Origin of the sequence: Streptomyces sp. NBC_00654 (assembly GCF_026341775.1) — a bacterium.
GTDB lineage: Bacteria > Actinomycetota > Actinomycetes > Streptomycetales > Streptomycetaceae > Streptomyces.
Window position 1 is genome coordinate 4,078,045 of the sequence record NZ_JAPEOB010000001.1, and the last position, 57,671, is coordinate 4,135,715.

The 57,671-nt window shown below is 72.0% G+C and carries 30 protein-coding genes and 1 pseudogene (2 of these 31 only partly in view); 12 read left to right on the forward strand and 19 right to left on the reverse strand.

The genetic code is table 11. From position 1 onward, the window contains the following. Positions 1-959 carry the 3' portion of a helix-turn-helix transcriptional regulator gene (locus OHA98_RS17435; RefSeq protein WP_266926823.1) on the forward strand. Its footprint begins 739 nt before the window's first position, so 959 of the gene's 1,698 nt are visible here — the last part of the coding sequence; its start codon lies off the left edge, out of view; the stop codon is at positions 957-959. 40 nt (positions 960-999) lie between these two features. Here the strand turns inward: OHA98_RS17435 and OHA98_RS17440 are convergent, their stop codons facing one another. After that, positions 1,000-2,157 (reverse strand): glycosyltransferase family 2 protein, encoded by a 1,158-nt coding sequence (locus tag OHA98_RS17440; RefSeq protein WP_323179571.1) that lies wholly within the window; start codon positions 2,155-2,157, stop codon positions 1,000-1,002. A gap of 351 nt (positions 2,158-2,508) precedes the next feature. On the opposite strand from OHA98_RS17440, the gene OHA98_RS17445 reads away from it, so the two are divergent. Both OHA98_RS17445 and OHA98_RS17450 read left to right on the forward strand, forming a co-directional pair. Continuing rightward, on the forward strand, positions 2,509-4,080 hold the full coding sequence (locus tag OHA98_RS17445) for a DUF6056 family protein (RefSeq protein WP_266926825.1): 1,572 nt from the start codon (positions 2,509-2,511) through the stop codon (positions 4,078-4,080). A 256-nt stretch (positions 4,081-4,336) separates the two neighbouring features. After that, the gene (locus tag OHA98_RS17450; RefSeq protein ID WP_266926827.1) at positions 4,337-5,284 is read left to right on the forward strand and encodes a DUF5829 family protein; all 948 of its coding nucleotides are present in this window, start codon (positions 4,337-4,339) and stop codon (positions 5,282-5,284) included. A 137-nt stretch (positions 5,285-5,421) separates the two neighbouring features. Here OHA98_RS17450 and OHA98_RS17455 read toward each other — a convergent pair whose 3' ends face one another. From OHA98_RS17455 to OHA98_RS17470, 4 genes are all read right to left on the reverse strand, one after another. After that, complete coding sequence (locus OHA98_RS17455) at positions 5,422-6,054, reverse strand: isochorismatase family protein (RefSeq protein WP_266926829.1); 633 nt, start codon at positions 6,052-6,054, stop codon at positions 5,422-5,424. A gap of 16 nt (positions 6,055-6,070) precedes the next feature. Further along, positions 6,071-7,756 (reverse strand): (2,3-dihydroxybenzoyl)adenylate synthase, encoded by a 1,686-nt coding sequence (locus OHA98_RS17460; protein ID WP_266926831.1) that lies wholly within the window; start codon positions 7,754-7,756, stop codon positions 6,071-6,073. Then, a complete protein-coding gene (dhbC, locus tag OHA98_RS17465) occupies positions 7,753-8,958 on the reverse strand; it encodes an isochorismate synthase DhbC (RefSeq protein ID WP_266926833.1) in 1,206 nt (401 codons plus the stop codon). The genes OHA98_RS17460 and dhbC overlap by 4 nt, the downstream gene beginning before the upstream one ends. Before the next feature lie 123 nt (positions 8,959-9,081). Next, complete coding sequence (locus OHA98_RS17470) at positions 9,082-9,882, reverse strand: 2,3-dihydro-2,3-dihydroxybenzoate dehydrogenase (RefSeq protein ID WP_266926835.1); 801 nt, start codon at positions 9,880-9,882, stop codon at positions 9,082-9,084. 299 nt (positions 9,883-10,181) lie between these two features. Between OHA98_RS17470 and OHA98_RS17475 the strand changes: the two genes are divergently transcribed. Next, positions 10,182-10,670 carry an NUDIX domain-containing protein gene (locus OHA98_RS17475; protein WP_266926836.1) on the forward strand — a complete coding sequence of 163 codons (489 nt, stop codon included), beginning with the start codon at positions 10,182-10,184 and terminating at the stop codon, positions 10,668-10,670. Positions 10,671-10,761: 91 nt separating this feature from the next. On the opposite strand, the gene OHA98_RS17480 is transcribed toward OHA98_RS17475, so the two are convergent. The 12 genes from OHA98_RS17480 to OHA98_RS17535 all read right to left on the reverse strand — a co-directional run bounded on the left by OHA98_RS17480 (position 10,762) and on the right by OHA98_RS17535 (position 24,803). Continuing rightward, complete coding sequence (locus tag OHA98_RS17480; RefSeq protein ID WP_266926838.1) at positions 10,762-11,352, reverse strand: lytic polysaccharide monooxygenase; 591 nt, start codon at positions 11,350-11,352, stop codon at positions 10,762-10,764. Between the two features lie 183 nt (positions 11,353-11,535). After that, positions 11,536-12,831, reverse strand: coding sequence for an alpha/beta fold hydrolase (locus OHA98_RS17485; protein ID WP_266926840.1), 1,296 nt, complete (start codon positions 12,829-12,831; stop codon positions 11,536-11,538). 59 nt (positions 12,832-12,890) lie between these two features. After that, positions 12,891-13,955 (reverse strand): hypothetical protein, encoded by a 1,065-nt coding sequence (locus tag OHA98_RS17490; protein WP_266926842.1) that lies wholly within the window; start codon positions 13,953-13,955, stop codon positions 12,891-12,893. 96 nt (positions 13,956-14,051) lie between these two features. Further along, positions 14,052-15,731 (reverse strand): OPT/YSL family transporter, encoded by a 1,680-nt coding sequence (locus tag OHA98_RS17495; protein ID WP_266926844.1) that lies wholly within the window; start codon positions 15,729-15,731, stop codon positions 14,052-14,054. 185 nt (positions 15,732-15,916) lie between these two features. Further along, a complete protein-coding gene (locus OHA98_RS17500) occupies positions 15,917-16,714 on the reverse strand; it encodes an IclR family transcriptional regulator (protein WP_266926846.1) in 798 nt (265 codons plus the stop codon). 243 nt (positions 16,715-16,957) lie between these two features. Beyond that, positions 16,958-18,379, reverse strand: a complete 1,422-nt coding sequence (locus OHA98_RS17505) for an aldehyde dehydrogenase family protein (RefSeq protein WP_266926848.1) — start codon at positions 18,377-18,379, stop codon at positions 16,958-16,960. Continuing rightward, positions 18,355-20,130: an asparagine synthetase B gene (locus OHA98_RS17510; RefSeq protein WP_266926850.1), complete on the reverse strand. Its 1,776-nt coding sequence runs from the start codon at positions 20,128-20,130 to the stop codon at positions 18,355-18,357. The genes OHA98_RS17505 and OHA98_RS17510 overlap by 25 nt, the downstream gene beginning before the upstream one ends. Before the next feature lie 113 nt (positions 20,131-20,243). Continuing rightward, positions 20,244-20,795 carry a hypothetical protein gene (locus OHA98_RS17515; protein WP_266926852.1) on the reverse strand — a complete coding sequence of 184 codons (552 nt, stop codon included), beginning with the start codon at positions 20,793-20,795 and terminating at the stop codon, positions 20,244-20,246. 96 nt (positions 20,796-20,891) lie between these two features. Then, positions 20,892-21,812: a hypothetical protein gene (locus OHA98_RS17520; protein ID WP_266926854.1), complete on the reverse strand. Its 921-nt coding sequence runs from the start codon at positions 21,810-21,812 to the stop codon at positions 20,892-20,894. Then, on the reverse strand, positions 21,809-22,885 hold the full coding sequence (locus OHA98_RS17525) for a hypothetical protein (protein WP_266926856.1): 1,077 nt from the start codon (positions 22,883-22,885) through the stop codon (positions 21,809-21,811). Before OHA98_RS17525 ends, OHA98_RS17520 begins: the two co-directional genes overlap by 4 nt. A gap of 107 nt (positions 22,886-22,992) precedes the next feature. Then, on the reverse strand, positions 22,993-24,048 hold the full coding sequence (locus OHA98_RS17530) for a hypothetical protein (RefSeq protein WP_266926858.1): 1,056 nt from the start codon (positions 24,046-24,048) through the stop codon (positions 22,993-22,995). Continuing rightward, the gene (locus OHA98_RS17535) at positions 24,045-24,803 is read right to left on the reverse strand and encodes a cupin domain-containing protein (RefSeq protein ID WP_266926860.1); all 759 of its coding nucleotides are present in this window, start codon (positions 24,801-24,803) and stop codon (positions 24,045-24,047) included. The genes OHA98_RS17530 and OHA98_RS17535 overlap by 4 nt, the downstream gene beginning before the upstream one ends. A gap of 162 nt (positions 24,804-24,965) precedes the next feature. Between OHA98_RS17535 and OHA98_RS17540 the strand changes: the two are divergent. Beyond that, positions 24,966-25,607: pseudogene (locus OHA98_RS17540) on the forward strand (molybdopterin dinucleotide binding domain-containing protein); the annotation flags it as partial. A gap of 414 nt (positions 25,608-26,021) precedes the next feature. Further along, complete coding sequence (locus OHA98_RS17545; protein ID WP_266926862.1) at positions 26,022-27,287, forward strand: cytochrome P450; 1,266 nt, start codon at positions 26,022-26,024, stop codon at positions 27,285-27,287. Positions 27,288-27,446: 159 nt separating this feature from the next. Here the strand turns inward: OHA98_RS17545 and OHA98_RS17550 are convergent, their stop codons facing one another. Continuing rightward, a complete protein-coding gene (locus OHA98_RS17550) occupies positions 27,447-30,731 on the reverse strand; it encodes a BTAD domain-containing putative transcriptional regulator (protein WP_266926863.1) in 3,285 nt (1,094 codons plus the stop codon). Between the two features lie 376 nt (positions 30,732-31,107). Between OHA98_RS17550 and OHA98_RS17555 the strand changes: the two genes are divergently transcribed. The 6 genes from OHA98_RS17555 (at position 31,108) to OHA98_RS17580 (ending at position 57,350) form a co-directional block, all read left to right on the forward strand. Next, the gene (locus OHA98_RS17555; RefSeq protein ID WP_266926865.1) at positions 31,108-31,983 is read left to right on the forward strand and encodes an ACP S-malonyltransferase; all 876 of its coding nucleotides are present in this window, start codon (positions 31,108-31,110) and stop codon (positions 31,981-31,983) included. 3 nt (positions 31,984-31,986) lie between these two features. Continuing rightward, positions 31,987-32,244: an acyl carrier protein gene (locus OHA98_RS17560; RefSeq protein ID WP_266926867.1), complete on the forward strand. Its 258-nt coding sequence runs from the start codon at positions 31,987-31,989 to the stop codon at positions 32,242-32,244. Positions 32,245-32,259: 15 nt separating this feature from the next. Next, positions 32,260-34,332: an asparagine synthase (glutamine-hydrolyzing) gene (gene asnB / locus OHA98_RS17565; protein ID WP_266926868.1), complete on the forward strand. Its 2,073-nt coding sequence runs from the start codon at positions 32,260-32,262 to the stop codon at positions 34,330-34,332. After that, on the forward strand, positions 34,329-54,515 hold the full coding sequence (locus OHA98_RS17570; protein ID WP_266926870.1) for an SDR family NAD(P)-dependent oxidoreductase: 20,187 nt from the start codon (positions 34,329-34,331) through the stop codon (positions 54,513-54,515). Before asnB ends, OHA98_RS17570 begins: the two co-directional genes overlap by 4 nt. Before the next feature lie 124 nt (positions 54,516-54,639). After that, complete coding sequence (locus OHA98_RS17575; RefSeq protein ID WP_266926872.1) at positions 54,640-55,569, forward strand: LysR family transcriptional regulator; 930 nt, start codon at positions 54,640-54,642, stop codon at positions 55,567-55,569. 53 nt (positions 55,570-55,622) lie between these two features. Beyond that, a complete protein-coding gene (locus OHA98_RS17580; RefSeq protein WP_266926874.1) occupies positions 55,623-57,350 on the forward strand; it encodes a condensation domain-containing protein in 1,728 nt (575 codons plus the stop codon). 137 nt (positions 57,351-57,487) lie between these two features. On the opposite strand, the gene OHA98_RS17585 is transcribed toward OHA98_RS17580, so the two are convergent. Further along, positions 57,488-57,671, reverse strand: the final stretch of a protein-coding gene (locus tag OHA98_RS17585) for an NADH:flavin oxidoreductase (RefSeq protein ID WP_266926876.1). The gene runs 905 nt beyond the window's last position; 184 of the gene's 1,089 nt are visible here — the last part of the coding sequence; the start codon falls outside the window, past its right edge — the gene reads right to left on this strand; it ends in the stop codon at positions 57,488-57,490.

A 57,671-nucleotide genomic window follows, 5' to 3' on the forward strand; every position in this document is an offset into this window, starting at 1 on the left:
CCGCCGGGGACCGGATCCGCGAGGGGGCGGCCGAAGCGTCACGCCTGCGCCTGGGCCGGGCCCTGTCCCTGCTGCGGCTCGCCGAGGCGGTACGCCACGCCCACCGCGGGCGGCGCGCGGAGATGCAGGAGGCGCTGGAGCGGCTGGCCCCGCTCATCGACGCGGCGCCGGGCGTACGGCCCATGGCGTACGGGCTGGCGCGGGCGTTCTGCTCGCTGCTGGAGGAGAAGCACGACGACGCGGAACAGGAGTTCGCGCGGGCGCTCGCCTACGACGCGGAGAACCCGGCGACCGCGGACTTCGGCAGGCACGGCATCGTCCTGCTGCTCGGCGTGCTGGCCGGGCGCATGGGGCGGCGGCACTACGCCGGGATCACGGCGGCGAGCGTCGGCGAAACCCGCTGGAACCGTCAGTTCACCGGCCTGGCGCACGCCGTGCTGCTGGGCCGTGAGGGCCGCTCCGGCGAGGCGACGGCCGCCGCGGGCGCGGCACTGGAGGCGGCCGCGCTCTACCCGATGGCCCGCCATCTGTGCCTGCGGCTGGTCGCGCGCTCGGCGTACGAGGACGGCTGGGGCACACCGGTCGACTGGCTGCGCGAGGCGGAGGAGTACTTCCACGGAGCGTGTCTCCGGGAGGCGGCCGGCGCCTGCCGGGCGCTGCTGCGCGGGATGGGCGCGCCGGTCCGGCAGAGACGGAACGGTACCGAACAGGTGCCGCCGCACCTCCGCAGGTTCGGCATCACGGTGCGCGAGTTCGATGTCGCCCGGCTGCTCGCCGAACGGATCGCCAACAAAGAAATCGCCGGCCGGCTGCACATCTCGCCGCGCACGGTCGAGAAGCATGTGGCGAGCGTTCTCCAGAAGACCGGCCTGCCCAACAGAGCGGCGTTCGCCTCCGTCGCCCGCGACCTGGTCGACGGCTCCGGTCCCCTGGTGCCGAACATCGCTTCGGCGGTCTGACCCGGCGGCCCGCCCGGCGAGTGCGGTGGCCCCGGGCCGTTCAGTGCTGCGGGGGAACCGCCGGGGAGGGGGGCCGGTGCCCATCGTGCTCCGGCGGCTCGGCGCCTGCCGGTGCGGCCCCCCGGCCGTCACCGGCCCGCCGGCCGGTCTCCGCGGCTCCGGCGCCGGAGCCGACGGCCCCGGCCGAGACCGTGGCGGGCGCTGCCCGGTCCACCGCCGGTAGTGTCGTGCGCCCGTCGCGGATCCCGACGGGCCCGTTTTCCCGGCCCCTGCCGCTTTCCGTCTCGCGGACCACGTACGGCGGCCGGCGCTTCGTCTCGTAATAGATGCGCCCCACGTATTCACCGATGATCCCCAGCGTGGCGAGCTGAATTCCGCCGAGCGCCACGACGACCACCAGCATGGTGGCGAATCCCGGTACCCGCACCCCGTGCAGGGCGATGTCCGCGATGATCCACAGCGCGTACGCGCACGCGGCGACCGACAGCGCGAGCCCGGCATGGATGGCCAGGCGCAGCGGTCGGCTGTTGAAGGAGATGAGGCCGTCGATTCCGTAGTTGAGGAGCCGCCTGCCACCCCACTTCGAGCTTCCCGCGGCGCGGCGGACATTGGGGTAGGTGAAACTGACGGTGTCGAAGCCGATCCAGGAGAAGATCCCCTTGGAGAACCGGTTGGCCTCCGGCAGGGCGAGGACCGCGTCCACGGCGGGACGCGAAAGGAGTCTGAAGTCTCCCTCGCCATCGGTCAGTTCGACATCCATGCAGCGCCCCATGGTCCGGTAGTAGGCCGAACTGAGCACACTGCGCAAGGCGCCGTCGCCCGCGCGGTCCCGGCGGGCGACGACCTGGTCGTAGCCGTGCCGCCGCAGTTCGAGCATGCGGGGCACGAGTCCCGGCGGATGCTGGAGATCCGCGTCCATGAGAACCACGGAGTCACCCCGCGACATGCGCAGCCCCGCGAGCATCGCCGCCTCCTTGCCGAAGTTCCGGCTGAAGGATGTGTAGCGGACCCGCCGATCCGCCGTGGCGAGCGTGCGCAGCTGCTGCCTGGTCCGGTCGCGGCTGCCGTCGTCGACGTAACAGACCTCGAAGGTTCTCCGGGTCGATTCGAGGACCGAAATCAGTGCGTGGTGAAAGGGGTTGAGCACCTCATCCTCGTTGAAACACGGAACGACGATCGAGACCTGGCATTCGTTCATTGAGTTCCCCGGCAGGTGTGGTTACGGAATCTCAGGGCGTGGCACGCGCTCTCCAGGCACGCCTCGGCCGGAATCTGTGTCGAGTGAATTTTGCAGTCCGGCGTGAGGGACGCGCGTCATATGGCCGTGCGGGCCTTCGCGGTGGCACCGAATGGGCGAAGCCGGGAGCCATTTCCCCGAACCCTCCCGCGGATCGCGCATCCGGCCCCTCATGGGCCGCAAGCTGTACTCCCGCACGGAGGAAGCCGCTCTCCCCACGGGACAGCTCCGAGCTGCCGCCACCGCCCTGCGCGGGCCGTGGGCCGTGGGCCGTGCGCACCGTGCGCATTCGACGTGGAAGGGAGACCAGTCGTGGAACGCGTGTCGGAGAGGACCGTTCGCGAGCGGCGCGTCAGCGGCACCCAGGACGCGGCCACACCGGAGAGACAGGACGCGGCCACACCGGCCAAGGGCGTCCGGGACGGCGGAACTCCAGCAGGAGACTTCCGGGCGGGGAGCGCTCTGGGCCCGGCGGCGGTGCGACGGTGGACGCCGTTGTGGGTGAAGGCGCTCGCACTTCTGCCGGTCTGCCTGCTTGCCGCGGCCGCCCGGTCCGGCCGCTGGGTCCGCCCCAGCGGCGACGACTGGTGTTTTCTGCCGCTGGTCCAGGACGGCGGACTGTCCGCGATCGCGCACAGGTTCTGGTTCCTGGACAACGGGCGGGTCGTGAACGCCGTGCTGGTGTGGGCCTACGCGCGGTTCGGTGTCACGGGCCACCAGTGGTTCGGGCTGATCAGCGGGCTGCTGGTCCTCGGGCTTCTCTGGGCGTTCACCGCCACGGTCCTGCGCAGGGCGGCGGCGGGCCTCCCGCGGGGAGTCCCGTTCCTGGTGGCCGCCATGGTGGCGGCGTTGTTCCTCTTCGGGACCGCCAACACGTACAAGACGTTCTACTGGCCGGCCGCGTCCGTCTCGCACACCCTGCCGCCGGTGTTCGCCTGCGCCGCGGCCATTCCCGCACTGCGGGCCACCTCACGGCGGGGCCGGGGCTTCGCCCTGCTCACCGTCTTCGCCGCCGGACTGTCCCTGGGCACACTGTCGGAGGAGACCTGCGTCGTCGCGGTGGCCGTCCTGGGCGGCCTGCTGCTGATCAGCGGGCGGGCCGTTCCGCGCGTGCGACGGCGCTTCGTGCGGACGTGGTGCTCGGCGGGGATCGCGGGCATGCTGATCGCGGGACTGCTCCTCTTCACGTCCCCGGGGGCGCGGCACCGCCGCGAGGTCCACGGCGCCGATTCGATGCTCGCCCCGGAGTCGCTCCTCGCCTCCCTGGACGGCTTCGGCCGGATCGCCGTCACCTGTCTCACGGCGTGGCAGTATCTGGGCGCGGTGGCCGTCGGCCTCGTGCTGGGGCTGCTGGCCCGGTTCCCGTACGGCCGGCCGTTCCCCATGAGGAGCGAGCTGCTGTGCGCCGGTGCCTGCTTCTGCGCCCTCGTCGTCTCCGGCTATCTGTGCACGGTCATCACGTATCCCGCCTTCGGGGCGAGCGTCGCGACCTCGAACCGTCTGTGGAACGACTACCTGCTGCTCTACATCCTGCTTCTCGTCCATGCGGGCACACTCCTCGCCCGGGGATGGCGACACCTCGTGCGCCGCGCCGGGGCGCCGCTGGCGGCAGGCGCGACGGTGTACGCCGTGGTCTGCCTCTCGTTGCTCGCGTCGCTCGGGACCCTCGACTCCGAGATGTCCGCACGGGCGCGGAAATGGGACGACCAGGACACCTGGCTCCGCAGCCGCTCGGCGGCCGGCGAGCAGGTCCTGCCCTACCGGCGGACGCCCATCAGCAGGATGACCGAGCCGTTCAGCCGCAACATGGTCTGGCCCGCCTCCTGCGTCGCCGACTACTACGGCCTGGAACGCGTCACCCCGGCCGGACAGCGGGGCCGGTGACCCGGTGGCGGGCCGGAGGGAGACGGCCGCCCCGGTCCGGGTGCGCGCAAAATACCCGTCGATCGCTCCGTACCCGGCCTACGGGCTGTCCCGTAATCCCTGGCGGGCGCACGACGACAGCTACGGCACCTCGCCGCGTTGTCGGAACGCCCGCATACATCCAGTATGCGGGCGTCCCTCCGCCTCGCGATGCACCGCAGCTGACGCCGCGCGCTGATCCACCAGGGATTACGGGACAGCCCTTACGATGCCTCGCATGCTGCTTCGCCAGATGTTACGGATACCCCTCGTCCTCGCCATGACCTTCGCACTGGCCATCGCGGGCGTGGCAGGCGGTGGCGGGACCGCACAGGCCGACGGGACGCCCCCGCCCGCACCACGGCAACTTCTCTTCTTCAACCACGCCTACGGGGTGCTGGACCGGGAGACCGCCGACGCCATCGAACACTCCGGCTATCTCCGTGACTTCGCCGAGTTCCAGGTCCGCACGACGACCGGAGCGGACGGAGCCACCTGGACCGGCCGCTATCTGATGGGCCGCGAGACCTACCTCGAACTGTTCGGGGTGGGCGACCTGCCCGGCCAGGACGGCACCCACGGCTCCACCGGAATGGGGATCTCGGCCGAGCGCGCCGGGGATCTGAAGACGGTGGTCCAACGGCTGCGCGACCAGGGGACGGCCGATCCCGTCGAGTTCCGTCAGACACGTGACTTCGGCGACGGGGTCCCGGTGCCCTGGTTCGACGCCGTCTTCACCACCACCCAGTACGACGCCTTCGGGGCCTGGGGGATGGAATACCTGGCGGAGTACTTCGCCGACCCGCGCGGCAACACCGAGCCGGCCGCGTATCCCGGTGACGTCGGCCGGGAGCGCTATCTGTCCGACGGCTACCGCAGCCATGTGATGCGTGATGTGACATCCGTGCGCCTCGCGGTCACGGAAGGGGACCTGGCCGACACGGTGCCGCTGCTGCGGGCGGGCGGGTTCGACGTCCGGACGGCGCAGGACGGTGGTGTTCTCGCGCAAGGCGGTGGCACCGCCCTCCGGCTCGACCCCGTCCCGCGCGAGCAGGCCGGTCTGCGGCAGATCGAGATGTCGCTCAACCGGCCCGTGGAGGACCGGCACGAGGAGCGGATCGGCCGGTCCACCCTCGTCGTCGGTCCGGGCAGCCGGGCCGTGTGGACCTTCGGCGACGGGACATAGGAATGCCGTGCGCCCCCGACCCGGTCGGGGACTGATCCCTCCCCCCGCCGCACCGCCGTGCGGCCGGTGAACGCCACGGCGTCCACCGGCCGCACGGCGGAGTCAGGAACGGGAACCGCGCGTCGGCGCCCTAGTGATCAGCTGTCCCCGAGGACGGTGCCGGTGGTGGTGACCATCGCGCATCTGCCGGCCGCCCAGCGCAGCGCCATCGCGTGGTCGTCGGCCGAGAAGTCGGCCACGGCGTCGGCGACGACGAAGGCCTGGATGTCCTGCATCCAGGCGTCGCAGGCGGTCATCAGCACACCGATGTGCGCGTAGATCCCGGTGATCACCAGCTGGTCGCGGCCCTGTTCGCGCAGCCGCTCCAGCAGGTCCGTACGGACGAAACCGCTGTACTTCCACTTGGTGAGCACGGTGTCCGAGCCGCCGGGAGCCACCTCGTCGGCGATCGCGGCCAGATGCGCGTCGGCGGGCAGCCCGGGGCCCCAGAAGTCCTGCTGGAGTCCGCGCTCGGCGGGCGACTGGTCGCTGGGCTGGGCCGTGTAGACGACCGGGATGCCGAGCTCCTCGGCCCGCTTCTTCAACAGGGCGACATGGGAGAGGAGTTCGGTGACGGGGGAGGCCGTGCGGTCGAACGCGCCCAGGAAGTAGTTCTGCAGATCGTGTACGAGCAGTACGGCGCGCGCCGGGTCGACGCTCCACGCGACCCGATTGGCCGGCAGGTCGGCTGCGGTCGGCATCGGATAGGGGGAAATGGCGGGCAGGGGCATGTCGGTGACGGTCCGTTCAGTTCTGGGCGGTCGGTGAGGCGGTGGATGGGGCGGCCGGGGACGAGGCCGTGGGGCCGGTCGCGGCCGCGCGCAGGTCCTTCTTGGAGATCTTCCCGACACCGGTCTGCGGAAAAGCGTCCACGAACGCGACCCGGTCGGGCACCTTGTAGGCGGCGAGGCCGCGGCCGCGGACGAACTTCTTGACGGCGACGGGCGTCAGCGGCTCGGCCCCGGCCCGCAGAATGACGTACGCGCAGGTGCGTTCGCCCAGATACGGGTCGGGCTCGGCGACCACATTGGCATCGTGCACCGCCGGGTGGGCGAGGATGTGGTTCTCGACCTCCTCGGCCGCGATCTTCTCGCCGCCCCGGTTGATCTGGTCCTTGGCGCGCCCCTCGACGACCAGATGTCCGGTCGCGGTGAGGCGGACGATGTCCCCGGTGCGGTAGAAGCCGTCCTCGGTGAAGGAGCGGGCGTTGTGCTCGGGTGCGTTCCAGTAGCCGCGGATCGTGTACGGACCGCGGGTGAGCAGATGCCCGGCCGTGCCGACGGGCAGGTCGTTGTCCTCGTCGTCGACGACACGGATCTCGTCGTCGGGGGAGATCGGCCGGCCCTGGGTGGTGACGATGGTCTCCGCGGGGTCGTCGAGGCGGGTGTAGTTGACCAGTCCCTCCGCCATTCCGAAGACCTGCTGGAGCGTGCAGCCGAGGGCGGGCCGCACCCGCCGCGCGGCCTCCTCGCTGAGTTTCGCGCCGCCCACCAGGAGCACATCGAGGCTGCTGAGGTCGTACGCGCTCGACGGCGCCGCCTCCGTCCACACCAGCGCGAGCGGCGGCACCAGCCCGGTCAGGGTGACGCCCTCCCGTTCGATGAGCGGGAACGCGACGTCCGGGGTGGGCTGCGGGGCCAGCACGACGCGGGCGCCCGCGTGGAGCGCGCCCAGCGAACCGGGCGAGGAGAGCGGGAAGTTGTGCGCGGCGGGCAGGGCGCAGAGGTAGACGCTGTCCTCGTCGACGCCGCACAGCTCATTGGAGCCGCGCAGTGAGTAGATGTAGTCGTCGTGGGTGCGCGGGATCAGTTTGGGTACTCCGGTGCTGCCGCCGGAGAGCTGGAGGAAGGCCAGATCGTCCGGGGCCGGTCCGGGGATGTGCACCGGTTCGGCCGGGACATCGGCGAGAGCCTCGTGCCCGCCGGGGTCGCCCCCGGCCACGAACACATGCTGGAGCGTGGGGACTTCGGCCCTGACCGCGGTGGCGAGATCCCGGTAGTCGTAGCCGTCGTGCACGGCGGGGATCACATGGGCGACCGCCCCGGTGAACGAGCAGAAGTACCGGATCTCGGTCTCCCGGTGCGCGGGCAGCGCGAAGACCGGCAGTGCGCCGATCCGGAACAGCGCGAAGATCACTTCGAAGAACTCGGCGACATTGGGGAGCTGGACGACGACCTTGTCCCCCTTGCCGATGCCCCTGCCGAGCAGCCCGGCGGCGAGCGCGTCGGCCCGCCGGTCCAGTTCCGCGTAGCTCCAGCGGCGCCCTCCGCCGGCCGGGTCCACGATCGCGATGCGGTCGGGGTGGGCGGCGGCGCGGTCGCGCAGCAGCTGCCCGAAGGTCTCACCGCGCCACCACCCGGCGGCGCGGTAGCGCTCGGCGAACTCCGCGGGCCAGGTGGGCGCCTGAAGGCCCGTCGTACGGGGGTGGCTCACAGCTCGGCTCCCACCGCGTCGAGGAACGTACGGAACTTCGCGGCGGTCTCCGCGGTCTCCGACTCCGGCTGGGACGCGGCGACGACTCCCGCCCCCGCGTACAGCCGGAGCCCGTGCTCCCCGGCTTCGGCGCAGCGGATCGTCACGACCCACTCACCGTCGCCCTCCGCGTCGCCCCAGCCCACCATTCCGGTGAAGAACCCCCGGTCGAAGGGCTCGGTCTCGCGGATCACCCGGCGCGCGGTGGCGGTCGGGGTGCCGCACACGGCGGGCGTCGGGTGCAGGGCGCAGGCCAGTTCGAGGGCGGAGGTGTCCGGGGAGGCGAGGGTGCCGGTCACGGTCGTGGAGAGATGCCACATGGTGGCGGTCCGGATCAGGGTCGGCTGCGCGGGCACGGTGAGGTCCGAGCAGTGCGGGGCGAGCGCCTGATGCACCGCGTCCACCACGACGGCGTGCTCGTGGAGGTCCTTCGCGGACTCCAGCAGGGTGGCCGCGCGGCGAACGTCCTCGGCGAGGTCGCCGCTGCGGGGTGTCGAGCCCGCCAGGGGATTGGCGACGACCCGGCGGCCCCGCCTGGAGACCAGCAGTTCGGGGCTGGCGCCGAGAAGGGTGCCGGTGGGAGAGGTGGGCAGGGCGAACGTATAGCCGGAGGGGTCGCGGCGGGCGAGGCGTTCCAGCAGTCCGCGGATGTCCAGTGGGCCGGGGGAGGTCAGTTCGAGGGTCCGGGCCAGTACCACCTTGCTGAACTCGCCGCGCCACATCCGCGCCACGGCCCCGGCGACCCCGGCCTCGTACTCCGCGGGCCCGGGGACCTCGCGCACCTGCCAGTCGGCGGCGTCCGGTGCGGGGGCGGGCAGCGCGATCAGCGGGTCGGCGGTGAGCGCCGGTGCGGTGCGGACCGTCCGGGGGACGGCGAGTGACGCGGGCGCCTCATGGTCGAAGGGGATGGCGCCGATGACCACGGGCGCGAGATGGCCCGAGGCGCGGGCCGCCGCCAGGGTGGCGGTCACCCGCTCGGCCAACGGCTGCTCGCCGTGGGGTACTTCGCTGTGCACCCCGTGTGCGAGGAGTGTGCGGGAGGGGGTGGCCAGGAACCGGGCGCCTGGGGTGTAGGCGTCCAGGAGCGCAGTGGCCGCTCCGACCGCTGCGGGGGCCGGTCCGGCCGCAGGGACGTGTGTGGCGACCTGGGATGCCGTCGACACGGGGGCTCCATTTCTTGTGTTCCCGGAAAGGGAAGGTAGGGGAAGCAGGCAGGTGAAAGCGGTGCGGGGAAGCGCGGGTTGCGCGGGGGCGGGGCGGCTCGGTGGGGAGCCGCGCGGGCCGGCTCAGCGGAGCGTGGCGCCGCCGTCGACGTAGAGCTCCTGCAGCGTGATGTGGCGGGCCCGGTCCGACGCGAGGAAGAGCACGGCGTCCGCGATGTCGTGCGGCTCGGCGATGCGGCCCAGCGGGATCCCGGTGCGGTACGTGGCCGGGTCGCCGTCGATCACCCGCCGGTGCGCGTGTTCGTCGGTCCACAGGCCGCGCTGCATGGCGGTGTCGGTGGATCCGGGCGCGACGACGTTGCAGCGGATGCCGTCGCGGGCGAGTTCCAGCCCGAGACACTTGGTGAACATCGCGGCGGCGGCCTTGGACGCGGCGTAGGCGGCCATGCCGGTGCGGGGGATTCCGGCGGCGTTGGATCCGACGGTGACGATGCAGCCCGCACCGCGCCGCGTCATCCGGGCCGCGACGGCACGGGAGGTGTGGAAGACGCCGGTCGTGTTCACGGCGAAGGTGTCCGCCCAGTCCTGGTCGGACAGTTGGGCGGCGGGAGAGGTACGGAGTATTCCGGCGACGTTCACCAGCACATCGAGTGGGCCGAGGTCGCTCTCCGCCTTCGCCACGATGCCGTCGACCGAGTGCCGGTCCGTGACGTCCATGACGTAGGCGGTCACCGACCGGTGTGTGCCGGCGAGCCGGTCGATGCCGGATGCGCCGAGGTCGGTGGCGGCGACCCGCGCTCCGAGCCCGGCGAACGCCTCGGTCACCGCGGCGCCGATGCCCTGTCCCGCACCGGTCACCAGCACCGTGCGGCCCTCGAACTCACCATGACCGTACGGAATGTGCCCCGGTATGTGATCAGGCATGAGCAACCTCCCCTATCGTTAGGTAAGCCTAACCTAACGCGTATTGGCTGCCCAGTCGCGCACGCGTGCCGGTCACAAGAAAACTTAGGTTAGCCTCGCCTCATGCGCATGTCGCCCTTCATGGGCGTGTCCGCGGAGGGGCCTCGGATGCGGAGGTGGGTGCGGAGGTGGGTACGGGGGTGGCCGCACAGACGCGCGGAGGGTGATGAAGGGGCAACGGCCGTCGTACCGCGGGGGCCTGTCTCGGCATAATGATCCGCTGCCACTGCCTGCCGCACAGCTCGACGGGACGGACCGAGATGACCCACGCCTGGCTTCCGCCGCATGAGTACGTCAAGACCATCGCCCAGTCCACCGGTTACGCCTGCCTCTACTTCACCGACACCGCCGGCCGTCCGGTCCAGCTGCGGTCCGTGTACGACCGGGAGGTCTGGCAGTGGCCCGGCGGGAACATGGACCCGGGCGAGACCCCGTGGCAGTGCGCGCTGCGCGAGTGCCGCGAGGAGACCGGCATGGAATTCACCGGCGAACCCCGGCTGTTGGGCACCCATTTCACCGGTCACCGGGGTGAGGCGTGGCCCGCGAACCACATCGGTTTCATCTTCGACGGCGGTGTCCTGAGCGACGAGCAGATCTCCGCCGTGGTGCTCGACCCCGACGAGCACACCGAACTGCTCGTGCGCACCCTTGAGGAGTGGAAGCCCGTCATGGCCCCCGAGGGCTTCGACCGTCTCGTGGCGGTCGACGCGGCCCGCGCGGACGGGCGGGCCGTCTACCTGGAGGGCTGAGGGCGGGCGTGGTCGCGCGTTCCGGGGCGGACGGTCCCGTGCTTGGGGACCGCCCGCCCCGGACGGTTGCGCGTGCGGGAGCCGGTGGGGCTCAGAACTTCACGTCCGAGCAGGCGTAGAAGGCGTTACCGGTGTCGGCGATGGTCCAGACGCCGAGAATCAGGTGCTTGCCCGACTTCTGCGGCAGCACGCCGTCATGGGTCACGGTGGAGCCCGGCTGGCGGCCTCCGAAGGGCACGGTCAGGAACGGCTGCGGGTCCAGGTCGGCCCGGGTGAGGGGCTTGGTGGGGTCGTATCCGTCCTTGGTGATGTAGTAGCGGAAGTCGGTCGTCGCGTGGCGTGCCGTGATCCGCCAGCGGAAGGTGTGGTTCTGTCCGCCGCCGACCTGTGTCGCGGGCCAGGCTCCGGCGCGCGGGTCGTCGAGTTCCGAGAACCGGCCGTTGCCGCCGGCGCAGAGGGTGCCGTCGACCGGGCCGCGGGCGGGGAAGCCCTTGGGGCCCTCGACGCTCGGCGGCTCCCACTGGATCTGGCCGCAGTTGCGCACGGTGCCGTTGCCGCAGAGCTGCTGACGGCTGATGGGGGAGTCGGTGTAGCCGTGGCTCTGGGCGCTGCCGGTGGTGGCGAGGAGGGAGGCTCCGGCGACGCCGAGCCCGAGCAGTGATGAGGTGATCCTTCGGCGCATGCTTCGCTCCTGGGGGAGTGTGGGGGCGCTGCGGACGAGTGGGGCGGGCGCGCTCCACCTCACTAGGTCTAGACCAACTCCGAGACTAGCCATGACATTTGGTCGTGTCCATACCAAGAATGGGCCGCCGGTTCCCTGCCCGGCGGCCCGTCCTCGGTGCGGCCCGCGGGTGCGGGCGGACGCTCAGGCCTCGTGCCGGGCCATGGCGATCAGCCGGTCCAGCACGGCGGCGTCGGCCCGCACCCCGTCGTGGGCGTAGGCGTCGGTCACCCAGGTCCGCAGACCGCGGACCGCGTCGGCGGTGGCGAGGGACTGGGCGCGGTCGACGTACATGTCGTCGTGGTAGACGGCCGCGACGACGGGCACCTCGTTGGCGGCGAGCCGGTCCGGGTCGTAGAGGACCGGCCAGTCGGTGCGCGCGGCGAGTAGCTCCGCGGCGCCGCGCAGGGGGACGAGCGCGGGGTCCTCCTCGAACTGCCAGGGGTAGACCATCTCGCCGGTGAACCGGACCGGGGTGTCCGCGCGGGCGTCGAAGGCGGGGAACTCCTCCCGCACACGGTGGGCGGACCACGCGGTGGCGCGGCCGCCCTGCGCGTAGATCGGTTCGTGGAGCGCGGCGTACAGGGGGCGTTCGGCGAAGGAGACGGCGGCGTCCACCCCGCGCAGGAAGGTGTCGCTGAGTTCCGGGCCGTGGGCGCCTTCGGTGAACGCGGTCTCCAGCAGGTAGTGGAGCGAGTCGAATCGGGCCGACGTGCCGAACATGATGCCGAGGGTCTGGAACCGGCGGACGGTGAGGCGCTCGCCGGCCGGCATCCGGACATCGTGCGCTTCGAGATGTGCGGCAACGGCGTCGGCGAGGCGCTGGTCGCCGGGGTAGCGGGCGAAGTAGCGCTCGTTGTGGGCGAGCGTGCGGGCGTAGGCCGCCCGGTACACCTCGTCGGCGTGTCCGGTCAGCGTCGGCAGGCCGCCGGTGATGTACGCCTGGGTGAGCCCCTCGGGCGCGAGGCTCAGATAGGTGAGTGTGGAGAAGCCTCCGAAGCTCTGGCCCAGGACGCTCCACGGCGCGTCGCCCTGGAGGTGGCGGCGCAGCAGTTCGGCGTCGCGGACGATCGAGTCGGCGCGGAAGTGCGCGAGATACCCGGCGGCCGCCGCGGAGTCGGTGCCGAACCGGGCGAGCGAGACGCGGTCGGCGGGTGTGGAGCGGCCGGTCCCGCGCTGGTCCAGAAGCACCACGCGGTAGTCGGTGAGGGCGCGGCGCAGCCAGGCCCCCGCCACGTTGGGGCGCTCGGCACGGCCGCCGGGGCCGCCCTGCAGCCACAGCAGACGGGGCAGGTTCTCGTGCTCGCGGCCGGCGGCGACGACCTCGCGCGCGAACAGGCTGATGGCGGGTCCGTCGGGGGACCGGTGGTCGAGCGGCACATCAAGGGTGTGGTCGGTGCAGACGAGACCGCTGTGACGGTACGGGGCGGGGGTGGACATGGGCGCTCCTTTCGCGACGGGGGAACGGTTTCACGGACGGCGGGACCTCGCGGACCCCCTCAGTACCCTGCCACTCCGAGCTCGCGGCAGATCGCGACCAGCTCCGGGTGCACATAGCGCCCGTTCTCCTCGATGGCGACGCCGTCCAGGTAGATGGACGGGCCCAGCACACTGCCGTCGGTGTGTGCGGCGGCCACCCACGGTTCGCCGCCGATCCAGGCCCCCTTGGTGCCGATGCCGAGCTCGACGCAGCCGAAGACGCGCTCGTCCTCGACGATGCGGCCGGTCGGCGCGAGCACACCCGGGTTGAAGCCGAGCGACCAGTGCGCGACGCGGAACATGTTCGGGTCGTCGAAGGACTCCATCCAGCGGCGGAAGGTGTCCGCGTCGGCGCCGCCCTCGATCCTGGTGACGACGCCCTTCTCCACGGTGCAGCGGACCGGGGAGCGCAGCAGACCGATCTCGTCCGGCGGCCACAGGGCCCCGTCGAAGACGAGGACGCCGTCCTGGGTCTCCTCCAGCGGGTTCCACGAGATCTGGCCGGAGAGCATGACCGTCTCGCCGGGCTTCTCCGCGGGCTTGCCCCGCAGGTTGATCGGCCGGTCGCCATTGCGGCCCACCAGGTCGGTGCCGTTGGCGGAGGTGATGCGGACCTCGTCCGCCGCCTCCAGCAGTGCCACGAGGGCCTTGCCGAGACGGATGACGCCCTGGAAGTCGGGGCGCCCCACGGTGGCGACCAGCATCTGGACATCCATCGCGGTGAGATTGGTGTAGCGGCAGCCCGCCGCCATGGCGGCGCGGAAGGCGTCGGAGTGCATCAGGTACGAGACGGCGAACTCGATCCACACATCGGCGTCGGCTATGGCACCGGCCACGGGGCGGGGCGGTTCCATGGAGGCGCCGGGCAGCGTCTCGTACCAGACGACGACGGGGTGTGCCCCGGCGGCGGCGACGGCCTGTGCGGTGGCCTCGATCACCCGGCGGTCGCTGCTGGTGTCGCCGGTGAGGACGACGTGCTCGCCGCGCTTGACGAGCATGACCTCCTCGACGAGCTTGCGGGCGGCCAGGGCGAGTTCGAAGCTGAGGTACTCGGGGCGCGGTTCGAGCCTGCTGTACATGTCCATGGAGGGTTCTCCTTGCCGTGCGGGTCGTACTGGTGTGGAGCGGTGGTGCGGTGAAGGGGGCGGTTCGTCCGGACCGGAGTCCGGGCGGCTGGCCGGTCAGGCCTTGAGGATCTGGGCCGAGTCACCGAGCGAACTGCCCGCGATCAGTCCGGCGCCGACCAGGTTCAGTTCCTCGTCGGCGGCGGGACCGCGCAGCCTGCGGTAGCCGACCCGGACCGCGAGGGCGCCGAGGACCAGCCAGCAGGCCTGCGGGGTGAGGATGAGAAGACCGGTGGCGAGCATGACGCCCATCTGCCTGCGCGTGCCGCCCAGCAGTTGGATGGCCGCGCCGGGGACGGCCCAGAGCAGCATGGTGCGCACCGCGTCCGGGTCGCTGAGCCCGCTCCTGATGGTGTCGGCGTACACCTTGGCGACCGGTGGGATGAGGCCCTGTCCGAAGTAGGAGCGCCAGGCGAGGGCGACGACGACCAGCGCCACGCCGAATCCGATCAGGGCGGCCAGGAACTGCTGGCGGCGTCCTTCGCGTTCGTACGGGTCCCAGGGGCGGTGCTCGCGGCGCAGCAGCCAGCCCGCCTTGAGGTCGTACCCCATGTCGGCGAAGGCAGGTCCGGTCGCGGAGACATATCCCACCAGGAGGGCGAGCGGTACGGACGGGATGCCGATGGCCAGCCCGAGAATGAGGAAGATCAGGGTGACGGCGAAGGACGGGAACCAGCCGGACTGCATCGCGGCGAGACCGACGATCAGCTCGTGCACCAGGGCGGCGAACGCGGCGAACAGCACCCAGCCGACGATGCCGAGCGGGCTCATCTCGCCGATCAGCCCGCCGAGCACGGCGAGGACCACCGCACCCGCGGTGAACAGCGCGTAGCCGCGGATGAGGGAGAGCCGCAGGGCGCGCTCGTCCACGGTGTACGCGACGGTCGGGTCCTGCGCGGGGGCCGGTGCCGGGTCCGGTGCGCTCCGTGCCCTCTCGGCGCCCGACTTCCGTTTGCGCTCGCGACGGCCGATCAGCAGAACGACGGCCTGGCCCAGGGCCACGATTCCGGCGCCGACCATGACACCGTGCGGAATGAACCCGGCGCCCAGATCGGTGTGGAAGACATCGGGACTGTACTGGCGCAGCATCAGGCCGATACCGAACATCATCAGCGCCCAGACATTGCCCAGGAAGGCGACGCCGGCTGCGGAGAGCGGCAGGCTGAGAAGGGTTCCGGCCAGGCCGGCAGCGGTGCCACCGGCGAGGATGAGGGCGCGTCGGCCGCCCCGGTCGCCGGCCTTGATGGTCTCGGCGGCGGCCGTGCCGGGCGGCCAGGCCGCGTCGGCCGGCAGCAGCCGGGAGCCGAAGGCGCGGTAGAGCACCCAGGCGTCCACGAGCAGGCCGATGAAGGCTCCCGCGAGCATCGGCCAGACCAGGTCGGTGCGCCCGAAGACGTACGGGACGGCCACCGAGGTCAGCAGCGCGTTCGCGGAGGCGAAGGTGGCGGCGGAGATGGCGCTCTGGGCGAGGTTCTGCCGGTGCACGGAGCGCATCCGGCGCAGGAAGCCCAGCGGGATGCGGCCGATCAGCATGGCGACGAGGGCGCCGACCACCGAGGTGTTGGCCGAGATGCCTAGCTTGGAGACCAGATCGATGCCGATGACGGCGCCGACGGCGGCGAGCACCACCAGGATCACCAGCATCACGGGTTCCAGGACGCGCGGGTGCGCCCGGGTGTCGTCGGTGTCGGGGCCCGGCGGTGGGACAGGGTGCGGGGCGGAGACATGGTGCGCCATGGGGCACCCCCTTCGGTGAGCGTGGCAGGGGAGATCGTTCGGGGCGGGTCGGTCTCGCCGGTGGGTGCGCGCGGGCAGGGCCGGGCGCACCGTCGACGCGGGGAGGCCGCGCGTGGAGCGGTGAGGGCGTGCTGCTGGGGTGAGGTGCCGGGGCGGTGGGAGGGCCTGCGCGGATGTCTGCCGTTTCAGCCGCCGAGCGCGGCGGTGATCTCCGCCGCTCCGGCGCGTACCAGCGTCACGAGTGTCCCGGCGGCCCGGTCCACCCGGTGGGAGGGGCCGATGACCGTCAGGGAGGCGGGGACACCGTCGCCCTGGAAGACGGGTGCGGAGACCGCGGTCACGGCTTCGTCGTACTCGCCGTGGCTGATGCTGTATCCGTCGGCGCGGACCCGTGCGTAGCAGCTGAGCAGGGCGTCCAGGTCGGTGATGGTGCGGTCGTTGAAGCGGGTCAGCCCGGTGGGGCCGAACATCTGCCGGATCTCGCGCTCGGGGTGGTACGCGAAGATGGTGTGTCCGGAGGCCCCGGCGTGGCCGGGCATGACAGCGCCGATGATCGCCGTGTAGCGCACCGGTCCGGTACCGTCGACAGCGGCTTCGCAGCGGTAGCTGCCGCCGTGCGGGACATTGAGGACGATGCTCTCCCCGGTCTCGCGGAGCAGCCGCGCGAGCACCGGCCGGGCCAGCGAGGAGAGTACTCCGCTGTGCTCGCTCACCCTCGCCAGGCGGGAGAGCGCGGGCCCCGGGCGGTAGCGCCGCGTGCGGTCGTCGCAGACGAGGAAGGCGCGCGCGGTCAGGGTGGTGAGCAGCCGCTGGACGACCGCCTTGTCCCAGCCGTGGTGACGGGCCAGCTCGCTGACGCCCCACTCGGGCCGTTGCTCGGTGAAGGTGAGCAGGACGAGCAGGGCCCGGTCCACGGTCTGGAGGACCCCGGGGGCCTGGGGCCCCGCTCCGGCCGGGGCGGTGTCCGTGCCGTGCTCCGCCATGGGCCGGCCTCCTGTTCACATCATCCGTATCGGTGCGGAAAACGCAACGGCGTTGCGATTTCTGGCGAAAGGATGCGTGCACGGTCCACGGGTGTCAAGGGTTTGCCGCGAATTCGCCTCCGCTCCGTGAACGGGCAGGTCGGAGCCGGTGGCGCGGAGGCGGCGGAGCGGCGGCCCGGCAGCCGGAACGGTGCGGTCCGGTGCCGGTGCCGGACCTGGGCGGTACAGCGACGGTGCCGGGCCTCAGCCCTCGCGCACGCCGGGCGACAGCCGTACCGTCACCGTCTTGGGCCGCTGGTACTCCTGGAGCGCCAGCGCGCTCAGGTCCGTGCCGTGGCCGGACGCGCCGCGCCCGCCGTGCGGAAGCTCCGCGGTCTGCACCAGATGACAGTTGAGCCAGGCCTCGCCCGCGTCGAGGCGCGCGGCGAGATCGAGCCCCGTACCGAGACCGTTCGTCCAGACACTGGCCGCCAGGGCCTGCGGGACGCTGTTGGCCAGGCCGAGGGCCGCCTCCACCGTGTCCGCGTGCTGGACCGTGAGGAGCGGGCCGAAGACCTCCTCGGTGACCGTCGGGTCGTCGTCCGGGAGATCGGCCAGCACGAGGGCCGGACGCCAGTGGCCCCGCTCCTCGCCCGGCGGCACGGCAAGCGCCGCGGGCAGGCGACGCCCCGCGGACGACGAGGCGACGAGGGCGTCGTACCGCGCCACCTGGTCCGGGTTGTTCAGCGGGCCGAAGTCGCGGCCCGCCAGCCGGGCGCCCATCGCCTCCGCCAGCCCGGCCACCGTCGGCTCGTAGTTCTCCGTCAGCGTGATCACCCGGGCCGGCGCGGCGCAGCTCTGCCCCGCGTTGTACGTGGCCGCCGCCGCGAGCGAGTCGTAGGTGTCCGCCGGGGCGTCCGGAAGCACGACGGCCGGAGCGTTGCCGCCCAGCTCCAGGCTGATCCGGCGCGTCCCCGCCCGTGCCGCCACATCCAGGCCCGCCCGGCCGCTGCCCGTGAACGCGACCATGTCCACCGGGGATTCGACCAGCAGCCGGCCGGTGCGCCGGTCACCCGGAAGACACTGCACCACGCCCTCGCCCAGCGCCCGCGCGGCATGTTCCGCCAGCAGGCGCAGCGAGTCGGGGGTGCTCTCCGCCGGCTTCACCACCACCGTGTTGCCCGCGGCGAGTGCCGGGGCGCAGCGCCAGGCGGCCATCAGCAGCGGATAGTTCCACGGGACGATCACCCCGACCACGCCCATCGGCTCCCAGCGCACCCAGCTCTCGTGCCCGGCCACCAGCCGCCCCGCCGCGGGGGCCGTCGAGGTCCGGGCCGCCGTCGCGTAGAAGCGGAACAGGTCCGCCACCTGTTCGACCTCGCCCGCACTCTCCGCGACCGGTTTGCCCGTCCCGGCCCGCTCCAGCGCCGCGTACCGCGCCGCCCCGTCCTCGATCAGCACCGCCAGCCGCTCCAGGCGCCGCGCCCGGTCCCTGGGTGTCAGGGCGCTCCACGCGCCGAGCGCCGTGCGGGCCGCCGCCACGGCCGCGGCCACCTCGGGCCCGCGCGAGAGGGGGGCGGTGCCGCGCGGGCGTCCCGTGCGAGGGTCGGTGAGTCCGGTGTTCATCGCTGCTCCGCTCGTCGCTTCCTGCCGCTCGTCCTTCACAACTCGTACGACCGCAGCCACAGTTCCAGCGTGAGCACCAGCCAGAGCTTGCCGCCCTGACGGGGCAGGAGCGTGCCCTCGCCCTTCATCCACGTACGGATCGTGTCGGGGCGGAACAGTCCGCGGCGGGCGGACTGCCGGCTGAGCAGCAGATCGTTGCCCAGCTCGCGCAGCGGCCCCGTCAGCCACTGCTGCACCGGCACGCGCATCCCGCTCTTCGGGCGGTCCACGACGGTGTCCGGGAGGAGGTCGCGGACGGCCTCCTTGAGGATCCACTTCTCCGTCGAGCCACGGAGCTTGTACGCCGGCGGCGTCGCGAAGGCGTGGTCGATCACCCGGCGGTCGAACAGCGGCGCCCGGCCCTCGATGCCCCGGGAGGCCGTCAGGCGCTCCACCTTGGTCAGGATGTGATGCGCGCCCTTGGTCCGCAGATTGCAGTGCAGCAGCTGGTTGAGCAGATGACCCATCCGGTGCGGGCCGCCCGCCCCCGGGGTCAGATACGGCTCGACGAACCGCTGGGGGGCCGGGGCGTCGCGCAACGCGTCCAGTGTCCCCGCGGTCAGCAGCACCGGGAGGTCCGTCCAGCACTTGCGGTACGAGCGCAGATAGGCCGTCGCCCGGTCCTCGTCCCAGGGGGCCCCGGGTTCGCGGTGCATCTCCTGCACCAGCATCGGGAGGTTCTTCGGACCGCCGAACACGGGGTCGCCGCCCTCGCCGTTGAGCACCACCGAGGCGCCGTCGGCCGCCACGGCCTCCGCGAGCAGCAGGTTCGGGACCGTCAGGGGATCGCCCACCGGACTGTCCAGGAGCGCGGCCGCCTCCGCGAGCCGTGAGGCGACCGTGTCCCCGGACACGTTCAGCACCCGGTGGCGGGTGTGGCAGTGGGCGGCCACCAGGCCCGAGTAGCCCAGTTCGTTGGGGAGTTCGTCGCCGAAGCTGATGGAGTACGTATGCACCGGATGGCTGTGGAGCTTCGCCGCCAGCGCGGTTACGAGGGAGCTGTCGATCCCGCCGGAGAGAAGGACCGCCGCCGGCTCGGCCCGCGGGAGCCTGTCGGCCGTCGCCCGCTCCAGGAGCGACCGCAGGGCCAGGACATGCCCCGCCGGATCCCGCGGCGCCGGCTCCGCGAGCTCCTCGCGGGGTTCCCAGTACACCGTCTCGACGGCCGTGCCGTCCCGGCCCAGCCGCAGCACCCGGCCGGGCAGGACCTCCCGGACACCTGTCAGGAGCGTCTCCTCGCCCGGCAGATAGGCGAACGTGAGGAACGAACGCACCGCGGACAGATTCACCGACGTGCCGAGCGCGGGCCAACGGCGCAGCGCCCGGAGCGAGGTGGAGGCCGCCCAGGCGCCCTCGGCGCGGGCGTAGAAGACCGTCCTCGCGCCCACCTGGTCGCGGATCACGATCAGGTCCGTACCGTCCAGCACCGCCAGGACGAACATGCCTTCGGCGAGCGCCAGACCCGCTTCGCCGAGCCGCGCCCAGCAGCGCAGCAGGAGTTCGCCGTCGGAGCACCGGGCGGGTACGGGAGTCCCCTCCGCGTGCAGCGCGGCCAGGAGGTCCGGGCGGTTGTGGAGGGTGACCTCGCCGGCCGCCGTCAGACCGTACGCGGTGAACGGGCCCTCCGCACGGCCGGGTTCGCCGGAGATCAGTCCGAGATCGGCCCCCGGTACGTCCACGGGGTCCCGGCCGTCCCCTGCCGCACCCATCGCCTCGGTGTGCGTCCGGGCCTGCCCGGTCGTCGGGGCCAGACTGACACACAGACGAGCCATGGACGGCTCCTTTCCTCGGTGTTCCTGTTCCGTAGCGCTGCCCGCTGCCCGCAGCCCGCTGTCCTGCGGCCTCCGGTGTCGCCGCGGCCTCCGGTGTCGCGACGCGTCAAGGCTCAGCCGAAGTCGTCGTCGCTCCAGGCGTCCTCGCCGTCGTTCCAGCCCGCATCCCAGTCGTGGGACCCGCCGTCCCCCAAATCGCCGCTCCCGCCTCCGCCCGCGTCCCCGCCCGAGTCCCCCGAGGACGACTGGCTCTGCGCCTGCTGCTGGCGGAGCGCTTCCTCCTCCTGCGGGCTCATGCTCAGCGGCGGCAGCTGGGCGGCGGTGATGGCGAGCCCCGCCACACCCAGGCCCGCGAGCATGGCGCCCGTCCTCCCGCCGAACGACGTCCGGTTGACCATCACCGTCTCACCGCGCCCCCACAGGGTGCGGCCGTACCCGATGTCCCTGGCGTACGTCACCGTCCCGTCGGCGAGGGTGCGTTTGATGATGCGGTCGCCGAGCAGTTCGTCGGTGCCCGAGGCGTTCCGGTTGTCGTGCCAGCGCACGAGGTGACGGTGGGACCGCTCGCGGTGACGCCACTCCTCGCGCCCGTCCTCGTAGCGCCGGTGGACGCTGCCGTCGGCGAGCAGTTCGTCGGAGTAGCCGATCTCTTGAGGCCGGATCATCATGTGTTCCTCGGGTCTGCGGGGCGGTCGTGGACGCGGGATTCGGGGCTCGCCGGAACGGGGCGCCCGCGGTTCACGGGCGGGAGGAGCGGCGGTTCATGAGGCGGGCCAGGTCAGAAAGCCCGTGGTACGCAGCCCCCGCAGGTCCGTCCACAGGGAATTCCGGGGCGGTCGCGGTCCCCGCGTGAGGCGCAGCACCGTACGCACCAGGCGGGGTGCCGGCACGGCCGCGACCTGCGCGAAGCGGCCCCGTGCCAGCCACGCGGCCTCCTGGGGCCGCAGCGCCGGTGGCCAGGGCCCGCACGGCGCAGCCGGTGCCGGTCCGCGCCCGGTGGGAAGCCGCAGGGCGGCCGCGTGCCGGGGCACGAGGCCGATCGAGGAGACGCGGACGCCGGGGACGGGACCGAGCGCGGCCCTGATCCGTGCCGGAAGGCCGATGCCCCGCGGGCTCGCGTCGTGCAGGACATGCACCGTCGCGCCCTCGGCCCGCTCCAGAGCCGTGCGCAGATGCGGGGCGAGCGGAAGCGCGTCGGCCGCCGCGAGAACGAGGCACGCCGCCTCCAGGTGCACGTGGTTGGCCAGCAGCATCCGGGCGATCGAACGGTCCTGGCAGACCAGAACGCGGGGCAACCCGTAGGCGTACAGGTCGGGTTCACCGGTACCCGGCGCGGCCGGGGGCCGGGGGAGTACCGGCGGCGCGGCCGGGACCGGCGGGAGCAGGCCCGCGACGGTCTCCCTGCCGCGCGCCTCCAGGGCGCGGGTGAACGCCGGCAGCCGCAGGGTCGGGGACGTCGTACGCGGGACACGGGTGAGCAGGGCCGCGGCCGGGCTCAGGACGCGGCATGTCTCGTAGTAGAGCTGCCGTTCCGTGAACCTGATGCCGCCGGGGCCCGCGGCGCGGGCGGCGGCCCCGGTGATGGCGAGATCGAGGAGACGGAGTCCGGGCCGGCGGCCGGTACGGGGAGCCGGGGCCGCGGAGGCCGCGCCTCCGGGAGCCTGGGGGCGTCGCGGAGTCATGCGGAGCTGGGCCTTTCGTTCCTGGATGTGCCGCGGCCGGGCCGGCCGGTGCCCCGCTCCCGGGAGGGGCGCGGCACCTGGGGCCAGCTGAGGAAGCCGCTGGTGTCCGCGGTCCGGGGACCGGGTGGATCGGCGGCCAGAGCCCGTTCCACCGCCCGTACGACGACCGATTCGAGAAGGCGCGGCGGCACGGCGGCGACCGGGCTCCAGAACCCGTCGATGAGCCACGCGGTGTCCGCCCCGGACAGACCCGCGACCGTGCGGAGCTGTTCCTCGTCGGCGGACCGGCAGGGCCGGGCGAGCCGTACAACACCGGCCCGGCCCCGGGCCGCCGAGACGGGGAGCCCCGCGTCCACCACGACGCGGCCGGGCTGCGCGGCCCGGAGCAGCGGTGCCAGCAGGACTCCGGACGGGTCGGCGTCGTGCAGGACCACCAGCGGCAGCGCGGTGCGGTACCCGGCGAGCCGGGCAAGGGCATCGGTCACCAGGGCGCCATGCCCCGTGGTTCCCTCCGGGGCGGTGGTGCGCAGGAGAACGGCACCCAGCCGGCCCGGAAGGTCATTGGCCGTGAGGAAGAGCGCCGCCACCGGGTCGGTGCACAGGATCACGGACGTGGGCCGGGTCACCGGCGCCGCCGTACGGGCACGGCCCTTGCCACGCGGCCGGGGCAGCGGGTGCGCGTCGTCGAAGACGCCCCTCGGCAGGCTGCCGTACGCCGCTGACCAGGCGCCCGTCATCAGCCGGCGGAAGGTCTCCTCGGACGGGATCACCTGCGAGCGCGGCAGCTGACCGGGGCGATGGCGCATGACCGACGCGGCGACGAGGACCAGGAAGGCCGCGACTCCGGCGAAGAACGCGAGGTCACCGCCTGCCAGAACCGCGCACACCAGGAGCGCGGCGGCCACCGGCAGCGCCACCAGCCAGCGCAGCCCCGTCGGCACGCCCTCCGGCTCCCGCGCGCCCCAGGCGTAGTTGCGGGTACGGGACAGGTACCAGAGCTGGGTGAGGGTGACCTCCAGCCGGCCGTGATCGGTGGCGCGCTCGGCGATGCCCCGGATCCGGATGTCGTGCATGCCCGGACCGTGGACCGCGGGGTCGAGCGCGAAGCGCTTCCGGCAGCGCGGGCACACACGGCCCGCGCGCTCCTTGCGCTTGAGCGAGACGGCGCACCGCGGGCAGATCACCGCCCACCCGGCCCGTCCGGGCCCGGCCAGGTCATGAAGCCCACGGACGCGGCGCGGCGCCGTTCCGGATCGGCGTCGCGGGTGAGCTGTTCGCAGACCCGTGAGACGACGGCCAGCAGCCGGGCCGGGGGCATCCCGATGAGCGGGAACCGCCAGCCCTTGCCCAGCCACTCCAGATCCCGCGCACTGTGTCCGCCGAGCGCGGCGAGCCGCGCCATGGTCGCCCGGTCGGGCCTGCCGCCCCGGTCGCGGTAGGGCACCGCCCGGTCGAGACCGCGGACGGAACGCAGCGGCAGCCCGGCGTCGATCACGGTGCGCCGGTCCAGACTCTCGCGGACACGCCCGGCGAGGAGCTCACCGTGCGCGTCGGCGTCATGGAGCACGATCACCGGTCCCCGGGTGGGCAGGGCGTGGACCGTGCGGAGGTCCTCGGCGAGCGCGATCCCGTACCGGCCGGGCAGCCCGTCGGCGGCGAGGAACGCCAGGACGGAGCGGTCGGGACACAGGAGTACGGCCCGGGGCGGGGCACCGGAGAGCGGCCGCGTTCCGCCCGGGGAGGGAAGGGGCCGGTCGTCGTCGAGCACCCCCGGCGGCAGAGCGCCGTACACGCGCCGCCAGGGTGCGAGCGCCTCCGAGCGGAACGCCGCACGGCTCATGACGGGGATTCCCCGGCCCGCGCCGGCGGCCCGCGCGGAGGCGATGCCCGCGGAGACGAGCAGCAGGACGCCGCAGAGGACCGCGAGGAACACGGCCTCGACGAAGACGGCGAGGACACCGGCCACCAGGCCCACGAAGAGCGAGGTGCCCGCGCACCCCGGCGCGTACGTGCCCTCCTTGAGGCGTTTGCGCGAGAGCGCGTACCACAGCTGGTCCGGCGCCACCGCGATGCTGCCGTCCCGCGTCACCTTGGCGAGGACCCTGCGTACCCGCAGATCGCTCAGCTGCAGGGAGTTGGTCTTGGGGTCGAGCGCGTAGGCGCGCTTGCAGCGGGAGCAGGTGTTCCTGGGGCGCTCCTTGCGGAGCAGGTTCTTCTCGCAGTGCGGACAGATCACCGGTGGGCCTCCAGAGCGGTCGCCATCCGGCGCAGTCGTGCGGCCAGACGTTCACGGACGGTGGTGGCGGCGATGCCGCGGTCCCGCTGGAGCCGCTCGATGTCGCGCAGGGCGGCGGCGAGTGCGCGGTAGTCGGTGATGGCGGCCACGGCCGGCCGGCCGGACGGAGGGGTGCCGCCCCCGGCGCGGCGCTCGGCCTCCCCGGCGGTGATGGCGTAGTCCTCGTGGTCGATCCCGTAGCCGGTGTTGGCCGCGAGGATGGTCAGCGGATCGGTGCCCCTGTTCGCGAAGGAGTGCGGCATCATCTCCGGGATCCGTATCAGCATCCCGGGAGTCAGCGGGACCTCGGTGACCAGGCCGCGGTCCCGGTCGTGGAGGCCGCAGGACGCGTGGCCGAGGCTGAGGACGAAGTGCTCGCCGCCGTGGGCGTGCGGGGTGAAGGCGCTGCGCGGTCCCACGACGCCGAGCTTGACGGTGGCGTTCGAGGGGCGCTCCGGCGAGGTCGCCGCGTCGCCCACCAGATAGCGGGCGAACTGCCCGTCGTCGATGAAGCGGAGGAACTCCCGCTCGGATCCGAGTTCACGCGTGCCGTCGCGGTCCGCCAGCCCGATGCTTCCGTCCGGCCGCAGGTGGTACAGCTCCACACCGCCGGGGAGCGCGTGCCACGCTCCGTGCGGCACGGCGTCGGATATGCCGTCCTGCGGCCGTCCGGTCATCGCGGCTGCCCCCCCGTGGTCCCGATTCTCGCTGCGCAAGCGCATCGTATGGCGCCGGTTCACCACGGGGAGAGCCTTTGGGGTGACTGCCCGGCGAAGCGCGGGGAAACGGTGGGGAGGAGGGGAGGGACGAGGCGCGGCGGGTCGCCGGGCCCGGCCGGTACGGGGTGACCGGCGCGCCCGGGAGCTGTCCCGCCCTAGCGCCCCGCCTCACCGCACCTGCTGTCCGAGCCCGCGATCATCGCCGGCATGGCCCGTGCCGCCCTGCCCGGCAGTGCCACGCCCTGGGAGTGGTACATCGAGGACTACGACCGCATCCGCGACACGATGGCCCAGGTCCTCGACGGCTTCGAGGACTTCAACCGCCGCGTACGGCTGCCGCTCGGCTTCCGTATCAAGCAGCCCGCCCGCGAACTGGTCTTCCGCACCCACTCCGGCCGCGCCGAGTTCTCGGCCGCCGCCCTGCCCGACGTCGTCCCGGCGCCGGGGACGCTGGCCCTGGGCACGATGCGTTCCCACGACCAGTGGAACACCACCATCTACTCCGGCAACGACCGCTACCGGGGCATCAAGAACCTGCGCACCCTGGTCTTCATGAACCGGGACGACATGCGCGAACGCGGGATCTCGAAGTTCCAGCCCGTCGACATCACCAGTACCGCCAAGGACGGGAGCCATCGCTCCCTCGCGGGCTGTCTGGCCGTGCCCTACGACATCCCCCGCGGCTGCGCGGCCGGATACATGCCGGAGATGAACGTCCTGTGCGCGCTGTGCGACTACAGCACCCAGAGCGACCAGCCGCTCATGAAGCACGTCAAGGTCACCATCGCGCCCGCGGCATGAGCGGGGGAGCCGACCTGACGGGCGGCGGTCCACGCTCCCGACGGAGTCGTGACCAGCGGCCCATGACGCCCCGGGTGCCGCAGTCCGCGCTTCCCCGGCTCGCCGGTTCGGTGGTCGTCGGGGTCGTCGGCCTGTCGTCGGTGCGCTGACGCGGGGGCCGCTGGGCATTCCGGCCGGATGACGTCCGCGGTCGCCGCCGGCGGCCGGGGCGGGGCCGTACCACCGGGCGCCCGCGGCGCGTCGGGGAACCCGTCTCCCGCACCGCGTGCACGGCGCCCCGGGCGACCCGGCGATGCCCCGTCTGCGTCGAATGCGCTCGTCCAGGTGGATTCGCCCCCTCGGGGGGTCCGCGGGGGCGAATTCCGGCGGGATGATGCCGCGACAGAATGGCCCGACTGTTGGGAGATCCCTGGTATGGCTGTGCACGAACCGGACTCCGGCGACCTCGAAGACGCACCCCTCGATCTGGCCGGCCAGGAACTGGTGCGGGATCCGTTCACCACCTACGCGCGCATCGGCGAACGCGGGCCGATGGTGCGCGGGTGCGTGCGCGGTGTCGACCCGATGTGGGTGGCCACCCGATACGACGACATCCGTACGCTCATGAGCGACCCGCGCTTCACGATCGACGCCGCGGCCGTCCCCGGCGCACCGGTGGCGCACCGCACCGAACAGACCTGGCAGGCCCGCGGTATGCACGCGGACAACGAGAGATATCTGCGCGCCGGGATCTTCGACGCGGACGGCGCCGACCACCGCCGCCTGCGCGGCCTGGTCACCGCCGCCTTCTCTCCCGGGCGCGTGGCCTCCCTGCGCCCCAGGATCGACACCATCGCCGCCCAGCTGCTGGACCGTCTGCCCGAGCGGGCCGAGGACGGCGCCGTCGACCTCGTCGAGCACTTCGCCCGGCCACTGCCCATCACCGTCATCTGCGAACTCATCGCCGTCCCCGAAGCCGACCGCGACCGCTGGCGTGCCCGCAGCACCACCCTGACAGCAGGCGTCTGCGGCGAGGAACTGGGCGACGCGCTCGCCGGCATGGTCGACGACGCCCACACCCTCGTCGCGAGCCATACCGAGCACCCCGGGGACGACCTCATCTCCGACCTGCTCAGCCCCCACCACGACGACCGGCTGAGCATCGACGAACTGGTCTCGCTCATCGTCAACCTCGTCGTCGCCGGGCACATCACCACCGTCAACCTCATCAGCAACGGTGTCGAAGCGCTTCTCAGCCATCCCGCCCAACTCGCCCTGCTGCGCGGGGACCTCACCCTCATGCCGCACGCCGTCGACGAACTCATGCGCTACTGCGGTCCCGTCGTGCGCGCGCTGCCCCGCTACGCCACCTGCGACACCACCCTCGGCAACACCCCGGTGCACGCCGGCGACGCCGTCCTGCCGATCGTGTCCGCGGCCAACCGGGACCCGGCCGCCTTCACCGACCCGTACCGCCTCGACATCACCCGCAACCGCCGCGGCCGCGAACCCCACCTCGGATTCGGCCACGGTGCCCATCGCTGCCTCGGAGCCCACCTCGCGCAGGAAGAGGCCGCCGGGGCCCTGAGCGCGCTGTTCAGCCGCTTCCCCGGCCTGCGGCTCGCCACCGCTCCCGAGGACCTGGAACGTGGCACCAACCCCGTCAACTGGCATCTGAAGGCCCTCCCCGTGTACCTGTGACCTGGCCGGGGGCATGAGGGCCGCCCCGCAGCGAAAGGCGCCTGCCGGGTGGAAAACCTGGTCAGGCGCCTCTTCCCGCATGTGCGGAGGCTCTTGGCCTCCGCGCGGCAGATGTGTGTCCCGTGGGGGCGGGCCTCCCTCGCGGCACCGGGGCGCCACTCACTCCCGGAGCACCGGCTCGGTCGTGTCCTTGCCCAGGAGCTCGTGGAGCAGTTGCGTGGCGGGCAGCGCGGAGTGGAAGTACACGTACTCCCGCCGGTGCTCGACCACGGCGACCATCGTGCGCAGGGTGTCCACCGCGTCCTCCCGCTGCCCGGCACGGTGCTGGGCCTGGGCCAGCAGCCCCAGATGGAGGGGCAGACGTATGTGGGTCCGGGACAGCCGCAGTTCGGCCAGCGCGTTCTTCATCCCGGGGATCCCCTCCCGCCTGCCGCCGTGCGCGAGTGCCCAGCCCAGCGGCAGGTGAAGCATCGCCTTCCAGTAGTACAGCCCGTGCTCGACGGCCAGCCGGACCCCTTCGGTGCCCGAGGACCGGGCCGTCTCCACATCGCCCTCCCAGGCGGCCACGACCGCGTCGACATAGAGGGCCTGGGCACGGTCCCAGGGCTTGCTGTCGTGCTGGGTCAGCCTCAGCAGGCGCCGGCGCTGTTCGGCCGCCGCCGCACGGTCCTGCAGCAGCCAGCGGGCGAAGACGTCGTAGCAGCGGAAGTAGACACGGGGATCGGAGCGGTACACGCCGTCCGGCAGCCGGCCCTCACGCGCGAGCCGGTCGGCCAGCCCGACACCGTGCTCCAGCTCCTTCAGCGCGTCGGGCAACAGGCCGCGGACGAAGAGCGCCGTACTCTCGCCGAACGACGCGCCCAGCCGCGCCGTCGGGCCGCCGGTGCGCTCGGCGATGTTCCTGAGCAGGGCGGACAGCTGCCGTGACTCGTCGTAGCACCCGCGGACGAGGAGCGATGCCCCCAGCATCGACAGGACCGCCGGGTCGTCGGACGTCTGAGGGGTCGGGAGAAGGGCGTGCCCCCGGGCGATCTCCGCCTCGGCCTCGGCATCACCGAATCCCCGGACCTGGCCCAGCAGACGGCCCAGCTCCAGGTGGAGGCGCTGCTCCAGGTCGCGGGCGTCCGTGTCGCCGCGCAGCGATCCCGCCATCCCGACCGCACGGCGCAGCCACAGCTCGCGTTCCCCGGAGGCGAGGCGGGACTCCGCGTTCTCGGCGGCGCGCAGCAGCCAGGGGAGCACCCGCTTCGCCGGCATGGCGTCCTTGCCGTGCCATGCGTGGTGGGCGACGCGGCCGATCTCCTCCGGAGCGCTCTCCGCGTGGACGTGCGAGGACAGCGCGTCGGCGTACCGGGCGTGCATCTGGTGGCGCTCCTCGTCCGTCAGCTCGGCGGTGAGCACCTCCTGCGCCTGAGGAGGAGCGAGGCGGAGCCGTCCGGTGCGCTGCCGGTCGGGGGCGAGCAGGCCGTAGCGGATCGCCGACTCCACGACCGCGACGGCCGAATTGCCGCCGGTGGCACGGCAGAGCGGTTCGAGTTCGCTGTCGGGTGCGACGACCGCGCACAGCCTCAGCAGCCGCAGGACCGGCTCCGGCAGCATGGCGAACTCCTGGCGGAGGACCTTGCGCGCGCACGTCACTATGAGGCCGAGGAGTTCGTCGGTGCCGCGCGGATCACGCAGGTCCCGGGCGTCACTGAGAAGCGAGAGCATCTGGAGGACGAAGTAGGGACTGCCCGTGCTCTGGCGGTGCAGCGCGTCGATGACCCGCTCGTCGACACCCGGCCCGGCGTGCGCGTCGACCAGTGTGGCGACATCCTGCCGGGCCAGTCCGGCGAGCCGCAGGATGTCCGCGTTGGGGCCCTTGAGCACCTCGGTCATCACCCGGAACCGTGAGGCATCGGGCCAGGCCTCCAGGTCCCAGCCGGTCAGCACGATGCTGAGGGAATGCCCCTGGCGGCGGGTGCTCAGCAGACGCAGCAGGTCCAGCGATACGGCATCCGCCCAGTGCACGTCCTCCAGGAGCAGGACCAGCGGCCGCTGCGCGGCCAGCGCGAACAGGACTTCGCAGAGCGCGTCATGGGTGCGGAAGGAGTCGTGGGAGCTGTCCGGATCACGGTCGCCCCCGCCCGGCGGCGCGCCCTGTCCGCCGGGCAGGAGAGGGGCCAGTGAGGAGCCGAAGGGCGCGGCGGCGGCCCGGAACTCATCGGGCCGGGCCGCCGCCAGCCGGCGCAGCACCTGGGTCCACAGCCAGTACGGCGGGACTCCCTCACCGCGGAAACAGCTGCTCCGGATCGTTTCGATGTTCTCGTCCAGGTGCTGGAGACGCTGGACCAGCTCCATCACCAGATGCGTCTTGCCGAGCCCGGAGGAGCCGAACACACAGGCCAGATGTCCACGGCCGGTCGCCGAACCGGATGTCGCGGCGACCAGACGCCTCAACTCCCTTTCGCGGCCCGTCAGCTGCGGGGGCATCGCCGGTTCGCCGAAGGTGAGGCCGGGCACCAGGGACAGCGTCTGTGCCGTACGGCCGGGATCCTTCGGCGTCTCCATGGCGCGCACGGCGGGTTCACCCGCCGGTGGGGACACCCCGGTCACCGGTGGGGCCCCGGCCGGGAGCGTCGTCCGTTCGGGCAGCGGGAACGCGGTGACCCTGTTCAGCACGTGCTCGCCCGCCGGGGGGAGCGCCCGGTGGCCGCCGAGTTCCTGCCTGAGCAGAGCGGTGTGGAGCTGCTGGAGTTCGGCGGTCGTGTCCACGCCGTACTCCTCGACCAGATAGTTCCGCGTCCACTCGTACACCTCCAGCGCCTCCGCCTGACGGCCCGACCGGAACAGCGCGGTCATGAGATGGCCCACCAGGCGCTCCCGCGTCGGATGCTGACGCACCTCGCGTTCCAGTTCGGTGACCACCTCGGCGGTCTTCCCCAGGACGAGTCCGGCCTCGGCGGAGGCCTCCAGCGCGGTGAGCCGGACCTGCTCCAGGCGGGTGCTCTCGTCGGCTAGCGGCTGGTGGACGGTGAACTCCGCGTACGGGGAGCCGCGCCACAGGGCGAGCGCCCGGGTGAGCCGGTCCCGGGCGGCGGCGTGATCCTGGCGGGCGAGGAAACGGCGCCCGGCGGAAAGGAGTTGCTCGAACTGGTGGACATCCACTTGTTCCGGGGTCAGTTCAAGGACATATCCGGGGGCCCGGTGGCGCAGTACCGCCGACCTGCCGGGGCCCGCCGCGGGGGCGAGTGCCCGGCGCAGGTGGGAGATATGGCTCTGCAGGGTGGCGACGGCCCGCTGCGGCGGGTCGTCCCGCCAGAGCTCCTCGATGAGGACCGTGGTGGGTACGACCCGGCCCAGCCTGATCAGCAGAAGGGCCAGAAGCGCCCGGCGCCGGGGCGGGCCGAGCGGGAGGTCGTGTCCCCCGCACTGGGCCGACATGGGCCCCAGGACCTGCAGCACCGGTCCAAAGGGGGCGGGCGGCGGCGGAAGCGGCGGTGCGGTCTGAGCCTGGCGTACGGACATATTCGGCCCCATTCGTTCTCACGCTTGAGACTTCTCCGGCCAATTGATCTTAGAGCAGGACATGTACTTCCGCGTGAATCGTGGCTGATGAATGGCTAATAAACGATCACAGAATTGGCAATGCGATTCTCGTGTATGCCGATGCGACGGGCAAGCGAACGGCAATCGGACGGCAAGGATCCGGACAAGGGTTCGCGCCGGGGCATCAGCATTCCAGCCAGTACGCCGCAAGGGCGGTGCCGCAGCATGTTCCGAACCGACATCGCCGAGTGGGTGTTGGCCGACCACCGGTGCAGACCCTGGAGGCATCAACGTGTTTGCGATTCTCTTCCCTGGGCAAGGGGCGCAGTTTCGGGGCATGGGTACAGATGTTTTCGGCCGCTATCCAGGCATCGCGAGATACGCCTGCGACGTCCTGGGCTATGACCTCGTCGCGCGGTGCCGCGACAATCGGGACGACGTGCTCTCGCGAACGGAGTGCACGCAGCCGGCCCTCTTCACCGTCAATGCGCTGCATACATTCGAGCGCGAGCGTCATGAGGAGAGGCCTGCCGACTGCTATCTCGGACACAGTCTGGGGGAGTACAACGCGCTCCTGGCGGCCGGAGTCTTCGACTTCGAGACCGGTCTGCGGATCGTCAGGAAGCGCGGCGAACTCATGGCCGCGGCCTCGGGCGGCGGGATGAGCGCGGTGATGGACACCCCGGGTCCGCAGCTGCTCGACATGCTGAGGGCGGACGGCGTCGAGGGAGTGGACCTGGCGGCCTACAACACCGACGCCCAGGTCGTGATCGCCGGCAGTGACAGGGCGCTGCGCGCGGCCCACGCCTCGCTCAAGGAGCGGGGGATCCGCTTCGCCCCGCTGCGGGTCGGCGCGGCCTTCCACTCCCGCCATATGGAACCCGTTCGCACCGAGTTCGAAAAATTTCTCGGAGAATTCACTTTCGCGGAGCCCAGGGCGACCGTGATCTCCAATGTGAGCGGACGGCCCTACGAGAAGGGCACGACCGCCCAGATGCTGGGCAGGCAGCTGGTCGAACCGGTGCGCTGGTCCGACAGCATCCGTCACCTCCTTTCTCTCGACCCCGGGCTGGAGTACGAGGAGATCGGCGGGAACTCGCTTCTCCGGATGGTGAAGAGTCTCGCGAAGACCGGTGCCCGGAACAATCTCAGGAAAAGCGGGGTGTGAGACATGGACCGAACGCGGCATATCCAGACTCTTATCGAGGATCAGTTCCTCGTGGAGTTCGACGATGAACTGACGGCCGAGAGCGACCTTTTCAAGGCGGGGGTGATGGACTCCTTCGGATACATTCAGCTCCTGAGCTCCCTCGAAAAGGATTTCTCGCTCAAGCTGACGGACGAGGAGTTCATCGCGAACATTTTCTCTTCGCTGGCGGCCATCGACGCCTTCATAGCGAAAAAACTCGCCGAGCGCGACGACCACTGAGCAAGGAGACCCCGCATGTGCGGAATCGCAGGCTTCGTCTCGCCCACGCTCGACGCCGGAGCCATGCCCGAGGTCATGGCCTCGATGCTGTCGCTCATCCACCACCGCGGACCGGACGACGCGGGCTACTACCTGGATGACGGCGTCGCCATGGGCACCACCCGGCTGTCGATCGTCGACCTCCCCATGGGCGCACAGCCGATGGCGGACCCGGCGGAACGCTACTGGATCTGCTTCAACGGCGAGCTGTACAACCATGTCGAACTGCGCGAAGAGCTGCGCGGGCTCGGCCGCCGCTTCCGTACACGTTCGGACACCGAGGTCTTCGTGCAGGCGTGGGCCCAATGGGGGCTCGGCTGTCTGCCGCGTCTCAACGGGGCGTTCGCGGTCGCGATCCGGGACGTGCTGACGGGCGATCTGTTCCTGGCACGCGACAGGTTCGGCAAACGCCCGCTCTTCTACGTCGACGGCGCCTCGGGCGACGGCTTCGGCCTCGGCGCGCCGGACGGCCGGGGCGGGGAATTCCTCTTCGCCTCGGAGATGAAAGCGTTCCAGGCGTTCCCGGGGTTCCGTTTCGAACTCGATCCCCATGAACTCGCCTCGACCTTCGCCGTATGGACGCCGCTGCCGGACCGGACTCCCTTCCAGCACATCCGTCAAGTCCCCATGGGCGGATACCTGACCGTTCGCGGCGGACGGGCGACGCAGGGCGACTACGCCGCGCTGGAACTCGATGTGCCCCCGTTCACCGGTTCCGAACGCGAAGCGGCCGCATTTGTCCGTGAAGCGCTCCGGGAGAGTGTCGAGTTGCGGCTGCGGAGCGATGTCGAGGTCGGCGTCTACCTGAGCGGCGGCCTCGACTCCTCCATTGTGACCAAGCTGACCACGGACCTCTCCTCGCACGACGTCCGCACCTTTTCGGTGGAGTTCGAGGACGCGGCCTTCGACGAGTCGAGCAGCCAGCAGGTCGTCGCCTCGCATCTCGGGACGCTCCACTCGTCCATCGCCGTCTCGCACGCCGATATCGCGGCGAACTTCCCCTCAGCGGTGTATCACGCCGAAGTGCCCGCATTCCGCGCGGCGTTCGTGCCCATGTATCTTCTGTCCCGCCACGCGCGGGACGCCGGAATCAAAGTGATCCTCAGCGGCGAAGGCGCCGACGAGGCCTTCCTCGGCTACTCACTCTTCCGCGAGACGCTGCTGCGCGCCTCCTGGAACGAACTGTCGGACGACGAGCGGATGGCCAGGCTCGGCAGTCTCCACCCGGAGCTGAGCCACTTCGGTCCCGCGAACCGGGCGCGGCTGAAGGGCCTCTTCGAGCAGTTCGCCGTCGAGCGGCTGCCCGGACTCTTCTCGCACGAACTCCGCTACCAGAACGGCCGGTTCGCGGCACGGCTGGTCAAGCGGCGTGACGAACCGTTCGCGGACCTGCTGGCACTCACGGACGCGACCGCCGGCTACGCCGCCCTGAGCCCGGTCCGCAAGGCGCAGTGGCTCGAATACAAGACGCTCCTTCCCGGCTACCTCCTCTCGACGCAGGGCGAGCGCATGAGCCTCGCTCACGGCGTCGAGAACCGCTGTCCATTTCTCGACCCCGCGGTCGTCCGCGCGGCGGCGTCGGTCAACCTGCGGTTCGACGACGGCTTCGAGGAGAAGGCGATCCTGAAGAAGGCGTTCTGGGGCGAGCTGCCGGAATCGAGTCTCACCCGGCGGAAACAGCCCTACCGCGCGCCCGGCGCGACCGTCTTCAAGGAGCAGCGCCCCGACTATCTGGACCTGCTGCTCTCGGACACCGAACTGCGGAAGATCGACGGCATCGACCCGGTGTTCGCGCGGAAACTCGTCACCAAGATCATGGCCACGCCGGAGGGGGAGATCAGCACGAAGGAGGACCAGGCCTTCGTCTATCTCCTCTCGACCGCGGTCCTCAACCAGCAGTACGTCCTCGGCCGGGGAACGCACCGGTACACCGCCCCGCCGGCCGGTTTCACCGTGCGGACGATCGTGGATCACCGCACATCCCGGCGGCCCGAGCCGGCCGGACCGGCACTCACCGAAGCCATGCCCCGGACAGGAGGACTCCGATGAGTACGGCCGGACCGGCGCCCGCGTCGGACGATGTCGCGATCATCGGGCTCGCCCTGCGATTCCCCGGTGCCGACACACTGGAAGAACTCAGCCGCCATCTCATCGCGGGCCGCTCGCTCATCTCGGAGGTCCCGTCCGAGCGCTGGTCCAAGGAGCGGTACTTCGGCGATCCGAAGCGCGGGGCCCAGCGGACGAACAGCATCTGGGGCGGCTTCATCGAGCACGCGGACTGCTTCGACGCCGGCTTCTTCAACATCTCGCCGCGCGAGGCCGAGAGCATGGACCCGCAGCAGCGCATGGCGCTCGAACTCGCCTGGCGGGCCCTGGAGGACGCCGGTTACGCGGCGAGCGGGCTCGCCGGTACGGAAACCGGCGTCTTCATGGGCGTATGCCATGCGGACTACGCGGAGATGATGGAACGCGAAGGGGCCAGGACGGACGTCTACTTCCCCACCGGCACCGCCTACTCGATCATCGCGAACCGTGTCTCGTACCACTTCGATTTCCAGGGTCCGAGCATCACCAATGACACGGCGTGTTCCAGCTCGCTCGTCTCCGTGTACGAAGCGGTCCGCGCACTGCGCAACGGCGAGTGCGGCCTCGCCCTCGCGGGCGGAGTCAACCTGATCTGGTCGCCGAAGCACTTCGTCGCCTTCAGCCAGGCGAGCATGCTCTCCCGCACCGGCCGTGCGAGCGCCTTCGACGAGAGCGCCGACGGCTATGTGCGCGGTGAGGGCGGAGCCGTCCTTCTGCTGAAACCCCTGGCCCAGGCGGTCGCGGACGGTGACCTCGTCCACGCGGTCATCAAGGGAGTCGCCACGAACCACGGTGGCCGCACGAATTCCCTCACGGTCACCAACCCGGCGGCCCAGGCGAATCTGATCGAGAAGCTCTACACCCGCGCCGGAATCCGCCCGGAGACCGTTTCCTACATCGAGGCGCACGGCCCGGGAACACCGGTCGGCGACCCCATCGAGATCATGGCCCTGAAGCGGGCCTTCCGTAACCTGCACACGGCCCAGGGCACCGTCGCCGAGCCGTCGAGCTGCGGGATCGGCTCGGTGAAGACCAATATCGGCCATCTGGAAGGGGCCGCAGGAGTAGCCGGAATCGCCAAGGTGATCGGCTCCCTGGCCCACCGGACGCTGCCCGCGACCGTCAACTTCCGGAACCAGAACAGGCTCATCAAGTTCGAGGACAGCCCCTTCCACGTGGTCCGCGACACCCGGCCCTGGGACGCGCCGCCCGCAGGAGCGGACGGAAGGATCCCGCCACGCCGGGCCGGGGTGAGTTCGTTCGGTTTCGGTGGCACGAACGCGCATGTCGTGCTGGAGGAACACCCCGCCGGGGACGGGGCGGCGGACACGGGCCGCGAAGGCGCGGACGACGCGGTCCACCGGGAGGCTCAGCTCGTGCCGCTCTCGGCGAAGACACCGGAACGGCTTCGCGCGGTCGCCGGTAACCTGCTCGCCCATCTGCGCGAGCAGCCCTCGCAGGCGCTCGCCGACATCGCGTACACCCTGCGGACCGGCCGTGATCCGATGCCCGCACGGGTGGCGTTCGTCGTTGCCGGCCGGGACGAACTCACCTTGCTCCTCCAGGAGTTCGCTGACGGTACCCGCGCCGAGGGCCAGGTCCACCTGGGCGACGGGGCGGCGGGTGCCGGTGGCGGTGCCGACGTCCTGAGGACGACAGGAGCACGCTGGGTCAACGGCGAGGCGGTGGACTGGGCGGATCAGCACGGCCGGGGCGACCTCCGGGCGCGTCCGCGCCGTGTGCGCCTGCCCGGATACCCCTTCGCCCGTGAGCGCCACTGGTTCAGGACACCGCCGAAGGAAACCACGACGGGCACGACGCCCCCGACGAGTGGAAGCGCCGTGTCACACCCGCTCGTTCACACCGACACCTCCGGCCCCACCGGGAAGCGCTACAGCTCGGCCTTCACCGGAGAGGAGCCGTTCCTCGCCTCGCACATCGTGGGCGGACGGCGGGTACTGCCGGCCGCGGCCCAGGTGGAGATGGCGCGCGCCGCGGTGGTGCGCGCGGTGGGGCGCGACGCCGAGGAACCCGCGGTCCTCAGACTCCGCAACGTCGCGTGGACGCGCCCGCTCGTCGTGGGGGACTCACCCGTCGACGCGCACGTGGCGCTCACCCCGCAGGACAGCGGAGCGATGGCCTTCGAGATCTCCACCGGCGCCACCGAACCCGTGGCCCACAGCTCGGGCATCGTCGTGATCGGCGGGCCCGAGCGGCCGGAACGGCTCGATCTCGACCGGCTGCTGGCCGCCTGCCCCGGGGAGCGCGCACCGGCGGAGGTGTACGCGGCCTTCCACGCCCGGGGGCTGGAGTACGGGCCCGCCATGCGCGGCCTGGAGCGGATCCGGCTGGGCACACGGGAACTGGTCGCGCGCATCGGGAAGCCCGCCGCCGGCCGGGCCGGGGACACCGGTTGCGTACTTCCCCCGAGCGTGCTCGACGCGGCCCTCCAGGCCTCGCTCGTTCTCATGGCACAGACATCGGACCAGCAGGCCGACGGCCCGGCGCTGCCGTTCGCCTTCGAGGAACTCGCGGTGTACGGCCCCTGCGGGTCCGAGACCTGGGCATGGGTGCGGCGCCGTGCGGGACACAGCACCCTCGACATGTTCGACATCGACCTCTGCGACGCGCAGGGCGTCGTGAGCGTCGCCCTGCGCGGGCTGGTCCAGCGCACGGACCCGGCGCGGCCCGCGCACGGCACCCGCACCGGCGTCGTGACCGCCGCCGTCGACTGGGTGCGTACGCCCCTGGACGCGCACGGGGAGGGGGCGGCGCCCCTCCCGTCCGTGCGCGGGTATCTCGGTGGAGGAGCGGCCGGGCACAGCGCCGCCGTGGAGAACGCCACCGGCTTCACCGTCACCGGCCTCCCCGGGGTCGCGCCCGCCCACGTCGCCGATGGTGCCGGGGCCGTGCTGGATCTGGTCTTCGGACACGTCGCCGAACTGGTGAGGTCGAAGCCCGGGGGAGCGCACCGGTTCGTCACCCTGGTGGACGACCGGACACCGCGCCACCACCACGCGGCGCTCACCGGCCTGTTCCGGACCCTCGTGCTGGAGAACCCGCGCATCTCGGGCCGTCTCGTACGCGTCGCCGGGCTCGACACCGCGCCGCCGGAGCGGATCGCGGAGATCCTGCGGGCGGAGGCAGCGGACCGGGGGCCCGACTGCGAGATCCGCTACGGAGCGGACGGTACGCGCGAGGCGTCCCGGATCGTGGAACTCGACCTGGGCGAGGGGCCCGGGATCCCGCCGCTGAAGGAGGGCGGGGTCTACTGGATCACGGGCGGCCTCGGCGGCCTGGGGCTGCATGTCGCGCGGTACTTCGGCCGGTGTGCCGGGGTCACCGTCGTGCTGAGCGGGCGGTCGGCGCCCGGCCCCGCGAGCGAGGCGGCCCTGCGAACGCTGCGCGAGGAGGGGATCGACGCCCGCTACCTCCCCGTCGACGTGGGGTCGAAGGCGGCCGTGGACGGGGCGGTCGACGCCCTCATCCGGGACCACGGAACGGTCGACGGCATCGTCCACGCGGCCGGCGTCCTGCGTGACTCGTACCTCTTCACCAAGGACGTCTCCGATCTCCGGGCGGTGCTGGAGCCGAAGATCGACGGCGTCCTCAACCTCGACGCCGCCTCCCGCGGCCTCGCGCTGGACTTCTTCGTCGCCTTCTCCTCGGTGGCGGGGGTGTTCGGCAACCCGGGGCAGTCGGACTACGCGGCGGCCAACACCTTCCTGGACGCCTTCGCCCACCATCGCCGGGCCCTCGTCGGCCTCGGCGAGCGCACCGGGCGGACCTGCGCCGTCGGCTGGCCGCTCTGGGCCGACGGCGGGATGACCATGGACCCCGTGACGCGGGAGGCGATGCGCCGGGACCGCGGCTGGGAGCCTCTCCCGACGGAGGACGGCCTTCGGGTACTGGGCCGCGTACTGCGCGACGGGCCCGAACAGGTCGTGGTGGCGTACGGCGCGGCCGCGACGCTCACGGCCGTCGCCGCCCCGCCCCCGCGGGCGCCCGCTTCCGTACCCGTGGACACGGTCCCCGCCGTCGCCGGGGAAGATCTGACGGAACGGACGACCGAACTCCTGCGGCGCGTCGTGGGCGACGTGCTGCACCGCGACCCCGGGACGATCGACGAGACGGTCAACCTCGTCGAGTACGGCATCGACTCGCTGGCCATCCTGGAGACGACCTCGTCGCTCGAAGAACTCTTCGGCCCGCTGTCCAAGACGATCTTCTTCGAGCACACCAGCATCGAGGGCGTCGCAGGCCACTTCATCGCGGAGCACGGCGACACGCTGCGCGCGGTCCTCGGCGCCGGAGACCCGCCGCCGACGGCCGCCGAGGCGGCCGGTGCGCCGGCTCCCGCGGCTCCCTCACACCTCGCACCGGTCACCGCCACGCCCACGGCGGACGACCGGTACGACACCGCCCCCGCGGCGGACCGCGACGACTACCACGACATCGCGATCATCGGCATCTCGGGGACGTACCCGGGAGCGGACACGCTCGACGAGCTGTGGTCGGTGCTCGAAGAGGGCCGCCACGAGTTCCGGGAAGTGCCGCGCGAGCGCTGGGACTACGACGCGGTCTACAGCCGCGACCGCAGCGTCCTGGGCAAGAGCTCCATCCGCACCGGCACCTTCCTCCAGGACATCGACACCTTCGACCCCCGCTACTTCCGTATCTCCAAGCGTGATGCCGAGAGCATGTCGCCCGAAGTGCGGATGTTCCTCCGGACCGGCGTCGAGGCGCTCGAGGACGCGGGCTATTCGCGCGAGACGATCCACCGGATGTACGAGGGTGACGTCGGCGTGCTCGTCGGGTCCATGAGCAACCACTACGGCCTGTACGGATTCCAGAACAGCCTGACGCGCGGGTCGGAGGCCAGCGGCAGCTACACGGGGACGCTGCCCAACATGCTCTCGTACTTCTACGGACTCACCGGGCCCTCGATCTTCGTGGACACGATGTGCTCGGGATCCTCGACCTGTGTGCACCAGGCCGTGCAGATGCTCCGGGCGCGCGAGTGCAGGATGGTCGTCGCGGGCGGGGTGAACCTGCTCCTGCACCCGTACAACCTCATCAGCTCCTCGCAGGAGCACTTCACGACGGCGACCTCGGACGTGATCCGGAGCTTCGGCGTCGGCGCGGACGGGACCATCCTCGGTGAGGGCGTCGGCGCCGTCGTCCTCAAACCGCTCGTCGAGGCCGAGCGCGACGGTGACCATGTGTACGCGGTCATCAAGGGAACGGCACTGGCCAACGCGGGTGTGCGCAACGGGTTCACGGTCCCCAGCCCGCGGATGCAGGCCCGCGCGGTCGAGAAGGCCATCGACGACGCGGGGGTCGACCCCCGGACCATCAGCTATGTGGAAGCCCATGGGTCCGGGACCTCACTGGGCGACCCGATCGAGGTCAAGGCACTGACCACCGCCTACCAGAAGTACACCCGGGACAGTCAGTTCTGCGCGATCGGCTCGGTCAAGTCCAACATGGGACACCTGCTGCACGCCGCCGGAATGATCGGGATCGCGAAGGTGGTCCTGCAGTTCCAGAAGGGGAAGCTGGCCCCCTCGCTGCACAGCTCGGTGACGAACCCGGACATCGACTTCTCCCGCACCCCCTTCCGGGTCCAGCAGGAACTGGCCACCTGGGAGCCGGCGGTGACGACCGTCGACGGACGCCGGATCACCCACCCCCGGCGGGCGGGCATCACCTCGATCGGTGCGGGCGGGATGAACTCGCACATCATCCTGGAGGAATACCCGCGCACCGACGGCGATCCGCGCGGTACGGGGGACGGGCCCGAGGAACTCTTCGTCTTCTCCGCGATGAACGAGGCCGCGCTCGCCGCGTACCTCGGCCGCTTCCGCGCGTTCCTCGCCGCCGGAACGGAGACCGACACCGCGTCGATCGCCTTCACGCTCCGCGTCGGCAAGAACGAACTCCCGCACCGCTGGGCGTTCCTCGCCAGGACCACCGGCGAGGCCATCGCCGCCGTCGACCGCTATCTGGCGGGGGACCGGGACCCCGTGGCCGCTCTCGCGAGCGGTGAGGGGCGGACCGAGGACCTGCGGACCCTGGCGACCACATGGGTGGGCGGCAGGAGCGTCGACTGGAGCGGGGCCGTACGGGGCGCACGCGCACCCCGGCGGGTCTCCCTCCCCGCGTATCCCTTCGAGCGTGTGCGCTGCTGGGTCGCCCAGGAGGACGGCGCGCCGTCCGTGACCGCACCGCTCGCACTCCGCGAGAAGCTCCACCCCTTCCTCGGCCGGAACGAGTCCGACGTCAGCGGGCTGCGGTACGTACTGGACGTACACCTGGACGATCTCCTGGACTACGGCTGCACATCGGGGGAGCGCCACGACAGCCGGCGGACCGTGGTCCCCACCTACGCCGTCGATCTGGCGATCGCCGCCACGAAGGTCTCCGGATTCTCCGACGGATCGGTCGTGCGCGGGCTGCGCCTGCCGGGCCCGGTGCCCTGGACGACCGCGGCCCGGCTGACGACGTCCTTCGACCCTGCCGCCGACGGGAAGTCGGCCTCCGCTCTCGTGTTGGCGGAGGACGCGTCGGGGGCACGGGTGGCCGTCGCGGCGTTCGACGTCACCGCGGGTGATGAGGACCGCACGCCGCCGTCCGGCGGGTTCCGCGCGAAAGCCTTCACGGGGATTCCGGTGGCGGACCTCACGGCCGGCCCGGTGGAACCGCGCACCCGCGCCGAGTTCCTCGCGGAACTCGCCGAAGGCGGACTCGGATACACACCGGAGCTCAACGGCACCGAGAGCGCACACCGGCTGCCGGACGGACGACTGGTGCTCAAGGTCACCACCCCCGAGCTCCAGCGTGACCATGTGAAGCCGAACGTCACCCTCGCGCCGCACGTCCTCGCCGCCGTCGCGCAGGGCATCCAGTACGAGGCGAAGCGGGCGGGCTTCCCGAACTGGGCGCGGACCGCACCGCACCGGATCGACGAGATCCGGCTCCTCGCCGAGGGGAGCGCCGCCGGTGAACCGGTGGCCCACGTCGTCCTCGACGTGACCGCGGACAACGAGGGCCTGGGCGGTTCCGTCACCCTGCTGGACCGGAACGGCGAAGTGACCGCGGTTCTCCGCGACATGTGGTGCGGCGATGACGAAGGACCCCGAAAGGAAGAGGGAGTGAGCGCAGACGCTGTGGACGCGACCGAGGGAACGGACAGCCGGACGCCCCAGGAGGACAGCGACGGCATCATCTCCTTCGCGGTGGACGAGCTGCGTGACATGGCGAGCGGCATTCTCAAGTTCGAACTCGCCGAACTCGACCCCCGTACGGGCTTCGACGCCTTCGGCTTCGACTCGATCTCGCTCGTCTCCCTCTCGAAGCGGGTACGCGAGCGGCTCGGCATAGATCTGACCCCCGCGGTCTTCTTCGACCGGAACACGTTCGACTCACTGGGCAGGCATCTCGCCGCGGAATACGAGGGCCCGCTGCGCGTGGCGTACGAGCGGTCGCTCCCGCCGGCCCCCGCCGGGCACCGCGCCGCCCCCGGTCACTCGGACCCGGTCCACGACGAGAGGGCCGAGGCAGCCGCGACGGCCGAGGCCGCCGAGGCCGTGCCGGAGACCGCCCCGCTCCGCCCGGCGCCCGCGGACCCGCGCATGCCGATCGCCGTCATCGGAGCCGCGGGCCGCTTCCCCGGCGCACCCGGCCTGGCGGCGTACTGGGCGAACCTGGCCGCGGGGGCGGACAACGTCACGGCGTTCCCCCTCGACCGGTACGACGAGGCCTACGCGCGGATCGTGGAGGCGTCCGAGTTCCCGCGCCACGCGGGCGTCCTGGACGATGTGGACGCCTTCGACGCCGCCTTCTTCCGTATCCTGCCGCGCGAGGCCGAGCTGATGGACCCGCAGCACCGCCTGGCGCTCCAGACGGTCTGGAACGCGCTGGAGCACAGCGGGTACACCCCCTCCGGCCTGCCGGACAGCACAGGGCTGTTCTTCGGTGTCTCGGGGACCGACTACGCGACCCTGCTCGCGGCCCACGGCACCCCGCCGGACGCCTTCACCTCCACGGGCAACGCCCACTCCATGCTCGCCAACCGCATCTCGTACGTACTTGACATCCACGGTCCCAGCCAGCCGGTCGACACGGCCTGCTCCAGCTCGCTCGTCGCCGTCCACCGGGCCGTCGAGGCCATTCGCTCCGGGGCGTGCGACGCCGCGATCGCGGGCGGGGTGAACCTGCTCCTCAGCGTCGACACCTTCGTCAGCGCGGCGCGGGCCGGCATGCTGAGCCCGGACGGACGGTGCAAGACCTTCGCGAGCGACGCGAACGGATATGTGCGGGGCGAGGGCGTCGGCGCCGTCGTTCTGAAGCCGCTCGCGGACGCGGAGCGCGACGGGGACGCCGTCCTCGGCGTGATCGTCGGGAACGCCGAGAACCACGGCGGGCGGGCGAACTCCCTCACCGCGCCCAACGGTGCCGCGCAGACCGACCTCGTGGTCCGGGCGCTGGGCGGCATCGACCCCCGCACGATCGGCTACGTCGAGGCCCACGGCACCGGTACGGCCCTGGGCGATCCCGTCGAGGTGCGCGCGCTCCGGACTGCCTTCCGGCAGCTGGGCGGCGACGGCACCGCGACCTGCGGACTCGGTTCCGTGAAGACCAACATCGGGCATCTGGAAGCCGCCGCCGGGATCGCCGGGCTGCTCAAGGTGCTTCTCGCGATGGAACACAGCACGCTGCCGCCGACCCGTAACTGCGACGAGATCAATCCCTACATCCAGCTCGACGGCAGCCCGTTCCGCCTCGTGCGCGCCAGTGAACCCTGGGAACGCTCCCGCGGCCGTGACGGCGTTCCCGTGCCGCGCCGGGCGGGAGTCAGCAGCTTCGGCTTCGGCGGCGCGAACTGCCACGTCGTGATCGAGGACTACGCCGGACCGGGCGCGGACGCGCCTGCGGGGCAGGAAGCGGACGGCCCCGGGAACCGTGTGGCCGTACCCCTGTCGGCCCGTACGGAACAGCAGCTGCGCGAGCGGGCACGGGACCTGCTCGCCCACATCGAGGACAACGCTCCCCGGCCCGCCCCGCTCGCCTCGATCGCGTGGACGCTCCAGACCGGGCGCGAGGCCATGGCCGTACGGGTCGGCTGGGTCGTCGCGTCCCGTAGTGAACTCGCGGAGAATCTGCGGGAGTTCATCAACGGGACGACGGCGCCCGGTCCGCGGCGCGGCACTGATGCGCGGCAGGGCACCGGGCCCGTTCCGGACGGCCTCGACGATGTGATCGCACGCTGGAGCGAAGGCGCCGAGGTGGACTGGCGCCGGCTTCACGGGGCCACCGGTTCCGCCCCGCCGCGCCGCGCGCATCTGCCCACGTACCCGTTCGCACGCGACAGGTACTGGCTCCCGGACGGCGCCGCGGTGACCGGAAGCACGGCCGGGACCGGAAGCGCCGCGGTGACCGGCCATGCCGCCGTACCCGCCGGCGCGGCCGCGACGACGCTGCTCGTACCCCGCTGGACCCCGAAGCCCGTGACATCGGGCGGTGCCGGCGGGACGGCGTACACGCGTCATGCCGTGGTCCTCTGCGGAGCGGCGGCGGCAGCGCGGGACGCCGTCGGACGACGGCTGCCGGATGCGCGCTGCCACACCGTGACGACCACCAAGCAGCGTCCCGAGAGCCGCTTCACCGACCTCTCGCGGCAGGTCTTCGAGATCGTCCGCACGCTCGCCGGACAGGCGGGCGGTACCACGCTCGTTCAAGTGGTGACACCGGCGGACGGCGACGAAGCGGTCGGACTGGCGCTGGCGGGACTCCTGCGCACGACGACGCTCGAACACCCGCACATCACCGGGCAGGTTGTCGGTCTCGAAGGAGAGCACGACGCGGACGGCATCGCGGCCCTCGTCGTGGAGAACGCACGGCACGCGGACGACGGACTCGTCCTTCACCGGGGCTCCGGACGACGGGTGCGGACCTGGGCCCCGAAGACGGCCGGCGGTACGGGCACGCCGTGGCGCTCGGAGGGCGTGTACCTGATCACAGGAGGTGCCGGCGGCATCGGCGCCGTCGTCGCCCGCCGGATCGCCCGGGACTGCGCACGCCCGACGCTCGTCCTCGTCGGACGGTCGGCACCGGACACCCGAACCGGTCGACTGCTCGACGAGCTGCGGGAGGCCGGGGCGCTCGCCCGGTACGCCGTCGCGGATGTCTCCCGCTGGGAGGAGGTGCGTCATCTCGTCTCGCGCGTGGGTGAGGAGAGCGGCGCGATCCACGGAATCATCCACGCGGCGGGCGTGATCCACGACGCGTATCTGACGGACAAGTCCGCGGAGGAATGGGAGAGCGTCCTCGCACCGAAGACCGACGGCCTGGTGCACCTGGACCGGGCCACGGCGCATCTGCCGCTCGAAGCCTTCCTGCTCTTCTCGTCGGGCGCCGCCATCACCGGAAACCCCGGGCAGTCCGACTACGCGACAGCCAACGCCCATCTCGGCGCGTACGCCGCCCGCCGCAACGCACGCGTCGCGGCGGGCGAGCGGCCGGGCCGTACGGTCTCGATCGCATGGCCGCTCTGGAAGGACGGGGGAATGACGGTCGACGACGCGACCCGCGCCTACCTCCGGCGCCACCGCGGCCTCGTGCCCATGGAGTCGGACGAGGGAATCGACGCCCTGCTGGGCGCCTGGCGGCTCGGCGAGTCGGGCGAGGACCAGATCTGGGTGCACCACGGCGACGCGGCGAAGGCCGTCCCCGGACGGGCGGTCACCTCCGCCTCCGCTCCCGCTGCCCCCGTCGCCGCTGTCTCCGCTGTCTCCGCCTCCGCGTCCGTGCCGGGGACGGCCGGCGGGCAGCCCGACCGGGAGACGCTCCGCTCGGTCGTGGAACTCTTCGCCCGCGTCACGAAGCTTCCGCTTCTCGACATCGACGCCGACCGGCCGCTCGACGACATGGCCCTCGACTCGGTCATGATCGTCCAGCTGAACAGGGAGCTGTCCACCGTGTACGGAGAGGTCCCGACGACGCTCTTCTACGAATCCCCCACCCTGCGCGCCGTCGCCGGGCACTTCGCCGGGAGGCACGCCCCCCCGGCTCCCGGCACACGGACCGGCGCACCCTTCGCCGCACCGTCCGGCGTGCCGTCGGGCACCGCGGGGACAACGGCGGCACGGCCCGGTTCCGAGGCATCCGGCGTCCCCGGCACGCCCGGCCCCGACGAAGCCATCGCGATCATCGGAATGAGCGGGCGCTACCCGCAGGCCGCGAACACCGACGAGTTCTGGGAGAACCTCAAGGCGGGACGGGACTCCATCACGGAGATCCCGCCCGGCCGCTGGCCGCTGGACGGCTTCTACGAACCGGACCGCGCCACCGCCATCGCCACGGGGCGCAGTTACAGCAAATGGGGCGGATTCCTGGACGACTTCGACGCGTTCGATCCGCAGTTCTTCCGGATCGCGCCGCGCGACGCCTACACCATGGATCCGCAGGAGCGCCTCTTCCTCCAGGCCTCCTGGGAGGTGATCGAGGACGCGGGCTACACCCGCGAGGAACTGGCGCGCCGCCACCGGAGCCGGGTCGGGGTCTTCGCCGGTGTGACCAAGTCCGGCCACGCACGGCACGGCGAGGCCCGGCTGCCCTCGGGCGAGACGGTCGTGCCCGCGCTGTCCTTCGCCTCGCTCAGCGCTCGGACCTCGTACGTCCTCGACCTCCATGGGCCCAGCCTGACGATCGACACGATGTGCTCGTCCTCGCTCACCGCGATCCACGAGGCCTGCGAGCACCTTCGCCGGGGCTCCTGCGAGATGGCCATCGCCGGCGGGGTGAACCTGTATCTGCACCCCTCCGACTACGTCGAGCTGTGCCGCTCCACCATGCTGTCCTCGCAGGCCCGGGTACGGAGCTTCGGCAGCGGCGGTGACGGGTTCGTGCCCGGCGAGGGCGTGGGCGCCGTGCTGCTGAAGCCGCTCGGGCGGGCTCTCGCGGACGGCGACCGGGTGCTCGCGGTGGTCCGCGGGACCGGTATCAACCACGGCGGGCGGTCCCACGGATATACGGTGCCGAGCCCGACCGCCCAGGCGGAACTGATCGGTGAGGTGCTGACCCGGGCCGGGATTCCGGCGCGCGAGGTGAGCTGTGTCGAGGCGCACGGCACGGGTACGGAGCTGGGCGATCCGATCGAGGTGAAGGGTCTTTCGCTCGCCTTCGAAGAGTCCACGGACGAGCGGCAGTTCTGCGCGATCGGCTCCGTGAAGTCGGGGATCGGCCATCTGGAGGCCGCCGCGGGCATCGCGGGTGTCACCAAGGCCGTGCTCCAGCTCCGGCACCGCACGCTCGTGCCGAGCCTGCACGCCGAGGAGCTGAACCCCGGAATCAGGTTCGACGGGACACCGTTCTTCGTCCAGCGGACCCTCACGCCGTGGGAGTCCGAACGGCCGAGGATCGCCGCGGTCTCCTCCTTCGGAGCCGGCGGGTCGAACGCACACGTGATCCTTGAGGAGTACGTGGCGGCCGACGACGGCGACCGGGCGGCCCCCGACGGGGGCGAGCACATCGTCGTCCTCTCCGCGCGGACACCGGAGCGGCTGCGGCACTCCGCCGCGCGTCTGCTGGCGTTCCTCGAACGGAAGGACGCGGAGGGCGGCGCGGTCGCCCTGGCGGACCTCGCCTTCACGCTGCAGACCGGACGCGAGGCGATGAAGGAGCGTCTGGCGGTGACCGTGGCCTCCCTGCCCGAACTCCGGCGCGTACTGCGCGGATACACGGAGAACGGGGACGGGGCGGGCACGCCGGGAGTCCACCGGGGCAGCGCCGGACAGCTGCCGGGACCCGTCGCCGAGATCTCCGCCGACGACGATCTGCGGGAACTGCTGATCGAACGGTGGGCACGGGCGGGCAAGCACGACAAGCTGGCCGCGCTCTGGGCCGGCGGTGTGGAGCTGGACTGGCGGACGCTGCACGCGACGGCGCCGCCCCGCCGGATCTCCCTGCCGACGTACCCGTTCGCCACGGAACGCTTCTGGATCGGGGACCTGGAGCCCGTCCGCCGGGTGACCGGGGGCGGTGCTCCCGCCCCCGCCGAGCCGACGCCGGCCACGCCCGCGATCACGCGGCCCGTCACGCCCGAGCCCACCGCGCACGTCGCACCCGAGCCCACGGACGAGGTGGACTCCGGCCTCACCCGGGACGAACGGGTGGCGCGCGTCGTGGCGGAGAAGATCGCGGAAGTCCTGGTCATGTCCCCGGACGAACTCGACGGCGGGCTCGCGTTCGCCGACTACGGCCTCGACTCCATCCTCGCCGTCCGGCTCGTCCATCTGCTCAACGAGACGCTCCGCATCGACCTCTCGACCGGCGTCGTCTTCGACCACAGCTCCGCCGACCGTCTCGTCGCCCATCTGCTCGCCGAGTACGGCGACATCGACGCCCCCGCCCCGGCGCGGGCCGGGGCCGCCGACGACCACCCGCGGATCACTCCCGCCGCTCCTCGGTCCGCCGCTCCCGAGGACCGGCCCGCCGGCCGCTCCACCGGCCGGGCGCCGATCGCCATCGTCGGGATGAGCGGACGGTACGCCGGTTCCGACACACTCGACGACCTCTGGACCCACCTCGTGAACGGTGACGACCTCGTCACCGAAGCCACCCGCTGGGATCTCACGGACACCGGGGCCGATGGACCGGCGCGCTGCACACGCGGCGGATTCCTCGACGGGATCGACCGGTTCGACCCGCTGTTCTTCGGCATCTCGGGCGTCGAGGCCGCAGTGATGGACCCCCAGCAGCGCCTGCTCCTCGAAGAGTCGTACAAGGCGCTGGAGGACGCCGGGTACGCCGGCCGTCAGCTGAGCGAAACCCGCTGCGGTGTGTACGTGGGCTGCTCCAACGGCGACTACCAGGACATCGTCGGACAGGACGCGCCGGCCCAGGCGTTCTGGGGGAACATGGCCTCCCTCATCCCGGCCCGCGTCTCCTACTTCCTGAATCTGAAGGGTCCCGCCCTGGCGGTCGACACCTCGTGCTCCAGCTCGCTCGTCGCGATCGACCTGGCGTGCCGGGGGCTCTGGTCCGGCGAGACGGAAATGGCACTGGCGGGCGGTGTGTTCGTCCAGTCGACGCCACGCCTCTACGAGCGGGCCGGACGCGCCGGAATGCTCTCGGCCACGGGACGCTGCCACACCTTCGACCACCGTGCCGACGGCTTCGTGCCGGGCGAGGGCGTCGGGGTGCTCGTCCTCAAGCGGCTGGACGACGCCCTCGCCGACGGCGACCACATCCACGGCGTGATCCGCGCCATGGGCAGCAACCACGACGGTGCCACCAACGGCATCACCGCGCCCAGCTCCCTCTCGCAGGAGCACCTGCTCCGCCACACCTACGAGGCCTTCGGCATCGACGTCGAATCCATCCAGCTCCTGGAGGCGCACGGCACCGGGACCCCGCTCGGCGACCCCATCGAATTCACGGCGCTCACCCGTGCGTTCCGGGCAGGCACCGGGAGGACCGGCTACTGCGCGCTGGGATCGGTCAAGACGAACCTCGGGCACACCCAGTTCGCCGCCGGTGTCGCGGGGGTGTTCAAGATCCTCCTCGCGATGCGGCACGAACAGATCCCCGCCTCGCTCCACTTCGAGAAGCCGAACCCCGCCATCAGCATCGAGGACAGCCCCTTCTACCCCAGCACACGCAACCACCGCTGGGAGGCCCCGCCCGGCGGCGGACCCCGCCGGGGAGCCGTCAGCTCCTTCGGCGCGAGCGGCACCAACGCCCATCTCGTCATCGAGGAGGCGCCGCCCGCCTCCCGGGTACGGGCCCGTGCGCACCGCTCCGCGTACCTCGTCGTTCTCTCGGCGCACTCGCGTGAGCAGCTGGCCCGGCAGCTGACCGCTCTGGCGGCACACAGCCGGCGCGCGGACGCCCCGGACCTGGGCGACCTCGCCTACACACTCGCCGTGGGAAGGGACCGGTTCGCCCACCGGTTCGCCTGCGTGGTCGCGGACCGCGCCGAGCTGCTGCGGATCCTCGACGAAGGGCTCGACGGAACACGGGCGTTCACCGGCCACGCGCTGCCGGCACGCCGGGGAGGAGCGGGCGCGGCGAAGGACGACGGCGCAGCCGTGCTGCGACGCTGCGCGGACCCGGCGGACACCGGAGCGGACAGCGACGCGTACCGCGCCGACCTCACCGCCCTCGCCCGCCACATCACCCGGGGAGCCGACCTCGACCTCGCTACGGTGTTCGCGGCGGAAGCCCATCTGCGGGTCCCCCTGCCGACGTACCCCTTCGCCGGGGAGAGCCACTGGGCCGGGCCGCCGCCCTCCTCCCCCGCACCGTCGGCCCGCCCCGCGGCGGTGCGCACGCCGGTGACGGAACACCCCCTGATCCACCGGTCCGAGGCCGTGCCCGGCGACTCCGGCGCACTGCGGGCCTCGACGGTGTTCCGGGGCGACGAGCCCGTCCTCCGCGACCACACGGTGCGCGGGCAGCACGTCCTCCCCGGCGTCGCCCAGCTCGAAATGGCACGGGAGACCGCGGTCCGGGCCTGGGGCGCCGACAGGACGAAGCCCCTGCTGATGCGCGACATCACCTGGGTGCGGCCGGCCGCCCTCGACGGAGCGCTCCTGAGCGTCGAGGTCCTGGTGAAGCCGGCGAAGGGCGGCGAACTCACCTTCGAGATCGCCGCGAAGAGCGACCCGGCCGGCGAAGCCGTCGTGGTCTCCACCGGGCGCGTCTCACCCTCCGGCACGGTGCGCCCCGACCGCGTCGACCTCGCCCCGCTGCGCGCGGCCTGCGCGAAGACCGTACCGGCGGAACGCATCCATCAGGCGCTCGCCGCGATGGGTATCGTCCACGGTCCCTCGCTGCGCGCCGTCCGCGAGGCACATGTCGGTGACGGCACCGTCCTGGCCCGGCTCGACCTGCCCGGCGGGGCCGCCCCGGCCGACGCCGCGTACGTCCTGCCCCCGGCCCTGCTGGACTCGGCCATCCAGGCCTCGACCGCCCTGCACCTCACCGAGGGCGCAGACTCGCCGGAGACCGTGGTGCCGTTCGCGCTCGACCGGTTCGAACTCCTCGCCCCGTGCCCGGCCCGGGTGTGGGCGGTCGTCCGTGTCGCGGACGCCACGCGGACGCCGACCGCACTGAGCCGCCTCGACGTGGACCTCGTCGACGACGACGGCGAGATCTGTGTCCGGATGACCGGATACACCTCGCGCCGGGTGAAGGAACCGGCACCCTCGCTGTTCGCACCGGTCTGGGAACCCCTGCCCGGCCACGCCTCGGACGACGCCGCACCCTCGCGGACGGACGAGGTCCTCGTCGTGGGAGGAAGCGCCGGACAGCGGTCCGCGCTCGCCCGTCAGTACCCCCGTGCCACGGTATGGGACCTGGCACCGGGCGCGTCGACGGACGAGATCGCCTCCCGGCTCCGGGCGTCGGCGGCGATCGGCCATCTCCTCTGGATCGCGCCCGACGCGGGCCGGGAGGACGGGACGGCTCTCCTGCCGACCGACACGGCCGGCTTCACCGCCGCCCAGGAGGACGGTGTCATCGCCGCCTTCCGCATGATCAAGGCCCTCGTCCGCACGGGACACGACGCCCGCCCGCTCACCGTGACCCTGATCACGCGACGCGCCATGGCCACGTACGACAGCGAGCCGGCCGCACCCGCCCACGCCGGACTGCACGGGCTGTTCGGGTCGCTCGGGCAGGAGTACGCGAACTGGTCGGTCCGCCGGATCGACCTCGACACCACCGACCTGCCCGAGGACCTCGCGGCGCTCCCCGGCCACCTCGGGAACGACGTCCTGGTGCGCCGCGCGGGTCAGTGGCTGGTACGCCGCTGGGCGCCGAACGACCCCGGGAAGGCGGAGCGGGCCGCGTACCGGGAAGGCGGCGTCTATGTCGTGATCGGAGGCGCGGGCGGACTCGGCACCGTATGGACCGAGCATGTCGTCCAGCGCTACGGCGCCCATGTGATCTGGATCGGCCGCCGCCCGCTGGACGCCTCGATCGAGGCGAAGCTGAACACCGGCCGCGGCAGTGTGCGCTACATCTGCGCCGACGCCGCGGACCCCGTTGCGCTGCGCGCCGCCCACGAGGAGATCAGGAGGCATCACCCGCGGATCGACGGCGTCATCCAGGCGGCGCTCGTCCTGCGGGACCAGAGCCTGGCGAGGATGGACGAAGCGACACTGCGCGCGAGCCTCGGCGCGAAGATCGACGTCAGCGTGGCGATGGCCGAGGTATTCGCGGAGGAGACACTGGACTTCGTCCTCTTCTTCTCGTCCGTCCAGTCGTTCACGACGGCCGCGGGCCAGGCCAACTACGCGGCCGGATGCACCTTCAGCGACGCCTACGCCCACTTCCTCGACCAGCACTGGACATGCCCGGTGAAGGTGATGAACTGGGGATGGTGGGGGAGCATCGGCAGCGCCTCGTCCGAACTCCACCGGGAGCACATGGCACGCTGGGGCCTCGTCTCGATCGAACCGCCGGAGGCGATGGCGGCACTCGACACGCTGCTCGGCGGCCCGCAGCGCCAGGTGAGCTTTGTCAAGCTGAGGAATCCCGACGCCATCGAGGGGATCGACCCGGCGACGCGGCTCACGGTCCACGCGCGGGCACGGTCCCATGTCGCCCCCGCCGCCGTCGTGGCGGGCACCACCGAACCGGCCGCGTGGGAGGCCATGCGCGCCATCGCCACCTGGCGCAGGACCGAGCGCGATCCGCTTCTCGGCCGCATGATCCGCGGCAACCTCGAAGCGCTCGGCGGCCTCGGCGGATCCGGTACACCCTCGTCCGCCGCCGATGTCGCCCGGCTCCGCCGGCGCGCCGGAATCCTGGAGCGGTACGGCCCGTGGCTCGACCACGCCCTCCGTGCCGTACCGGAGTCCGCCCCGCCGCTCGGCGTCCTCGACGAGGAGTGGGACCGGTGCCGCGCGCAGTGGTCCCAGGACCCCGACAAGAGCGCCGAACTCGCCCTGCTCGACGCCACCCTGCGGGCCCTGCCCGACATCCTCACCGGCCGGACCAGGCCGACCGACATCATGTTCCCGCGCGGCTCCGTCGCGCTCGTCGAAGGCACGTACCGCAACAACCGTGTGGCCGACATGTACAACCGCGCCATGTCGGACGCGGCGGCCGCCATCGTCGCCGAACGGCTGCGCCTGGACCCGTCCGCACGCCTTCGCATCCTGGAGATCGGCGCCGGCACGGGCGGCACGAGCGTGGGGATGTTCGCGGCACTGCGCCCCTTCCAGGACCACATCGAGACCTACACGTACTCCGATCTCTCCAAGGCGTTCCTGAATCACGCCCGGACCGAGTACGGACCGGAGGTCCCCTACCTCACCTACGCCCGCTTCGACGCCGAGAAGCCGCCGACGGGCCAGGGCGTGGACGTCGGCGACTACGACCTGGTCATCGCCGCCAACGTGCTGCACGCGACGCGCGACACCCGGAACACCATCCGCAACGCCAAGGCGACCATGCGCGACGGTGGGTGGCTCCTGATGAACGAACTCGCGACGTTCGATCTCTCCAGCCACCTCACGTTCGGGCTGCTGGAGGGCTGGTGGCTCTTCGAGGACCACGCGCTGCGCGTGCCGGGTTCGCCCGCGCTGTCACCCGCGAACTGGCGGGAGGTGCTGGCGGGCGAGGGATTCCCGTCGGTCGTCTCCGTGCTGCCCCGGGCACTTGAGCTCGGGCAGCAGATCATCGCCGCCGAGAGCGACGGGATCGCGCGCCGGACCGTGGCCCCGACGGCACAGCGGAAACCCGCGACCGGGCGCACATCGGCGAAGACCGTGCCGGAGACCCCCGCACCACCGAAACCCGCTCCCGCCCGGGCGGCCCCCGCAGCACCGGAAACCCCGGTCGCCCCGGTACTCCCGGCGACTCCGGTACGGATCCCGGCCCAGTCGGTGGACGGGGCCGGGGCCGCGGCGGTCACCGTCCCCGGCGCCGGTACGCGCAGCCGGTCCGGCACCATGGCCGGATACCTCCGCGACCAGGCGGCACAGACCCTGGGCGTTCCGGCGGAGAAGATCGATCTCTCGGCGCCGCTCAGCGACTACGGGATGGACTCCATCCTGGTCCTCCAGCTCACGAACGCGCTGCGCGAGGATCTCGGCGAGGTGTCGTCCACCCTGCTCTTCGAAGCCGAATCCATCGAGGAGCTCGCCGATCACTTCCTGACGGCCGGCGGCGGCGATGTGGAAGCCCTCATCGCACGGCTGGACTCCGCGGCGGAGACGCCCGCCTCCGGTGCCGTTCCCGGTGACGCCTCCCCGCCGTCGCCGGAGCCCCCGGACCGGACAGCGCCTCCCGCCCCGTCCACGTCGCACCCCATCGCCGCGCTCTTCCGCACCGCGCTGGAGACCGGCACCCCGCAACAGGCCGCCGACCTGCTGTCGATCGCCGCCCGGCTCCGGCCGACCTTCGCGGCCGGGGCGGGACCCGAGCCGGAGACCCTGCGGCTCTCGGAGGGCGAGCAGGGGCCGGCGCTGGTCTGCCTGCCCTCCCTCATCGCCCCCACCGGCCCGTTCCAGTACGTGAAGTTCGCCGCGGCACTCCGCGACCGCCGTCAGGTATGGACGGCCGCCGTCCCCGGATACGAGGCCGGGGAGCCGCTGCCCGTGAACCTGGACGCCGCCGCGGACCGGCTCGCGGACAAGCTGCTGCGGCGGTTCGAGGGCCGGCCGTTCGCCATCGGCGCCTATTCCTCCGGGGGGTGGCTGGCTCACGAGCTCGTACGACGGCTGGAGTCGGCCGGCGCTCCGCCCGCCGCCCTGGTGCTGCTCGATACGCCCCGGTCGGCCGGGGAGGCCATGGCCCGGGGCATGACGGTGATCACGCGGCGGCTGCTGGACCGGTTCCCGCGGCTTCCGGTCGTCGACGAACAGCTCACGGCGATGGCGTGGTACGCGCGGTTGCTCGACGGCTGGCGCCCGCTGCCGGTGACCACCCCGACCCTGCTGGTGCGGGCCGCGGAGGACCGGGCCCTGCCCGAACTGCTCGGCGACGACACCCGTGTCGGCTGGCCGCTGGAACACCTGGGGACCGAGGTCGCGGGGGACCACTTCTCCATGCTGGAGGAACACGCCGATGCGACCGCCCTCGCGGTACATCGGTGGCTGTCCGAACACAGCGACGTCCGGGAGAGGTTCTGATGGAGCCGTGTGCCACCGGCACAGCACGGACGGAGCCCGGCCGCCGGCCGGTGCTCCGCTCCGGGGCCGTCCGACAGGAACGCCGACCGGCCGGGCCCCGGGAGAACCTCTCCGGATGTGCGCGATGAACGATCGCCTGGGCTTCAGCCTCACACAACTGCGGTACTTCGTCGTATCCGCCGAGCTCGGCAACATCTCGGAGGCGGCCGAGAAGCTGTGCGCCTCGCAGTCGACGGTTTCGTCGGCCGTGATGCGGCTGGAACGTCAGCTCGGTGTGCAGCTGCTCCTTCGCCATCACGCCCGAGGGGTGAGTCTCACCCCGAGCGGACGCCACCTCCTGAGGGAGGCGCGCGCACTGCTGGGCCAGGCCAGGAACCTCAAGGCTCAGGGCGATGCCCTGGCGGGCGGCACCGCGGGCCGGCTCGATGTCGGATTCCTCCTCGCCCTCTCCCCGTTTCTGCTGCCCGTGGCCCACCGGGTGGCCGGGGAGCGGTACGGGGCGCTGCGGCTGAACGTCCACGAGGCGTCCGCCGACGGGGTTCTGAAAGCCCTTCAGGACGGCCGGTGCGAGCTGGCGGTGACGTACGGCTTCCTGTCGGGCGAGTGCCGGTTTCACCCCCTGGCCGATCTGCCCGTCCATGCCCTGGTGGCCGATGACGACCCGAGGGGCCTGTCCGGCCCCCTCGGCCTGGACGAGCTGGCCGTCCGGCCACTGGTCACCGTGAACGATCCGGCGGTCCTCCGCCATACCGAGGCGCTGTTCGCCGACGCCGGTGTCCGTATGCCCCGGGTGATGACGGCGACGAGCGCGGAGACCGTGCGCGGGCTGGTGGCGGCCGGTGCCGGGTTCACGCTGATGTGCCAGCGGGTGCCGAACACGACGACCTTGGACGGAGGGAGGGTCCGGGAGGTCGAGCTGCTCGGGGATCTTCCCTCCGTGTCGCTGGGGGTGGCCGTGATGCCGGATCTCACCATGAGCAGCCGGGGCGGAGCCTTCCTGGATGTGCTGAGATCGGCGGTTTCGATCAGCTGCGAGGCGAACTCCCATGTGTGAACCGGAGTTCCACCGCCCGGTGCGCGTGATCCCGTACCACCGAGGAGTGTGCCGTGCGTCCCGCTGACGGTATGTCCGCCACCGCCGACCAGGTCGTCGTCCTCTCGGCGCGGACTCCCGCGCAGCTGGCCGCGTCCGTCGGCAGGCTGTCCGGGTTCCTCGACCGCAACCCGGACACCGGCCTCGCCGATCTGGCGTTCACGCTCCAGGTGGGACAGGAGGCGATGGGCGAGCGGTACGCGGTCGTGGTGTCCTCGACCGAGGAGCTGAGGGCCGCCCTGCGGGCCGGCCGGGGACACCCGGGCACCGTGGAGGCGGCCCGGGGGCTGGCCGCGGAGATCCGCGACGACAGCGATCTGCGGGACCTGCTGATACGGCGCTGGGCCGCCACCGGAGAGCTGTCCCGGCTCGCGTCGCTGTGGGTGTCGGGCATCGAGGTGGACTGGTCGGGACTGCACCGGGAGGCACCGGGCCGGGTGCCGCACCTGGACTCGGTGCTGTCCGGCCCCCCGGGCACGGCGGGCGAACGCTGGAACCTGTCGAGCGGTCAGCTGGCGATGTACCGGGACCACCGGCGCTGGCCGGAGCCGATCACCTACAACCTCCCGCTCCTCTTCGAGATCCACGGGGACCTGGACACCGCGGCCCTGGAACGGGCGATCCGGGCACAGACAAGGATCCACCCGGTGCTGAGCGCGGTCTTCGGGGAGCGGGACGGTGTGCCGTACATGGACATCGACCCGGACCGGGTCCCGTCGTTCGACCGGGTCGGCCCGGGGGCCACCACGCGCGCCGGACAGATCGCCGAACTGCGGGCATTGGTCGACGTCCCCTTCGACCTGGCGACGGGCCCCCTGGTCAGGGCCCATCTGGTCTCCCTCGCCGGAGGGCGACGGCTGCTGTTGATCACCGTGCACCACATCCTGCTGGACGGCACGTCCACGGCGCTCCTGATCCGCACACTCAAGGAGGCCTACCGGGGCCAGGAGAGTGCGGGCCGGGCCACGTACGGCGACTTCGTCGCATGGGAGGAGGCGATGCTCGCCGGCCCGGGGGCGCGTCGCCACCGGGACCACTGGGTCCGTGAGCTGGCAGGGCCGCGTACGGCGCTCGCGCTGCCCTACGACCGTCCGTACGACCCGGAACGGATGCCCCGCGTGGATGTGGTGACGATGAGGCTGCCGCCCGCGCTGGTGACCGCGCTGGCCGGCAGGGCCGGGGAACACCGGGTCAGCGTCGCCATCGTGCTGTTCTCGACGTATGTGCGGTTTCTGCACCGGCTGACCGGACAGGACGACCTGGTCACGGGCCTGACCGCGGTCGCCCGCTACGAGGAGCGGTTCCAGGACGTGGTCGGCCAGTTCGTGAACTGCCTGCCCATCCGCTCCACCGGTACCGGCGGCTTTCCCGAGCTGCTCAGATCCATGCAGCGCAAGGTGATCGCCGGCATCGACCACGGAGCCCTCCCCCTGCCGGAGATCGCCCGTGCGCTGGGAGCGGAGGGAAAGCCGCTGGTGCTGGCGAACTTCCTTTTCCAGAATTTCGACGGCGCCGACCTGCTGACCAATAATTCTTCGGCCGGGCCGGGGGAATTGGACCTGCGACAGTTCGACGACCTGCCGTACGCCGGAGAGTTCGTTCTCTCGGTGGAGTTCTACCGGGAGGGCGACGGGTACAAAGTGTTCCTCAAGTACGACGCACAGGTATTTGACGAAACCACGGTGCGGCGTATGAGGGACGAATGGTATTCGGTCATGCAGAAGGAAGCGGGCGTGGAATAGGGGGCAGTCCACAGCCCGCAGCCCGTGTCGCCGGGGCTCGCGGGCGCGGGGGCAGGGGCAGAAGTAGGGACAGGGACCTGGCCGTGGTGCCGGCCGCCGCGTCCGGGATCCGTCGCGGCGGCCGGCGGAGACGGCGGTCAGGCCAGGGTCTTCAGGACGGCCGGGTCGTAGGGGACGGTCTGGGCCAGTTCGCCGCGCAGTGCCTTCGCCGCCCAATCGGGGTTGGCCAGCAGTGTCCTGCCCACGGCGACGAGGTCGAACTCGTCGCGCCCCAGCCGGGCCACCAGCTCCTCGATGCCGGTCAGTCCGGCCGGCCGGGTG

Coding starts and splice junctions, on each gene's coding strand:
- OHA98_RS17495 (WP_266926844.1), bottom strand. CDS start 15,731: ATGGCGCACCATGTCTCCGCCCCGCACCCTGTCCCACCGCCGGGCCCC.
- OHA98_RS17560 (WP_266926867.1), top strand. CDS start 31,987: ATGGACCGAACGCGGCATATCCAGACTCTTATCGAGGATCAGTTCCTC.
- OHA98_RS17500 (WP_266926846.1), bottom strand. CDS start 16,714: ATGGCGGAGCACGGCACGGACACCGCCCCGGCCGGAGCGGGGCCCCAG.
- OHA98_RS17490 (WP_266926842.1), bottom strand. CDS start 13,955: ATGGACATGTACAGCAGGCTCGAACCGCGCCCCGAGTACCTCAGCTTC.
- OHA98_RS17510 (WP_266926850.1), bottom strand. CDS start 20,130: ATGGCTCGTCTGTGTGTCAGTCTGGCCCCGACGACCGGGCAGGCCCGG.
- OHA98_RS17575 (WP_266926872.1), top strand. CDS start 54,640: ATGAACGATCGCCTGGGCTTCAGCCTCACACAACTGCGGTACTTCGTC.
- OHA98_RS17525 (WP_266926856.1), bottom strand. CDS start 22,885: ATGCACGACATCCGGATCCGGGGCATCGCCGAGCGCGCCACCGATCAC.
- OHA98_RS17545 (WP_266926862.1), top strand. CDS start 26,022: ATGGCTGTGCACGAACCGGACTCCGGCGACCTCGAAGACGCACCCCTC.
- OHA98_RS17480 (WP_266926838.1), bottom strand. CDS start 11,352: ATGCGCCGAAGGATCACCTCATCACTGCTCGGGCTCGGCGTCGCCGGA.
- OHA98_RS17440 (WP_323179571.1), bottom strand. CDS start 2,157: ATGAACGAATGCCAGGTCTCGATCGTCGTTCCGTGTTTCAACGAGGAT.
- OHA98_RS17470 (WP_266926835.1), bottom strand. CDS start 9,882: ATGCCTGATCACATACCGGGGCACATTCCGTACGGTCATGGTGAGTTC.
- OHA98_RS17520 (WP_266926854.1), bottom strand. CDS start 21,812: ATGACTCCGCGACGCCCCCAGGCTCCCGGAGGCGCGGCCTCCGCGGCC.
- OHA98_RS17570 (WP_266926870.1), top strand. CDS start 34,329: ATGAGTACGGCCGGACCGGCGCCCGCGTCGGACGATGTCGCGATCATC.
- asnB (WP_266926868.1), top strand. CDS start 32,260: ATGTGCGGAATCGCAGGCTTCGTCTCGCCCACGCTCGACGCCGGAGCC.
- OHA98_RS17485 (WP_266926840.1), bottom strand. CDS start 12,831: ATGTCCACCCCCGCCCCGTACCGTCACAGCGGTCTCGTCTGCACCGAC.
- OHA98_RS17475 (WP_266926836.1), top strand. CDS start 10,182: ATGACCCACGCCTGGCTTCCGCCGCATGAGTACGTCAAGACCATCGCC.
- OHA98_RS17455 (WP_266926829.1), bottom strand. CDS start 6,054: ATGCCCCTGCCCGCCATTTCCCCCTATCCGATGCCGACCGCAGCCGAC.
- OHA98_RS17450 (WP_266926827.1), top strand. CDS start 4,337: ATGCTGCTTCGCCAGATGTTACGGATACCCCTCGTCCTCGCCATGACC.
- OHA98_RS17515 (WP_266926852.1), bottom strand. CDS start 20,795: ATGATCCGGCCTCAAGAGATCGGCTACTCCGACGAACTGCTCGCCGAC.